Annotated in this window: 52 protein-coding genes, 4 tRNA genes and 1 other annotated feature (2 of these 57 running past the window's edge); of the genes, 37 read left to right on the top strand and 19 right to left on the bottom strand. The window is 42.4% G+C overall.

The window, feature by feature from the left end; genetic code table 11:
* The 4 genes from MKY83_RS19530 to wrbA all read left to right on the top strand — a co-directional run.
* Window positions 1-1110: the 3' portion of an ABC transporter permease/substrate-binding protein gene (locus MKY83_RS19530; protein WP_319610050.1), read on the top strand. The gene continues 408 nt to the left of window position 1, outside the view; the window shows 1110 of its 1518 coding nt (coding positions 409-1518); its start codon lies beyond the left edge, outside the window; the stop codon is at window positions 1108-1110.
* A gap of 191 nt (window positions 1111-1301) precedes the next feature.
* On the top strand, window positions 1302-2273 hold the full coding sequence (locus tag MKY83_RS19525; RefSeq protein ID WP_065097574.1) for a ring-cleaving dioxygenase: 972 nt from the start codon (window positions 1302-1304) through the stop codon (window positions 2271-2273).
* Window positions 2270-2878, top strand: coding sequence for an alpha/beta hydrolase (locus MKY83_RS19520; RefSeq protein WP_044139045.1), 609 nt, complete (start codon window positions 2270-2272; stop codon window positions 2876-2878). The genes MKY83_RS19525 and MKY83_RS19520 overlap by 4 nt, the downstream gene beginning before the upstream one ends.
* An 18-nt stretch (window positions 2879-2896) precedes the next feature.
* On the top strand, window positions 2897-3565 hold the full coding sequence (gene wrbA, locus MKY83_RS19515) for an NAD(P)H:quinone oxidoreductase (RefSeq protein WP_217012624.1): 669 nt from the start codon (window positions 2897-2899) through the stop codon (window positions 3563-3565).
* A 48-nt stretch (window positions 3566-3613) separates the two neighbouring features.
* Here the strand turns inward: wrbA and katX are convergent, their stop codons facing one another.
* Window positions 3614-5203: a catalase KatX gene (katX, locus tag MKY83_RS19510; protein ID WP_113767980.1), complete on the bottom strand. Its 1590-nt coding sequence runs from the start codon at window positions 5201-5203 to the stop codon at window positions 3614-3616.
* A 105-nt stretch (window positions 5204-5308) separates the two neighbouring features.
* Between katX and MKY83_RS19505 the strand changes: the two genes are divergently transcribed.
* The 3 genes from MKY83_RS19505 (at window position 5309) to MKY83_RS19495 (ending at window position 7466) form a co-directional block, all read left to right on the top strand.
* Entirely contained in the window at window positions 5309-5965 is a 657-nt protein-coding gene (locus MKY83_RS19505) for a hypothetical protein (protein ID WP_185108525.1), read from the top strand.
* Between the two features lie 148 nt (window positions 5966-6113).
* Window positions 6114-6608, top strand: coding sequence for an RNA polymerase sigma factor (locus MKY83_RS19500; RefSeq protein ID WP_003215191.1), 495 nt, complete (start codon window positions 6114-6116; stop codon window positions 6606-6608).
* Entirely contained in the window at window positions 6609-7466 is an 858-nt protein-coding gene (locus tag MKY83_RS19495) for a DUF3298 and DUF4163 domain-containing protein (protein WP_185108521.1), read from the top strand.
* Between the two features lie 44 nt (window positions 7467-7510).
* Here MKY83_RS19495 and MKY83_RS19490 read toward each other — a convergent pair whose 3' ends face one another.
* Window positions 7511-8440: a manganese-dependent inorganic pyrophosphatase gene (locus MKY83_RS19490; protein ID WP_003214584.1), complete on the bottom strand. Its 930-nt coding sequence runs from the start codon at window positions 8438-8440 to the stop codon at window positions 7511-7513.
* Window positions 8441-8742: 302 nt separating this feature from the next.
* Here MKY83_RS19490 and MKY83_RS19485 point away from each other — a divergent pair, with 302 nt between their 5' ends.
* Genes MKY83_RS19485 through rplI form a run of 3 tightly spaced genes read left to right on the top strand, consistent with a single transcriptional unit; the run spans window position 8743 to window position 12137 of the window.
* Window positions 8743-9681: a YybS family protein gene (locus MKY83_RS19485; protein ID WP_335351313.1), complete on the top strand. Its 939-nt coding sequence runs from the start codon at window positions 8743-8745 to the stop codon at window positions 9679-9681.
* A gap of 30 nt (window positions 9682-9711) precedes the next feature.
* Entirely contained in the window at window positions 9712-11691 is a 1980-nt protein-coding gene (locus MKY83_RS19480; RefSeq protein WP_044139054.1) for a DHH family phosphoesterase, read from the top strand.
* On the top strand, window positions 11688-12137 hold the full coding sequence (rplI, locus tag MKY83_RS19475; protein ID WP_044139055.1) for a 50S ribosomal protein L9: 450 nt from the start codon (window positions 11688-11690) through the stop codon (window positions 12135-12137). Before MKY83_RS19480 ends, rplI begins: the two co-directional genes overlap by 4 nt.
* Window positions 12138-12178: 41 nt before the next feature.
* On the opposite strand, the gene MKY83_RS19470 is transcribed toward rplI, so the two are convergent.
* The 13 genes from MKY83_RS19470 to MKY83_RS19410 all read right to left on the bottom strand — a co-directional run bounded on the left by MKY83_RS19470 (window position 12179) and on the right by MKY83_RS19410 (window position 31552).
* On the bottom strand, window positions 12179-13393 hold the full coding sequence (locus MKY83_RS19470; protein WP_113767975.1) for an MFS transporter: 1215 nt from the start codon (window positions 13391-13393) through the stop codon (window positions 12179-12181).
* Between the two features lie 22 nt (window positions 13394-13415).
* On the bottom strand, window positions 13416-13562 hold the full coding sequence (locus MKY83_RS19465) for a YycC family protein (protein WP_003214589.1): 147 nt from the start codon (window positions 13560-13562) through the stop codon (window positions 13416-13418).
* 72 nt (window positions 13563-13634) lie between these two features.
* Entirely contained in the window at window positions 13635-14369 is a 735-nt protein-coding gene (locus tag MKY83_RS19460) for an alpha/beta hydrolase-fold protein (RefSeq protein ID WP_113767974.1), read from the bottom strand.
* Window positions 14370-14445: 76 nt separating this feature from the next.
* Window positions 14446-15411, bottom strand: coding sequence for an ABC transporter substrate-binding protein (locus MKY83_RS19455; protein WP_283924080.1), 966 nt, complete (start codon window positions 15409-15411; stop codon window positions 14446-14448).
* Window positions 15412-15509: 98 nt separating this feature from the next.
* Complete coding sequence (locus MKY83_RS19450) at window positions 15510-17135, bottom strand: helix-turn-helix domain-containing protein (RefSeq protein ID WP_342487618.1); 1626 nt, start codon at window positions 17133-17135, stop codon at window positions 15510-15512.
* A 123-nt stretch (window positions 17136-17258) separates the two neighbouring features.
* Window positions 17259-17486: an MbtH family protein gene (locus tag MKY83_RS19445; RefSeq protein ID WP_065097586.1), complete on the bottom strand. Its 228-nt coding sequence runs from the start codon at window positions 17484-17486 to the stop codon at window positions 17259-17261.
* Window positions 17487-17506: 20 nt separating this feature from the next.
* Window positions 17507-24655 carry an amino acid adenylation domain-containing protein gene (locus MKY83_RS19440; protein WP_342487617.1) on the bottom strand — a complete coding sequence of 2383 codons (7149 nt, stop codon included), beginning with the start codon at window positions 24653-24655 and terminating at the stop codon, window positions 17507-17509.
* A 15-nt stretch (window positions 24656-24670) separates the two neighbouring features.
* Window positions 24671-25579, bottom strand: a complete 909-nt coding sequence (locus tag MKY83_RS19435) for an isochorismatase family protein (RefSeq protein ID WP_065097588.1) — start codon at window positions 25577-25579, stop codon at window positions 24671-24673.
* Window positions 25580-25598: 19 nt separating this feature from the next.
* Window positions 25599-27218, bottom strand: coding sequence for a (2,3-dihydroxybenzoyl)adenylate synthase (locus tag MKY83_RS19430; protein ID WP_217012617.1), 1620 nt, complete (start codon window positions 27216-27218; stop codon window positions 25599-25601).
* A gap of 24 nt (window positions 27219-27242) precedes the next feature.
* Window positions 27243-28424, bottom strand: coding sequence for an isochorismate synthase DhbC (gene dhbC, locus MKY83_RS19425; RefSeq protein ID WP_065097590.1), 1182 nt, complete (start codon window positions 28422-28424; stop codon window positions 27243-27245).
* A gap of 26 nt (window positions 28425-28450) precedes the next feature.
* Complete coding sequence (locus MKY83_RS19420) at window positions 28451-29236, bottom strand: 2,3-dihydro-2,3-dihydroxybenzoate dehydrogenase (RefSeq protein WP_003215196.1); 786 nt, start codon at window positions 29234-29236, stop codon at window positions 28451-28453.
* A gap of 7 nt (window positions 29237-29243) precedes the next feature.
* Window positions 29244-30125: an alpha/beta hydrolase-fold protein gene (locus MKY83_RS19415; protein WP_342487615.1), complete on the bottom strand. Its 882-nt coding sequence runs from the start codon at window positions 30123-30125 to the stop codon at window positions 29244-29246.
* A 569-nt stretch (window positions 30126-30694) separates the two neighbouring features.
* Window positions 30695-31552 carry a hypothetical protein gene (locus MKY83_RS19410; protein WP_342490540.1) on the bottom strand — a complete coding sequence of 286 codons (858 nt, stop codon included), beginning with the start codon at window positions 31550-31552 and terminating at the stop codon, window positions 30695-30697.
* Window positions 31553-31661: 109 nt separating this feature from the next.
* On the opposite strand from MKY83_RS19410, the gene MKY83_RS19405 reads away from it, so the two are divergent.
* The 3 genes from MKY83_RS19405 (at window position 31662) to MKY83_RS19395 (ending at window position 34746) form a co-directional block, all read left to right on the top strand.
* Window positions 31662-32618, top strand: a complete 957-nt coding sequence (locus MKY83_RS19405; protein ID WP_265208641.1) for a DUF4885 domain-containing protein — start codon at window positions 31662-31664, stop codon at window positions 32616-32618.
* Between the two features lie 220 nt (window positions 32619-32838).
* Entirely contained in the window at window positions 32839-34203 is a 1365-nt protein-coding gene (dnaB, locus tag MKY83_RS19400) for a replicative DNA helicase (protein WP_003214779.1), read from the top strand.
* 129 nt (window positions 34204-34332) lie between these two features.
* The gene (locus MKY83_RS19395) at window positions 34333-34746 is read left to right on the top strand and encodes a VOC family protein (protein ID WP_044139061.1); all 414 of its coding nucleotides are present in this window, start codon (window positions 34333-34335) and stop codon (window positions 34744-34746) included.
* Between the two features lie 32 nt (window positions 34747-34778).
* Here MKY83_RS19395 and MKY83_RS19390 read toward each other — a convergent pair whose 3' ends face one another.
* Window positions 34779-35984 carry a cytochrome P450 gene (locus tag MKY83_RS19390; RefSeq protein ID WP_319610057.1) on the bottom strand — a complete coding sequence of 402 codons (1206 nt, stop codon included), beginning with the start codon at window positions 35982-35984 and terminating at the stop codon, window positions 34779-34781.
* Between the two features lie 106 nt (window positions 35985-36090).
* On the opposite strand from MKY83_RS19390, the gene MKY83_RS19385 reads away from it, so the two are divergent.
* From MKY83_RS19385 to MKY83_RS19370, 4 genes are all read left to right on the top strand, one after another.
* On the top strand, window positions 36091-36702 hold the full coding sequence (locus MKY83_RS19385) for a TetR/AcrR family transcriptional regulator (protein WP_319610058.1): 612 nt from the start codon (window positions 36091-36093) through the stop codon (window positions 36700-36702).
* A gap of 216 nt (window positions 36703-36918) precedes the next feature.
* Entirely contained in the window at window positions 36919-38208 is a 1290-nt protein-coding gene (locus MKY83_RS19380) for an adenylosuccinate synthase (RefSeq protein WP_113767962.1), read from the top strand.
* 136 nt (window positions 38209-38344) lie between these two features.
* On the top strand, window positions 38345-39478 hold the full coding sequence (locus MKY83_RS19375) for a DUF418 domain-containing protein (protein WP_342490539.1): 1134 nt from the start codon (window positions 38345-38347) through the stop codon (window positions 39476-39478).
* A 15-nt stretch (window positions 39479-39493) separates the two neighbouring features.
* Complete coding sequence (locus MKY83_RS19370) at window positions 39494-39703, top strand: hypothetical protein (RefSeq protein WP_065097597.1); 210 nt, start codon at window positions 39494-39496, stop codon at window positions 39701-39703.
* Between the two features lie 34 nt (window positions 39704-39737).
* Here the strand turns inward: MKY83_RS19370 and MKY83_RS19365 are convergent, their stop codons facing one another.
* Window positions 39738-40256, bottom strand: a complete 519-nt coding sequence (locus tag MKY83_RS19365; RefSeq protein WP_065097598.1) for a peroxiredoxin family protein — start codon at window positions 40254-40256, stop codon at window positions 39738-39740.
* Between the two features lie 342 nt (window positions 40257-40598).
* Here MKY83_RS19365 and MKY83_RS19360 point away from each other — a divergent pair.
* The 11 genes from MKY83_RS19360 to MKY83_RS19310 all read left to right on the top strand — a co-directional run bounded on the left by MKY83_RS19360 (window position 40599) and on the right by MKY83_RS19310 (window position 48737).
* Window positions 40599-40674, top strand: a tRNA-Lys gene (locus tag MKY83_RS19360).
* A 6-nt stretch (window positions 40675-40680) separates the two neighbouring features.
* A tRNA-Glu gene (locus tag MKY83_RS19355) sits at window positions 40681-40752 on the top strand.
* 81 nt (window positions 40753-40833) lie between these two features.
* A tRNA-Asp gene (locus MKY83_RS19350) sits at window positions 40834-40910 on the top strand.
* 27 nt (window positions 40911-40937) lie between these two features.
* Window positions 40938-41010 (top strand) — tRNA-Phe (locus MKY83_RS19345).
* Between the two features lie 351 nt (window positions 41011-41361).
* On the top strand, window positions 41362-42069 hold the full coding sequence (gene yycF / locus MKY83_RS19340) for a response regulator YycF (protein ID WP_003215017.1): 708 nt from the start codon (window positions 41362-41364) through the stop codon (window positions 42067-42069).
* A gap of 7 nt (window positions 42070-42076) precedes the next feature.
* On the top strand, window positions 42077-43915 hold the full coding sequence (gene walK / locus MKY83_RS19335) for a cell wall metabolism sensor histidine kinase WalK (RefSeq protein ID WP_050944648.1): 1839 nt from the start codon (window positions 42077-42079) through the stop codon (window positions 43913-43915).
* On the top strand, window positions 43905-45284 hold the full coding sequence (gene yycH, locus MKY83_RS19330; RefSeq protein ID WP_342487613.1) for a two-component system activity regulator YycH: 1380 nt from the start codon (window positions 43905-43907) through the stop codon (window positions 45282-45284). The genes walK and yycH overlap by 11 nt, the downstream gene beginning before the upstream one ends.
* Window positions 45271-46134, top strand: a complete 864-nt coding sequence (yycI, locus tag MKY83_RS19325) for a two-component system regulatory protein YycI (RefSeq protein ID WP_065097602.1) — start codon at window positions 45271-45273, stop codon at window positions 46132-46134. The genes yycH and yycI overlap by 14 nt, the downstream gene beginning before the upstream one ends.
* Before the next feature lie 6 nt (window positions 46135-46140).
* Window positions 46141-46935 carry an MBL fold metallo-hydrolase gene (locus MKY83_RS19320; RefSeq protein WP_342487612.1) on the top strand — a complete coding sequence of 265 codons (795 nt, stop codon included), beginning with the start codon at window positions 46141-46143 and terminating at the stop codon, window positions 46933-46935.
* A gap of 81 nt (window positions 46936-47016) precedes the next feature.
* Entirely contained in the window at window positions 47017-48204 is a 1188-nt protein-coding gene (locus MKY83_RS19315) for a S1C family serine protease (protein WP_185108209.1), read from the top strand.
* Between the two features lie 68 nt (window positions 48205-48272).
* A complete protein-coding gene (locus MKY83_RS19310; RefSeq protein ID WP_265208653.1) occupies window positions 48273-48737 on the top strand; it encodes a GNAT family N-acetyltransferase in 465 nt (154 codons plus the stop codon).
* A gap of 38 nt (window positions 48738-48775) precedes the next feature.
* Here MKY83_RS19310 and MKY83_RS19305 read toward each other — a convergent pair whose 3' ends face one another.
* Together MKY83_RS19305 and MKY83_RS19300 are read right to left on the bottom strand one after the other, a co-directional pair.
* Window positions 48776-49657 carry an ABC transporter ATP-binding protein gene (locus tag MKY83_RS19305; RefSeq protein ID WP_342487611.1) on the bottom strand — a complete coding sequence of 294 codons (882 nt, stop codon included), beginning with the start codon at window positions 49655-49657 and terminating at the stop codon, window positions 48776-48778.
* Window positions 49658-50344: an ABC transporter permease subunit gene (locus MKY83_RS19300; protein WP_342487610.1), complete on the bottom strand. Its 687-nt coding sequence runs from the start codon at window positions 50342-50344 to the stop codon at window positions 49658-49660.
* Between the two features lie 192 nt (window positions 50345-50536).
* Window positions 50537-50807: a binding site (T-box leader), on the top strand.
* Between the two features lie 110 nt (window positions 50808-50917).
* Between MKY83_RS19300 and MKY83_RS19295 the strand changes: the two genes are divergently transcribed.
* The 9 genes from MKY83_RS19295 to MKY83_RS19255 form a co-directional block, all read left to right on the top strand.
* The gene (locus tag MKY83_RS19295; RefSeq protein ID WP_044139077.1) at window positions 50918-51778 is read left to right on the top strand and encodes an S-adenosyl-l-methionine hydroxide adenosyltransferase family protein; all 861 of its coding nucleotides are present in this window, start codon (window positions 50918-50920) and stop codon (window positions 51776-51778) included.
* Window positions 51779-51792: 14 nt separating this feature from the next.
* Window positions 51793-52350, top strand: a complete 558-nt coding sequence (locus MKY83_RS19290) for an ECF-type riboflavin transporter substrate-binding protein (protein WP_012011871.1) — start codon at window positions 51793-51795, stop codon at window positions 52348-52350.
* 19 nt (window positions 52351-52369) lie between these two features.
* Window positions 52370-54085, top strand: coding sequence for an ABC transporter ATP-binding protein (locus MKY83_RS19285; RefSeq protein ID WP_342487609.1), 1716 nt, complete (start codon window positions 52370-52372; stop codon window positions 54083-54085).
* Entirely contained in the window at window positions 54076-54906 is an 831-nt protein-coding gene (locus tag MKY83_RS19280) for an energy-coupling factor transporter transmembrane component T (RefSeq protein ID WP_342487608.1), read from the top strand. Before MKY83_RS19285 ends, MKY83_RS19280 begins: the two co-directional genes overlap by 10 nt.
* Window positions 54907-55067: 161 nt before the next feature.
* Entirely contained in the window at window positions 55068-55238 is a 171-nt protein-coding gene (locus MKY83_RS19275) for a CxxH/CxxC protein (RefSeq protein WP_008360116.1), read from the top strand.
* 80 nt (window positions 55239-55318) lie between these two features.
* A complete protein-coding gene (rlmH, locus tag MKY83_RS19270; RefSeq protein ID WP_251184472.1) occupies window positions 55319-55798 on the top strand; it encodes a 23S rRNA (pseudouridine(1915)-N(3))-methyltransferase RlmH in 480 nt (159 codons plus the stop codon).
* A gap of 163 nt (window positions 55799-55961) precedes the next feature.
* The gene (locus tag MKY83_RS19265) at window positions 55962-56573 is read left to right on the top strand and encodes a hypothetical protein (RefSeq protein WP_342487607.1); all 612 of its coding nucleotides are present in this window, start codon (window positions 55962-55964) and stop codon (window positions 56571-56573) included.
* Window positions 56574-56587: 14 nt separating this feature from the next.
* A complete protein-coding gene (locus MKY83_RS19260; protein WP_342487606.1) occupies window positions 56588-57319 on the top strand; it encodes a DUF4145 domain-containing protein in 732 nt (243 codons plus the stop codon).
* A 168-nt stretch (window positions 57320-57487) separates the two neighbouring features.
* Window positions 57488-57671, top strand: the 5' portion of a protein-coding gene (locus MKY83_RS19255) for an LURP-one-related family protein (RefSeq protein ID WP_342487605.1). The gene runs 317 nt beyond the window's last position; 184 of the gene's 501 nt are visible here — the first part of the coding sequence; the start codon lies at window positions 57488-57490; the stop codon falls past the right edge of the window.

Below are 57671 nucleotides of genomic sequence, written 5' to 3'. Positions count from 1 at the left end.
GTCATCATGGCAGGTATCCGAACCGGGATGGTTCTCATTGTGGGAACTGCCACTCTTGCCGCACTGATCGGAGCTGGGGGATTAGGAAGTCTAATTTTGCTGGGAATTGACCGAAATGATATGTCACTCATTGTCATTGGCGCTATACCAGCAGCCTTACTCGCACTCTTATTTGATGTGGTGCTGCGCACGTTTGAGAAAATCTCTTTTAAAAAGACTGTGATTTCTGTGACGGTTTTTGCTGTGTTTGCAGGAGCTATTGTCGCGGGCCCATTACTGTTTCAACAAGAAAAGAAGGAAATCACCATCGGTGGAAAGCTAGGATCGGAGCCTGAAGTTCTGATCTCGATGTATAAGCTTTTAATTGAACAGGATACGGATATTCAAGTCAATCTTAAGCCTGGTCTTGGCAAGACGTCTTTTGTTTTTCAAGCTTTACGGTCTGGTGATATTGACATTTATCCTGAGTTTACGGGCACTGCGATTTCTGAGTTCCTCAAACAAACAGCGAAAAGCACAGATAAAGAAAAAGTGTATGAGCAAGCGCGGCGCGGTTTGGAATCATCTTTTAAGCTCCGCCTTCTTGAGCCGATGGCTTACAATAATACGTATGCTTTAGCCGTGCCTCAGTCGCTGGCTGATCAATATGATGTATCCAATATTTCAGATCTAGGCAAGATCAAGAATCGCATAAAAGCCGGATTCACCTTAGAATTTTCTGATCGCCAAGATGGGTATCGAGGTATTCAAAAGACCTATCAACTTGCCTTTGATGATGTGGTGACGATGGAACCGAAGCTTCGGTATCGAGCGATTCAAAAAGGAGATATCAATTTAGTCGATGCGTATTCGACAGACAGTGAATTGAGGCAATACAAATTAAAGGTGCTTGATGATGATCAGCATGTTTTCCCGCCATATCAAGGAGCACCGCTGCTAAGGCAGGAGACATTAACGGAGTACCCTGAGATTGAGACCTCTCTCAATAAGCTCGGTGGTCAAATCACAGACGATGAGATGAGAGAAATGAATTATGAAGTGAATGTAAAAGGTAAGGATGCATTTCAGGTAGCGAAAGCCTATTTAAAAAAGAAAAAATTACTGCAATAATCAAGGAAGAGCAGGTCTGTTATGCAAAAACAGACCTGCTTTTTTCAAAGGAAAAACAAAAATCGTTGACTTTTATTTAAAAACATCATATCCTTAATTCGAGATAAATATATTTTTTTGATTTAATATCTCGAATTCGAGATAATATAAAGACGTCAGTAAAGACATAATGAATAGAGGCTTGTTACTTCATGATTAGGAGGTCATTAGAAGTGAAGAAAACAGAAGGAATTCACCATATCACAGCAATTGTAGGGCATCCTCAGGAGAACGTTGATTTTTATGCAGGTGTTTTAGGACTTCGTCTCGTGAAGAAGACCGTGAATTTTGATGATCCAGGTACTTACCATTTATATTTTGGAAATGAAGGAGGATCTCCGGGAACGATTATCACGTTTTTCCCTTGGCCAGGTGCTCAAAAGGGACAAATTGGCGCAGGTCAAGTGGGCGTGACGACATATGTTGTACCACCAGGCGCTTTCTCTTTCTGGGAGGAACGTCTTGAGCAGTTTGATATTTCTTATGAAATGGTTGAACGCTTTGATGAAGCCTTTCTCTCATTTGAAGATCCACACGGCTTGTTGATTGAGCTTGTAGAGCGTGCGGAAGGGAAACAAAATGAGTGGACATTTAACGGAGTCACACCAGATGTTGCAATCAAAGGATTTGGCGGAGCTGTTTTGTTAACATCACAGCCAGAGCAAACGATGCAGCTGCTCGAACAAACAATGGGTTTTGAACGAGTTGGAGAAGAAGTGGATTATGTGAGATTCCGTTCGTTTGGTGAGATAGGCAATGTCATTGATGTGAACAAGACACCTGTTGCACGCGGACGTATGGGTGTTGGAGTGGTGCATCATATTGCATGGAGAGCGACAGATGATCAGGATCAGTTAGATTGGCAAAGACATATTGCGCAAAGCGGGTATCAAGTGACACCTGTGCAAGATCGAAATTACTTCAATGCCATTTATTTTAGAGAGCTTGGCGGCATATTATTTGAAATTGCGACTGATCCTCCAGGGTTTGCACACGATGAATCAGTGGAAACTATGGGTGAAGCATTGAAACTGCCACCGCAATATGAAGCGCAGCGCAGTCAGATTGAACAAATTGTGCTGCCAATAGAAGTGAGAGAATTGAAAGGGAAAGGAGATGCATGATGAAACATCTTTTTCGAAAAGGAAAGAATGAACAAAGACCTGTTTTGTTATTACTGCATGGTACTGGCGGGACGGAAGAAGATTTATTGCCGCTTGCCGATTTAGTAGATGCTGACGCTTCTGTTCTTAGTGTGAGAGGAAATGTGTTGGAAAACGGTATGCCGCGCTTTTTCAGACGTTTAGCAGAGGGTGTTTTCGATGAGCAGGATTTAATTGAGCGGACAGAGGAACTTTATACATTTATCGGAGAAGCAGCAGATGAATATGGGTTCGATCGTCACAATGTCGTCGCTCTCGGATATTCCAATGGGGCGAACATTGCAGGAAGTCTTTTATTCCATTACGAGGATGCGTTAAAAGGAGCGATCCTGCATCATCCAATGGTTCCAAGACGCGGAGTTTCATTGCCTTCATTGGCGGGGAAACAAGTCTTTATCGCAGCTGGTAAAAATGACCCAATGTGCCGCCCAGAGGAATCACAAGAGCTCGAGCAATTGCTGCAAGGCGCAGGCGCTTCGGTCACACTACATTGGGAAAATCGCGGACATCAGCTAACGAGAGAAGAAGTCGATGCTGCGGCATTATGGTATCGTCGTCAATTTTAATGAAGGTAGGGAATATAGATGGGTTTTTTACAGAAGCTTTTTGGGCAAAACAAACAAAAGGAGATGGAACAAATGGAAAACGTAAAATTAGCAGTTATTTATTATAGTTCAACAGGTACAAACTATCAGATGGCAAAATGGGCAGAGGCTGGAGCGAAAGAAGCTGGAGCCGAAGTGAAAGTATTAAAGGTTGCTGAATTGGCACCAGAAGCAGTTGTGGCATCAAATCCAGCATGGAAAGCACATTTAGACGAAACAAAGGATGTCCCAGAGGTTCAATTAAGTGATTTAGAGTGGGCAGATGCCATCATCTTTAGCATGCCAACACGTTTTGGTAACTTACCGGCTCAAATGAAGCAATTCTTAGACACTACTGGCGGCCTATGGTTCCAAGGGAAATTGGCAAACAAAGCAGTGAGTGCGATGACCTCTGCACAAAACCCAAATGGCGGGCAGGAACAGACCATTCTTAGCCTATACACAACGATGTTCCACTGGGGAGCGATTATTGCCGCTCCTGGATACACAGATGACTCGTTATACGGTGCAGGGGGCAACCCTTACGGCGTGAGTGTCACTGTTGACCAAAACGGAAAGATCCAAGAGGATGCCGAAGCTGCTGCAAAACATCAAGCAAAACGTACAGTCAATGTAGCAGAATGGATTAAAAAGGGTCAAAACGCTTAATCGATGAATACAAAAAGAATGCAGCCTAGGCGCTGCATTCTTTTTTATTTAATAAGGATCTGATGGTGTGCTGTTGTTAATCGCTTCGTCTACAGCTTGTGCGGCGCCTGTAGACCCTATAGGTCCGCTTGGCTGTTCTTGTTTGAAGGCTTTTAAACCGTCAGCAACACGCTTTCCGTAATCAGGGTCAGCCTTTGTAAAGTTTTCGATCATTTGCTCTTGAATGTCTTTTTGACAGGTCGCAAGGGTGTTGACTAAGTTCTTAATCAATTCCTCACGTTCCCAATCATTGAAGCGGCGATATGTTTCTCCAGCTTGTCCGAAGTTGTTCGGGCGGTCAATGGCTTCCCGTTTGACGTCACCCTCTACAAAAGGCGTATGATCCTTTCCATCCTGCTTGGCTTCTTTTAATCCGCCGAGGATCGATGGTTCATAATTCACATGAGGATTTTGCCCTTTGCCTTGATCGACCTGGTATTCCATTTGCCCATCTCTTTGATTCGTGGCGACATGCTTTTTCGGTGCATTGATCGGCAGCTGTAAATAGTTCGGTCCCACACGATATCGCTGCGTATCAGAGTAAGAGAAGGTGCGCCCTTGAAGCAATTTATCATCTGAGAAATCCAAACCGTCTACGAGAACGCCAGTCCCAAAAGCGACCTGCTCAACTTCTGCGAAATAATTTTCTGGATTTTTGTTTAACACCATTCGTCCGATCGGTTTCCATGGATAGTCATCCTTGTACCAAAGCTTTGTTGGATCAAGCGGATCAAAATCGAGGTGAGGGTGGGCATCATCTTCCATGATCTGCGCATAGACCTCCCATTCAGGATGATCTCCTTGCTCAATAGCTTCATATAAATCCTGTGTGGCATGATTAAAGTTTTCACCTTGTATCGCTTGAGCCTGTTCTTGTGTCAGGTTGCGAATGCCTTGCTTCGGTTCAAAGTGATATTTGACCAGCACTGCTTTTCCTTCATGGTTCACCCATTTGTACGCATGGACACCTGAGCCTTGCATGTGGCGATAGGTTGCTGGGATACCCCATGGTGAAAAGAGAAATGTCACCATATGTGTCGCTTCTGGAGATTGCGAGACGAAGTCAAAAATACGCTCGCCGTCCTGTCGATTGGTGACAGGATCAGGCTTAAAGGCATGAACCAAATCTGGAAACTTCAAAGCATCTCGGATAAAGAAAATTTTCAGGTTGTTTCCAACGAGATCCCAGTTGCCTTCTTCTGTATAAAATTTAATCGCAAACCCTCTCGGATCGCGCAATGTTTCTGGCGAATGACCGCCGTGAATGACAGCAGAAAAACGAACGAAAACAGGAGTCTTTTTTCCTTTTTCCTGAAATAACTTCGCCCTTGTATAAGTGGAAATGGGCTCGTCACCGAATGTGCCATAGGCTTCAAAATAACCGTGAGCTCCTGCACCGCGCGCATGGACGACACGTTCAGGAATACGTTCGCGATCAAAATGACTGATTTTTTCTAGGAAATCGTAATTTTCAAGCGTAGTTGGGCCTCTATTTCCAACGGTTCTCATATTTTGATTGTCTGTTACGGGGTGACCTTGCCGATTTGTTAAAGTGTCTTCTGACTCTGAAGATGGCTTAGGGTGTTGATCTTCTTTCAATTCGAATCCCTCCTTCAATATCTCCCTAACAATATGGTCATCTTTCTCCCTATTTCATACAAGGATTGATATAATGATTGAAAACTTTCACGAGGAGCGAACCTGATGATTCGATTACACTGCCTTCATGCCCATCCGTCTAATCAGTCCTATATAGAAGAGGTGTTTGGTGATACAGATATTGAGTTGCATCACATGGTCGATTCATCATTTATAGAACGTGCCACAAAAGATCCCGATTTTAATCCTCACAAGCAGCAAACCTATGCCATCAACAAATTGATGAAAGAAGATGAAGCCGACATCATTCTGCTCACGTGCACACAATATATTGCCGCTTTGGGTGATCAGCAGCATCTCTTTAAGCAACCGATTGTTCCGATTGATGAACCGTTATTTGAACTGATTTGTCAGAAAAAAGGGCCTCTTCAACTTGTGTTTTCAAACCCGAATACAGTGGAAGGGACAATGAAGCGGCTTGAGTCATATGCAAAAGAGTACGGCAAACAGATTGATGCAGAGGTTATGGTGATGGAGGATGTCTTTCACCTTTGCCTAAATGGTGATATGCAGGATTATGAGGAGCTAATCAAAAAGCAGCTCAGAAGATGTATGAAAAAAAGTGGAGACATTTGCGTGATGCAGCTATCAATGGTTCATGCGGCACAGCAGATGAAAGAGGAGACAGGCGTTCCGATCATTCATCCGCTTTCTCCACTTAAACAGTTTGTCCATCAAACAATATCCGCTTTGAAAGAGTGAACCTGTCTGGTTCGCTCTTTTTGTATAGAAACGGAAATGGAATGACATGTTAAAAAATAATCGAGCGCAAACTATTTTCAAAAGGTGCGCGTCTATCCATTGTAAGAAATAACCGATGCGCATTTAAGATAAAGGAGCTCTTTGTAAAATGAAGAAACGAAAAATTGAGGATCAATTTGCTGATTACGTAATGGAGCATAAACACAGTTTTTATCGATTATCCTATAGTTATGTCAAAAACCCAGAAGATGCGATGGATGTCGTTCAAGAGGCGATTCATAAAGCACTCAAATCTGTTCACCGATTAGAGGATGCGACCAAGATGCATAGCTGGTTTTATAAAATCGTGGTGAACGCAGCCCTAGACTTTTTACGAAAGAAGAAGCGGGTGCAAGTGACAGACGATGATACGCTTGAATTCTTATCACAGGGTGAATCAGATGTATATGAGGATCAAGATGTCAGAAGAGCCATAGAGGATTTGCCCGAAATCTACCGGGGCATCATTATCTTGAGATTCTTTGAAGATTTAAAACTAGAGGACATCGCCCACATTCTCGATGAAAATGAAAACACCATTAAAACAAGATTATATAAGGCGTTGCGGCTTTTAAAAGTAGAATTATCGCAGGAGGAAATATAAATGGATAAGTATTTAGAACAGTTAAAAGAGGAATATTTAGAAATCCCCATTCCACCGGAATATGATGCTATGGTTGAACGGACATTAAAACGAAAAAACAAAAAACCTCATTTTCAGCAATGGACGATCGGACTTGTTGCTGCGGCTGCTCTATTTGTCACGACTGTGAATGTCAGTCCACAGGCGGCAAGAGCTATTTCGGAGATACCTGTCATTGGCGAGCTGGTGAAAGTCGTGACATTCACAGAATTTAAAAAGAGCGATCAAGGAACGAATATTGACCTTAAAACACCACACGTTTCAGGGCTTGGGGACGGAAAATTAGAAGACAGCCTGAATCAAAAATATTTAGCTGAAAACAAAAAGCTGTATCAAGATTTTGAAAAGGAAACAAAGGGATATAAAAATGGTCATTTAAGTGTTGAGAGCGGATATGAAGTGAGAACAAACAATGACCAAATTCTCTCACTAGGTCGATACAAGGTGACCACTCAGGCGTCTGCGGCAGAGGAAATGACGTATGATACGGTGGATAAGAAAAATCATGTACTCATTACATTACCAAGCCTGTTTAAAGATGACCGTTATATTGATGTGATTAGTGAAAATATTAAAGTGCAAATGAAGAAACAGATGAAAGAGGATTCAAATAAGATTTACTGGATTACCAAGCAAGATACGGTTGAACCGTTTAAGAAGATTCAGCCAGATCAAAGCTTCTATATCAATTCAAAAGGCAAACTGGTGATTTCCTTTAATGAATATGATGTGGCGCCTGGTTACATGGGTGTAGTTGAATTCACGATTCCAACAAGTGTGTTAAAGGATATTCTTGTCAGCGATATGTACATTCATTAAAAGAAGAAAAAAGACTGCTGAACATGTCAGCAGTCTTGTTGTGTTTATGAAGAAAGTGCGTCTGTCAGTGCAGGTACGACTTGTTTCTTTCTTGATACAACACCTTTTAGTAAAGCGGTGTTGTTTTCAAGTGTGACGTTAAATGCTTTTTCTACTTTTGCAGCTTCGACACCGAGTGCAAGTGCAAGAGAGTCATTTTCTAGGATGTCTGTGATCACTAGAACGAATAGATCAAGACCTTTCGCTGCGATGACTTCATTGATTTTCGCTTCAATATCAGCCTGTCTTGCTGTAACTTCTGCGATATCTACTGTATTGACTTGCGCAATTTCCACTTTGCTATTGCCTAGTGCGAATTCTTTTGCATCAATTGTAATTAGTTCTTGAACCGTTTTTTGGCTTAGGTCAGCGCCAGCTTTTAGCATGTCTAGGCCGTAAACTTCTGGATCTACTCCTGCAATTTCAGCTAGCTCATGCGCAGCATCAATGTCTTGTTGTGTGCATGTTGGTGATTTGAATAGCAAGGAATCAGAAATGATTGCAGATAAAAGCAAACCAGCGATTTCTTTTTCAATCTTCACTTGGTTCTCTTTGTACATTTTGTTTAAGATTGTTGCTGTACAGCCAACAGGCTCAGCGCGATAGTATAGAGGTTCACTTGTTTCAAAGTTGGCAATACGGTGATGGTCAATGACCTCAGTCACTTGTACTTGATCAATATCGCTTACACTTTGTTGGAATTCGTTATGATCGACAAGAATGACTTGCTTTGTTTCGTTTGCAGCCGTTTCAATGAAACGAGGTGCTTCTTGTTTAAAGAAATCTAATGCGAATTGTGTTTCTCCATTGATTTCTCCAAGTCTGACTGCTTCTGCTTCGACGCCGATTTTGTTTTTTAGATCAGCGTAAGCGATAGCAGAGCAAATCGTGTCTGTGTCAGGGTTTTTGTGTCCGAATACGAGTGTTTTTCCCATGTGAATTCTCCTTCTTACATTTATTGATGATGTTTCTATTCTAACAGCTTTTGACCTTGAATTCAGGGTCTATAGCTAAGAATAATCTAAAAAATTGTAACATGCTGTTTGAAAAGTTGCATGTACGAATCGATATCAGTGTTCCACGTGAAACGCTCCTAAGATAGCCTGCATTTTACTTGCGATTTACCGCTATGGTAAAATAAAGGTTGGAGTAAGACATGGTGTAGCTTACATCGTACGTATACATAGAAGGACACATTGAGCAAGATATAGTAAAAGGATTAGATAGAGGTGAAGGTGTGAAACAAACTAAAGCGTTAGTAGAGGGCGCTATCATGATCAGTATTTTTTCTGTCATGACGCTGTTTTATTTGTATGTGCCGCTATTATCCATTATTTTCTTTCTAGCTGCTCCGATTCCGATTATCCTCTATACAATCAGGCACGGCTTGAAAAAAGGAATTGCTGCTGGCGCTATTGGGATAGTGATCAGCTTTTTAATTGGGTCTATTAATGGACTCATGACGGCGCCAATTCTGATTGCTGTGGGATTAGGCATGGGTGTTTTCTACAGCAGAAGACAGCCTGGAAATGCCATCATTGCAGGTGCGCTGATCTATTTATTCAGTTTCCTTATCTCCTTTGTTGTCAGTGTTCAGCTTTTTCAAGTCGATATTATGAGTGTCGCGAAAGAGTCGATTGAGCAAATGATTCCAATGTTAGAGACTGCCTTAAAGCAATCCGGCGCTTCTGAGCAGGACATTGCGAAGCAGCTGAAGCAGTTCAGAGAGATGCAGGATGCCGCATTGAGTGCTTTGCCTGTCGCGCTGTTGATTGGTGTCACACTGCTGGCGTTCGTGAACCACTGGTTTGTGAAGCCTCTGATCAAACGGTTTGTCAAAGACATGCCAGCCTTGAAGAAATTTAAGGATATGCGGCTGCCAAAAAGCATGGTATGGTATTATTTACTCACAATGCTTTTGATGCTGATTCAGACAGAAAAAGGCAGCTTTTTATCGCTCGTTCAAACGAGTGCGTTTCAAATTTTATTTATACTGGTGCTTATTCAGGGATTTTCTTTTATCTTCTATTATTGCCACGAAAAAAGCATCTCAAAAGCGGTGCCCGTTTTCGCTATCGTGTTAGGGGTTCTCTATCCGCCAATCGGTGTGATTGTGCGTATTATAGGGATTGCTGACATAGGCTTTGATTTAAGAGAAAAAGTAAAAAACAAATAATTCACTCTGAATGTTGAGGAGTTGATATCAGTGCCAAGCTTCTATAGAAAACCTGTCATCAAGTATCCGATCATCGCTTTGATTGTCCTTGCGGTGGTCACAGTCCTCCTCAACCTTTATTATAATTGGATCATAGGAGCGGTTGGTCTTTTAGTCCTTGCAGGTGTGCTCTACTTCTTAAAGTGGGCAGATACGCAAGTGCAAAAAGAGATTGATTCATATATTTCAACATTATCCTATCGAGTCAAAAAGGTTGGAGAAGAAGCATTAATGGAAATGCCAATTGGTATTATGCTGTTTAATGACCAGTATTATATCGAATGGACAAATCCATTTCTCGCTTCGTGTTTTCATGAAAGCACGCTTGTCGGCAGATCCTTGTATGATACATTCGAGTCCGTTGTGCCTCTTATTAAACAAGAGGTCGAGACAGAAAATGTGACGCTGAATGACCGGAAATTCAAAGTCATTATTAAACGGTCAGAGCGCCTTTTATATTTCTTTGATGTCACAGAACAGGTACAGATTGAAAGACAGTACGAAAATGAACGAACGGTGTTATCTTATATCTTTTTAGACAATTACGATGATGTCACGCAGGGTCTTGACGATCAGGTGCGCAGCACCATTAATAGTGAAGTGACGTCTCTGTTAAACAATTGGGCACAGGAATATGGCATTTTCCTGAAGCGAATTTCGTCCGAACGATTTATGGCGGTTCTAAATGAAAGCATTTTAGCAGAGCTGGAAGCGTCGAAATTCTCTATTCTAGACGAGGTCCGTGAGAAAACAGGAGCGCATAGTGCGACGCTTACCCTGAGTATCGGGATCGGTGCATCCGTACCTTCTTTAAAAGAGCTTGGGGCACTTGCGCAGTCGAGTCTTGATCTTGCCCTCGGACGAGGCGGGGATCAGGTAGCCATTAAGCAGCCGAATGGAAAAGTGAAATTCTACGGCGGGAAAACGAATCCAATGGAGAAACGGACACGTGTACGCGCACGAGTCATTTCTCATGCTTTAAAAGAAATTGTTTCTGAAAGCGGAAATGTCATGATCATGGGGCATAAGTTCCCAGACATGGACTCAATCGGTGCATCCATTGGGATTTTAAAGGTCGCCCAGGCTAATGGGAAAGAAGGCTATATTGTCATTGATGCCAACCAGATTGGGGACAGTGTTCAACGTTTGATTAGTGAAATTAAGAATTATGAAGATCTTTGGTCACGTTTTATCACGCCAGAGGAAGCCATGGAGCTTGCAAAGGATGACACGCTGCTTGTGGTCGTGGATACACATAAACCGTCTCTCGTCATGGAAGAACGACTACTCAATAAAATTGAAAATGTCGTGGTCATTGACCATCATAGACGCGGCGAGGAGTTTATCCGTGACCCATTACTTGTCTATATGGAGCCGTATGCTTCATCAACAGCAGAGCTTGTGACAGAGCTTTTAGAGTATCAGCCGAAGAAATTGCGCATTAACATGATTGAAGCTACTGCGCTTCTCGCAGGGATCATCGTTGATACGAAGAGTTTCTCGCTGAGAACGGGATCAAGAACGTTTGATGCAGCATCCTATCTTCGTGCAAAGGGGGCAGATCCTGTCCTTGTGCAAAAATTCCTAAAAGAGACCGTCGATCATTACATCAAACGGGCAAAGCTCATTCAGCATACAGATCTGTATCAAAATCAGGTGGCGATTGCTTCATTACCGTCAGACAGCTCGGAGTATTATGATCAAATCACGATTGCCCAGACGGCAGATTCCCTGTTGTCAATGAGTGAGGTAGAAGCGTCATTTGCTGTCGCTAGACGAGATGACAACACGGTGTGCATTAGTGCGAGATCATTAGGAGATATCAACGTCCAAATTATCATGGAAGCGTTAGATGGCGGCGGTCATTTAACTAACGCTGCAACCCAAATGTATGGTATAACCATTGAAGAAGCGGTAGAGCAGTTAAAAGCTGCCATTGATGAATATTTCGAAGGAGGGGTTCAAAGATGAAAGTCATCTTTCTAAAAGACGTAAAAGGCAAAGGGAAAAAAGGCGAAGTCAAGAATGTAGCTGACGGATACGCTCACAACTTTCTCATCAAACAAGGGTTAGCGGTTGAAGCAAACCCAACGAACCTAAGCGCATTGGAAGGGCAGAAGAACAAAGAGAAAAAGAATGCCATCCAAGAGCTTGAACAAGCGAAACAACTAAAAGAAACACTTGAGGCGCTAACAGTAGAACTAACAGCAAAATCAGGTGAAGGCGGCCGTCTGTTTGGATCAATTACAAGCAAACAAATCGCTGATAAATTGCAAAAAGATCATCAAATCAAAGTCGATAAGCGCAAAATCGAGCTGAATGACGCCATCCGTGCATTAGGATACACAAATGTACCGGTGAAGCTTCATCCAGAGGTACAGGCAACGTTAAAGGTTCATGTGACAGAACAAGCATAAACCGAAAAGAACCCGTCTCATGAGGAGGCGGGTTCTTTTTTTTATGATGGATCTGAAATATAGACGCTTCGTCCGGCTCGCATACCGGATATAAACATGAAAAATAGGATGATGATAAAGATGATAATGGATGGCGTCCATGTATGTGTGAGATCAAAAAGGATACCGACCATGAAAGGACCAACGGCGGCTAATAAATAACCGAGAGACTGCGCCATTCCGGAAAGGGCAGCGGCTTGCTCCATATTGGTCGTTCGTAATCCGATAAAAGTGAGCGCCAGACTGATGCTGGCACCTTGTCCAATGCCGATCAATAAAACAGAGATCACAAGAATAGGCGTCGATCCTCCGAGAAGAAGCCCGATCATGCCAAGTAAATACACAAGGACAAGGCTCAAGACAAGTGGTCTTTGTGTTTTTAATTTTTCTGCAAAAACAGGCGTTAAAAAGGTGGATGGCAGCCCAGCAAACTGCATAATGGACAGCATCCAGCCGGCTGTCGACAGGTTCATTCCATGTGATGTTAAAATATCAGGAAACCAGGCGATGCTGCTATAGAAAAGGAATGACTGCAAGCCCATAAAAAAGGTCACCTGCCATGCGACACGTGAACGCCATATCGGCTGCTCTGTGAGCGAAATGCTTTTGACGGACGCTGTGTTCTGATGAAGAAGCTGCGGCGCCCAGACCATCATCGCGAGAAGTGCAAGGCCAGCCCATACGAGGAATGATGTATTCCAGCCGCCAGGCATCGTATGACTGAGCGGAACACTGACACCTGAAGCAAGTGCCGCAAAGACGGACATCGAGGTCGTATATACACTTGTCATCAAACCTGCATGTGCAGGAAATTTATGCTTCACAAGCCCCGGTAAGAGCACATTACATATCGCAATTCCGACACCGACAAGCGCGGTTCCCATCATTAAGAAGGTGATCGTGCCAAACGAACGAATCACAATCCCAAATAGAAGGACAGCAAGCCCAAGCCAAAGGGTTCGTTCATTGCCAAGACGTTTTCCGATTTTAGGTGCAATTGGAGAAAGTAATGCGAATGAGAGCAGTGGTAATGTCGTGAGAAAACCTGCAAGTCCATTTGAAAGCTGTAAATCGGAACGAATGGCGCCGATGAGAGGGCCGACGGACGTAATGGCAGGCCGCAGGTTAAATGCAATAAGTAAAATCCCAGCAATCAGCAGGATGGTTTGTCCTTTACTGCGAGATTGTAATGTTGATTGTTCTAGTTGTTTTTCCATGAATGTAAACTCCTTTATTTCTTTAAGAAGAACGATCTTTCTTCTGTTCAAGCTCTGCTAGTTTAGCGATTAAGATATGCTGCGGCATATGCATGATTTGTTCAATGGGTACATTGAGTGATGCTGCAAGTTTTTGTGCTGTGTCGGCTGAGATTTGTAAAGGTCTCATGTGCAAATCCCTCCTCTTTCAATCTATACGTTCCAATATATCATATCGGCTTTGTGCCATGCTGATAAAAAATTAGAGTTCTCTTTTATAAAACCACTTTAGGGCTGATAAAAAATTTTTTTGAAATTGTTTCAGATGATGGCCCTTCCCTTGTTCGATGTGATAGTGCAGCTGCCATTCCTGCATCCCTTTCTGTAATAAAAGGTCATGTAGTTGTTTATTGAATAAAGGCATGTGCTGTTGAGCAGATGTTTTGCCTTTACCTTCTTCACTGCCCACAGACAAATAAATAAGGTGATCCACATACTGAATGCTTTGTTGTTTAGCAAACGGTAGAAAATCTTGATACCAAAATGACCCGGAGAGAGATGCGATGTTTTTAAAAAGAGCAGGGTGCATCAATAAAGTATAAATTGCAAATAGCCCACCTAATGAAGCACCTACGTGGCTATGTTCATGACAGGTCTCTTGAACTGGATATTCTTTTTTGATATATGGGAGCAAGTCATTCTCTAAAAACGACACATATGTCTGTGCCTCGCCTTTAAAGTCAGGAAACCCAGAGCGCAGTGATGATGCCTTCCATGGTGTATACTCATCAAGTCGATTGAAAGGGTGTATGCCGACAATGATGATTGGCGAGATGGTTTTGGCTTCGATCAGCCTTTCGATCTCTAGCAGGTGTGTTCTAAACAAAGAAGAGCCATCTTGTACAAAGACAGCTGGAACATTAATAGAGGTGTCCTGTGGAACGTAAATATCAAGCTGACGACCGTTAAACTCGTCATATAGAAACGTTCCGTTCATATGTATTCACTCCTCAAAATTCTCAACTACGCTGAAAAGAAGACAAAGGGCTAAACATTAGCCCTTTGTCTTCTTTTTAGTTGTTTTTCTCTAACCATTTGACAGCATTATCAAGGAAGGTTGTTTTGCTTAGTGCAGTTCCTCCTTGAAGCATAGGATCAACGACATTTTCATTGATGTGCCCATTTTTCACAGCTTTTAGGCTTGTCCAAATTTTATTTTCCTCTAAGTCCTTTAATGCGTTAGGATTCGATGAGTTTTCCTCTTTAGAGAACTGAACAAAAATATAGTCAGGATTGAGTTCGCCCAGGCGCTCCAATGAAATCATTGCTTGTGCTTTGGCTTTTTTAATATCACTTGGTGCTGTAAATCCTAAGTCCCCATATAAGGTAGAGTTGAAGTATACGTCTTCAGGATACACGTACAGGTCGCCTTGTCTAATGCGTAAAATGACAGCTGTTTTGTTGTTGCTTTTGTCTTTCAGGGTTTCTTTCGCTTGTTTAAGGTCTTTCTGATAATCAGAAATGATGTTTTTCGCTTCTTCACTTTTGCCAGTAAGTGTACCGAGCAATAAAAGATTGCTTTCCCAGTCAGAAGAGACGTGGGATACTGGGATCGTCGTTTGGACTTTATCCAATTTTTTTATTGTTGCAGGTGGGAATTTTGTTGATCCTAGTATTACATCTGGTTTTAGTTTTAAGATTTTTTCTAGATTCGGTTCTGTTTTTTCACCGATGCCTTCTGTTTTCGCTGTGATGTCTTTAAATAATTCAGGGAATGTGCCGCCTACAGTAGAAGCACCAATAGGTTGAATATCAAGTAATTTTGCATCTTCCATTGATTCTAGGCTTCCAGCAATGACGATTCGTTTCACTGGTGTTTTGAGGTTGTATGATTGATCTAAGTAATTGATGTTTGTTTCTGTTGCTTCAGCTGACTTGCTTTTGGTTGTGTTTGAAGCAGGTTTATTTTCTTCAGCACCACAGGCAGCAGTGGTGATCGTCATGATACAAAGGATAAGCAATGCTAACCATTTTTTCATTTGTTTTCTCCTTTAACTGATAATTGTTCTCAATTAATGATTGTATTAGGCTTTTGTCCTTTTATCCATAGATAATTCTCTGTCGAATGATGGACTTTTTACGGAAAAAAAGATAAAAGGTCCTGAATGACTCGTTGATGACTGGCTGCTGTGTATTCACGCCAAGGGTCAGATGCTAGTGGATAGACTGCTTGTTGAGTCACAGCCTTGAGATTTTGCCAATCTTCCTGTTGCTTTAACTTTTGATAAAAAGCAATGGTTTTTGGCTCCTTATGCAAGAAGAGGAAGATGGCGTCTGGATCTAGCTGTTGTATGGAGCGAATGGTGATTTCTTTTTCTATTAGCTGTCCATCATTCTGAAAAGCTGGCAGAAGACCAATATCATGAAAAATCACTTCTGACATGGTGCGATTGACAGACAAGTAGAGTTGATCTTGAAAGATACGAAGAGGCAGGACGGTTTTTGGTGGATGATCAAAAAGGCACGACTTTTTCGCTTGAATGACGAGTTCCTCATAATGAATCAACCATTCTTCTGCTTCCTTCGCTTCGTTTAAGAACATAGCTGTTTGTCTGAATTGAGTGCGCCAATCCAATTGTTTGAATGGAACAAAGTGAACAGGACAGATGGTTTTCAACACTTGTTTTTCTTCCTCTGTCACATGATCATTGGCAATGATTAGCTCAGGTTTTGTTTCCTTTAATTGCTGTAAATTGGCTTCAGCGTGCTCGTTGATCCGATGTGCACTCAGGTGAATCGGGATTTCTTCTGCATGATACTCAAAATCATGTGCTGTCCATTTAGGGTGAAGAGGGGCAGCATACGGAATGATATGAATGGGTGTGAGCTGACCGAGTATGGAATGGCCATAGGCTGCAATTTTCCGCTGACGGCTTTTCATATAAGTAGAAGGGGTCATGCCCGTTTTTTTCTTAAAGATGCGGCTAAAGTAATAGGGATCTTGATAGCCGATTTCCAGTGCAATGTCTTTGAGCTTTGCGTTGCCTTTTGCCATTAACTGTTTGGCTCTAGCCATCCTTTTCTTGGTGATATAATCAGTGACACTCACATTAAAATGCTTTTTAAATAGCTCACTGTAATGATTGGCGCTGATGCCAGCCATTTGAGATAGACTTGTAAGGCTGAGAGGCTCTTCGGAATGTTGGTCGATATATTGTTTTGTTTTGAAAAGGGCATGTGCTGTGTCACAAATATCTTCTTTATGCAGTGTGAAAAGCTGCATAATAAGCTGTTGAAAAAGAGTTTGGCTTCTAAAAAAGCTAATGGCTTCAGGTCTTTTCCATTCCTCTGTCATTTCTGGAAGTGAAGAATGAATTTGTTCAATCGGGCTAATATCGATAAATTGCCATACATTCAGTAAAGAACGGGCATGTTCAGTTGATACTTCCCGTATGTTTTGATCTTGCAGCATGTAGAGCTGAAAGCGAAACAGATAAAGCTCTTGTTTTTGATAAGGCTCTGTTTTCAACATAAATGTTTCTCCAGGAAGGATCGTATAGAGTGTCAGATGTTTCAACCGCCATTTTTGATCGTTCAATGTGAGTAAACCTCTGCCGCTTATGCTGAAGAGGAAGCAGAATGTATCTGATAGCTGCTGCTCCGTATGCGGAAGCTCTGCATTATTTATTTTTTCAGTATATGTTAATCGATAGATGAATTGTTCTGCATTTGCCATTGTACGTAATTGATTGCTGTTTCCCATAAAACCACCTGATCTCTTATTTGTTGATAAACATTCTCAATTAAATTGTAGCAGAAAGAGCTGGGAGATGGTGATGTTTATTCTGTCAAAAAAGCACCCTGAGTGTGATCAGGGCGCGGTGATTTAGTCCGTTTTTCCATGGGCTAGCGCAGGTTCTTTTGTTAAGCTTAATGGCCGTAAGTCCTGCCAGTGTGTCTGGATATAATCGATGCAGGCATTTCTAGTGTCTTCACCAAAGACCTTTTTCCACCCATCTGGCACTGGTGCAAATGATGGCCAAAGTGAATGCTGTCCTTGTTCATTGACAAGCACAAGAAATACACCGTCTTCACGATCAAAGGGATTTGTCATTTGTCATCTCTCCTTTATTCTTAGTGCTTTTGTTTGACCCGATGCAGTGCGTTGTCTAAGATGACACCAATTTCTGCTAGGGGTTTAGGCTGGCACATGTCTTTGTGCCGGCAATGAATGTCGTGCTGTTCAATTGTTCCGTTGATATAAGGTGCCCATTCTTCGGGATCAATTGGTGTAAACCAATCTGGGATAATAGTAGATCTAAAGAATAATATGTCCCCATGATAAGTTTTTGGCTGATATTCTCCGAGCAATCGAACTGAATTGACATAGGTTTCCTTTAGATTTCTAATAGCATCTTCACTTAAGCTTGCTAGTGCACTGCCATCTTTTTCCAAGATGTCGACGGCACTTTTCATTGTGAGTGGTTCACCTGTTAAGGTATCTGGATCATAACCGCCGAGCGCAAGAAGAGCGATTAATGCTTCTTCTTCATCAGGTGCTTCTTTAATCGGCAAGAAATGGTTCGGATAGGCATCCAGCATCGCAACGAGTGCGATTTCTTCACCTTGCTGCTGGAGCTGTGTAGCCATTGCTTGTACAACGTTTCCGCCTAGTGACCAGCCAAGAAGATGATAAGGGCCTTTTGGCTGAATCGTTTGGATGTGCTTGATATAATCCGCAGCCATATCATCTAGTGTGTGCGGGTAGTCATCTTTTCTTGCGATTCCTCGTGCTTGTAATCCATAAATAGGGATGTCTTTCTCTAATGTATTCAAGAGACCTGCATAGCACCAGCTAAGACCACCTGCTGGGTGAACACAGAAGAGAGGATATCTTTCTCCATTTGTTCGCAGAGGCAGCAAGATTTCTAGTGCGTTTTCATCGCTTCCTGTTTCTAGTTTCTCTGCCAAACTTGCAACATTTGGTGCTTCAAACAATGTTCCGATACTTAGTTTGACACCAAGTGCATCACGAATGCGGCTGATTAAACGAACCGCAAGTAAGGAATGCCCGCCAATGTCAAAAAAGCGATCATCAATGCTGATTTTTGGCAAATCAAGCACCTCTTCAAAGAGATGACATAGGATTTCCTCTTTCGGGTTTCTTGGGCCGCGGCCATCCGCTTGCTGTATATGCAATTGAGGTGCCGGCAGTGATTTTTGATCCAGCTTCCCGTTTGCTGTAAGTGGCATGTTATCAATCTGTACATATGCTGCAGGCACCATGTAATCAGGAAGACTGGCTGCGGCAAAATGACGAAGGGTCTCTGTATGGAAATGCTCTTCTTCAGTTGTGACGATATATGCGACTAAGCGCTTGTCACCAGGCTGATCCTCTCGCATAATCACGGCAACTTGTGCAACTGCATCGTGGCGTGCCAGAATGGCTTCGATTTCTCCGAGTTCAATCCTAAACCCGCGTATTTTAATTTGATGATCAGCTCTGCCAATGTAATCAAGTGCCCCATCTTCTGTCCAGCGTGCGAGGTCGCCAGTTCGATACATCCTTGTGCTAGGTGCTCCATAAGGATCGGCAGGGAATCGATCTGACGTCAGGTCAGGCCTGCCTAGATAACCTCTTGCAAGGCCAGCTCCAGCTACATACATTTCACCTGTTGTTCCAGGGGGAACAGGCTGTAGGTATTCATCTAGTACGTACACGTGTAAATCAGGAATTGGTTCGCCTATTAAGCTGCTTGATTTCTTTGCGATCATGTCTCGATTGAGTACATTGTACGTAACGTGTACGGTGGTTTCTGTAATGCCGTACATGTTAATTAGCTTTGGCTTACAGTCTGAGTGACGGCTGTACCAATCTTCTAATCTGCTAAGCTCTAATGCTTCACCGCCAAAGATGACATAGCGGAGTGATAATGCTTGACCAAGTGTTTGTTGTTCCTTGTCTATCTGCATGAGCTGATAGAAGGCAGAAGGCGTTTGATTAAGCACAGTTACACCCTCCTCGACTAAAAGCTGCAGCATCTCTTCAGGAGAGCGAGAGATGGTATGAGGTACAATGACAAGTCGGCCTCCATATAAAAGGGGTCCCCATATTTCCCATACTGAAAAATCAAAGGCATACGAATGGAACATTGTCCAAACATCTTCTACATCAAAATGGAACCAATGTTCAGTAGATGTCAGAAGACGGATGACATTTTGGTGTGGGATGACCACTCCTTTTGGTTTCCCTGTAGAACCGGATGTATAAATAATATAGGCCGGATGCAGAGAAGATAGCGGCTCAATTCTGTCTATATCAGCCGGATTGTGATTTGGCTTAGTCAGCAATTGACCGCTCGTTTCTTTTTCGTCTAACAAAATCAAATCGCAATCAGCAGGGAGATGCACTGCAGCTGCTTTTGTTGTGATACTGCAAACTGGTTTGGCATCTTGTATCATGTATGCCAGCCTGTCTGCTGGATAGTCAGGATCAAGCGGAACATAGGCTGCGCCTGCTTTATGAACGGCTAATAGGCTTACGAGCATATCGATTGACCTAGGCAGGGCAAGTGCAACGAACTGTTCTGGTTCAACGCCTCTTTCTATTAATAAATGAGCAAGACGATTGGCTTTGTTGTTTAACTCTTCATAGGTAAGCTGCCTCTTGCCATCCGTTACTGCCACTCGATCAGGATATTGCTGCGCCGTTTTTTCAAATAAGGCTGGGAGACTAGGTGCTTGATCTAACTGAGCGAATGCCTTTTTGTCAGGGAGAAATGTTTGCCGTTCTTTATCTGATAAAATGTTCACTTGACCAATCGGCAGATGTGGGCGCTCAGCTACCTCTGTTAAAAAGCGCTTCATTCTGTCAGCGATTGCTCGAATGGTGCTTTGTTTAAATACATCTGTACTGAATTCAAACAAACCTGTTAATCCTGCTGCTGATCCAGTCTCAGTTCTTTGTTCTGTTAATTCGATGGTCAGATCAAATTTAGATGACCCTACTGGTTTCACGTAAAGATCTGAGTCAAGTTGTGTCAGCTTCATTTCCGCCTTCGGTGTATTTTGGAAGGCAAGCATGACTTGGAACAATGGATTGCGTGACCTGGATCGGGTTGGATTTAGGATTTCGACTAGCCGTTCAAATGGCAGATCCTGATGCTCATAGGCTGCTAAGTCAACGTCCCGCACTCGCTTCAATAGCTCACTAAAGGTTGGATTACCAGCTGTATTGGTACGTAATACTAGTGTGTTCACAAACAAGCCAACAATGTCGTCAAGTGCATCGTCATTCCGTCCAGCAATTGGACTGCCGATTGGGATATCTGTCCCCGCCCCAAGGCGTGTCAGTAATGCTGCAAGTGATGCTTGAAGCACCATGAACAAACTCACTTGATGCTGTTTTGCAAGCTCAAGGAGGTTCTGATGTAAAGCGGGTTTAATCGTAAAGTCTATCGTATCACCGTTGAAGCTTCCTTCCTGTGGACGCGGGAAGTCATAGGGAAGTTCCAGTTCTTCTGGAAGGTCATGTAAGGCGCCTTTCCAATAGCTGAGCTGCTTGGCAAATAGACTATCCGCCTCTTCTTCACTGCCCAACAGCTTCTGCTGCCATATAGCATAGTCAGCATATTGAACAGGTTCGGCTGGCAAGGAGATGGATTTTCCTTGTATACGGGCTTCGTAAGCAGCAGCTAAGTCTCGTGTCAATGGTGCAAGTGACCAGCCGTCACCAGCGATGTGATGCAGCAATAGAAGCAGTACGGATCGGTTTGCATCAAGCGTGAATAATTCAGCGCGAAGTGCAGGTTCTTCTTCAATTTTAAAGCTATAGCGAATGGCTTCGTTTAACTGACTCTCAATTTGTTGATCGTTTGAAGCTGTGACATGGAGTTTAGGCTGAACACTTTTCGAATGTAAAATGACCTGTCTTGGCATGCCATTCTTATCCGGAAAAATGGTTCTAAGGGTTTCATGTTTTTCAGTGATATCTGCGAGTGCACCAATTAGAGCTGTTTGATCTAGTGTACCTGTCAGCTGAATGACAAGTGGAATATTGTAAGTTGGACTTGGCCCTTCAAGGCAATGAAGGAACCAGAGCCGTTTTTGGGCAAAGGATAACGGAATCTCTTCTGGCTTGTTTTCTACCTGAAGCGGCGGCCGAATGTCCTTCGCTTTGTCCAAGTGCTGCGCAAGCTCAGCAACCCGAGGTGATGCAAAAATGGTACTCATGCTTATGTCTGCACCGAATGTATCGCGTATACGTCTAAGCAGACGAGCGGCGAGTAAGGAATGTCCGCCTAAGTCAAAGAAACTATCATCTATGCCAATTTGAGATAGGCCAAGGGTTTCTGCAAATAAACTACATAACATGTCTTCTTGTGGTGTTCTAGGTGTACGCTCAGAACTAACTAAAGACATATTTGGTGCTGGTAATGCTTTGCGATCGATTTTGCCATTTGGTGTAAGTGGAAGTTCTGGCAAAACGACAACAGCAGAAGGCACCATGTAATCAGGAAGTAATGCAGCCGCAAACTGCCTGAGCTCTGAAGGGTGCAGAGAAGAGTCGTCTGTCAGCACAACATACGCACAAAGCAGCTGTTGTCCAGGCTGATCCTCACGAACGATAACAGATGTATGCTTTATGGCTTGATGCTGCATTATCACTGTTTCAATTTCACCTAGTTCAATACGGAAGCCGCGGATTTTAATTTGATGATCGGCACGGCTGATATAATCAATTGAACCATCTTCACGCCATCTGGCTAAATCACCAGTACGATACATTCTCGTGCCGCTTGTGCCGAATGGATCAGCGACAAAACGTTCAGCCGTTAAATCATATCGTCCAAGATATCCTCTGGATACTCCTTCACCTGCAATGTAAAGTTCACCGATTGATCCTGCTGGAATTGGGTTTAGTCCTTCATCTAAAATGTAAACGCTCGTATTCCAAATGGGTTTACCAATTGCCGGCCCGCTATTCTCTTGATGTGCTGTGACATTTTCCATCGTAGACCAGATCGTCGTTTCTGTAGGTCCGTACAAATTGGTAATGTCGCATTGAAGAGATTGCAATTTGTGCAAAAGGGAGGCAGGAAGTGCTTCTCCTCCAACAAGAACACGCATACCTGTTATCACGTCAGGGTATTCATCTGCCAACGCATGCCACAACGTTGGTGTTGCCTGCATGATTGTGACAGGATGAGAACGAATCATGTCTGAAAGCTTTGCTGGCTCTTGTATGGTTTCTTTTTTTGCCAATAAAATAGCAGCTCCATGTAAAAGCGGGAGGAACATTTCTAGCCCGGAAATATCAAAGGCAATGGTCGTTACCGCTAAAAGCTGGTCTCCTTGATCTAATAAAAATGAATCTTGCATGGACAATATAAAGTTGATTACATTTCGCTTTGTGACAACAACACCCTTTGGTTTGCCTGTCGATCCTGATGTGTAGAGGATGTAAGCTGGATGATGCAGGGAGCCTTCGTTCCATGTCGGATCGAGATGCGGACTGCCTACTATCTCCTGTTGAACAGTTGAATCATCCAGTTGAACGATGTGCGGATGCTCCAAACCGTCTGCTGTCTCTTTGAATGTGAGCAAGCAAGCTGGTTTGGCATCTTCTAGCATATAGGCGACACGATCGTTAGGGTAATCAGGGTCTAGTGGCAGATAGGCGGCTCCTGTCTTGACAACGGCTAATAGACTTACGACCATATCGATGGACCGAGGCAGAGCTATTGCGACAAATTGTTCTGGTCCAATGTCACGCTTTTTCAAATAATGAGCCAATTGATTTGCCCGCTGATTCAACTCTTCGTAGGTTAAAGTGATTCCTTCAAACTGTAATGCTTTTGCTTGTGGCGTTTTGCTCACTTGTTTTTCAAATAGTTCCCGTAAAGATTCCTTTGGTAATTCTCGTTTTGTATCATTCCAGTGCTTGAGAATGTTCTCTTTTTCTTCAGACAAAAGAAGGTTGAATTGACTGATCATCTGATCTTGCTCTAGTCCGGTTATTTCCTCCAGCAGTTGAAGAAAACGATGCTGATGAGCGTCAACTGCTTGCTCTTTGTAAACGGCAGGGTTTGCATCAAAGTCGATTTGAAATCCGTTCCCATCCGCGCGGTCGTATATGTTGATCGATATATCATCCACGGGTCCTGCTGAAAGGTTATGTGCTTGACCAATGCTCTCATCGAATATGAGATCATAATCAAATGGCATGATATTGATTTGCGGGCCGAATAATCGCTGATTTCTTCCGATGAGTTTAAAGTCTCTCCGCATGTCCTCGTGACGATATCTTTGATGAGGGCGAATGGCTTTCAGTTCATCAGATACTTGGCGAACAAGTGCTGAGAGCGTCATTTCTGGTTTGCATGTTAAACGAAGCGGTACTAGGTTCATGACCATTCCGGGTGTTTGCAAGGCGCACGATCCAAGGCGCATCATAACAGGTAATCCTAAAACAATATCATGTGCACCAGTCATACGATGCATATAGAGAGCGGATGCCGCAAGAATCATTTCATGCCACGTACCACCGAAGGCAGGAGCATTTTTTTTCATTTTGCTTACCTTTTCGGCATCGTAGTTAGCCGTTTTTCGGATAAAATGATCCGACGTTCTTGGGGCAAGCTCAGCAAGGCTGACAATTTCAGGCTGATCAGCAAAGCGATTTTTCCAAAACGCTCGATCATCTTCATATCGGTTGGACTGTTGATAAGTGATCTCCTCTTGGACTACGTCATGTAAGGCTCCAAATGTTTGAGGAGGCACAGGTGCCCCTTTCGATAGGGCTGAATAGACCTCAGCAACACGACGTGCAATGAGCGAAAAGGCGAATCCATCAATGGCAATGTGATGAATGCGCTGATACCAGATAAAACGGTCGTCAGCAAGTTGAAAAAGTACTTCACGGAATAATACATCTTTCTCTAAAGAGACTGGCGTTGAAAGATCTGCCTTCATCCATGCTTTAGCCGCATCAAGCGGCTGTTTTTCATTTTGTAAATTGATAGATTGAAATGGAATCTCTTTCTTAGATATCAACCATTGCTTTGGACCGTCAGTATCCTCAACGAAGCGCATATACAAGGAATCTGCTTCTAAGACAGTCTTTCTAATGGCTGCTTCAAAGTGTACGGGATCAATTGGACCTTTAATATCTATATACTCAGCTGTATTGAAAATAGGATTAGATGGATCAAGCTGCTGCGCATACCAAATGCCTGATTGGGCACCGGTTAGTGGGAATGAATCGACTGACTGGATCGACAAGGGTCTATACCTCCTTTACAAGTAATCGATATTTGGGATAGATGGCTGTTTTTCTGGGAAAAGAAGAGCTCGCCAATGAGTGAGCGTTGGATTAGCTGCAAGCTCAACGAAATTGACTGTCGCTCCTTGCTGTCTCCATTTTTCCGCTAGACTCATCATTCGAATAGAATCAAGTCCAAGATAGACGAGATTCTCGTCAAACGGTATTTCATTCGGCTCGATTTGGATATACTCAGCTACTTGGTGAACGATAGCATCAAAGGATAGATCATCACCGTCTGCTTCCTGTCCTGTTAAACGACTAATGATTTGGCTTGTCGTTGTGGTCACCGCACAGCGTTCAGCTGCATAGGTCATTGCCATTTTGTGATGCTTAAGTGAAAAGTCAGCGACGGCATCGGCGACAAAAAAGGTTTCAATATCGAGCATGAATGCTTCTGCGGCTGTCAACATACAGCCAATATGTGCATATACGCCAGTAATGATCAGTTGATCACGCCCGCCTTCGTGAAGAATATCTAAAAAATTGGATTTTTTGAATGCGCTATAACGCCATTTTGTCAGCATTGTATCTGCTTCAGATGGAGCAAGCTGATCAATGATTTTTGTCAATGCTTCATCATCACCAAGTCCAGGCCCCCAAAAATCTGTTAATAAGGCACGATCTTTCGGGTCTTGGTCACCAGGTTGAGCTGTATAGACGACAGGAATGCCAAGTTCTTTGCATGTATCACGTAATTGTTCAATATGCTGCACTAACTCTGTGATCGGTGATGTATCTTGTTGAAATGCATTTAAAAAATATTGCTGCATGTCATGTATTAGCAGGACAGCACGTTTCGGATCAGGGATCCAGTTCACTTTATTTTCGGGTAAATCTTGTATGCTTGGCATTGGATACGCAGGAATAGTAGGGATTGCCATGGTTTTCACTCCTCTTTTTTTATACGTTGGCAGTATGGATTGAAGCTAATTCTCTTAATGCTTTTTTACTGACTTTGCCTACACCTGTTTGTGGGAACGCATCGATCCATTCAATGCGGTCGGGAATTTTATAGGCAGCGAGCCCGCGTTCTCTTAGAAATGACTTTAAGGCGTGTGGTGCTGGCTTGTTGTTTCCTTTCGCAATAACAAAGGCACATGAGCGTTCGCCAAGAAATGGATCTGGCATGGACACCATGGCGGCATCATGAATGTCAGGATGCGCAAGTAAATGATTTTCAACTTCTTCAGCGGCAACCTTTTCGCCGCCACGATTGATTTGATCCTTGTCTCTGCCTTCTACTACCACATTTCCTTCTTTTGTTAATCGCACGATGTCACCTGTTCTGTAAAAACCATCGGCTGTAAATGCTTTCTTGTTTTGTTCATCGGCTTTATAGTAGCCGCGAATCGTATAAGGTCCTCTTGTTAAAAGGTGTCCAGCCACTTCATTCGGGACGGGCTTGTCCTCATCATCTACCACTAGTACCTCATCATATTCAGACATCGGGCGCCCTTGTGTGTGAATAATGACATGTTCAGGATCATCCAATCTGGTATAGTTGACCAGACCTTCGGCCATGCCAAAAACTTGCTGTAACTTACACCCAAGGGCAGGCATCACTCGTTTTGCTGCCTCGGCGCTTAATTTAGCACCACCGACTTGTAAGACCTCAAGGCTCGATAAGTTATCTGATCGATGAGGAGCAGCCTCTAGCCAAATCAATGCGATAGGTGGAACGACAGCGGTAATGGTCACCCGTTCTTTTTCAATGAGTGGAAAGACGACATCAGGGCTTGATCCAGTTGCAAGAACGACTCTTCCACCAGCGTATAACGTCCCAAGGACTCCAGGTGAGCTTAATGGATAATTGTGTGCTACTGGAAGTGTAGCTAGATACACACTATCTTTTGTAAGCTCGCACACCTCATTGCTTTTCCAAAGACTATACATATAGTCATCATGTGTACGAGGTATGAGCTTAGAAAGGCCTGTGCTGCCTCCTGATAACTGAAGAAATGCAATATCGCTTGCCTCTACATGAATTTGAGGATCAAGTACTGGGTCCTTGCGCAGATCATCCAAGTCAAGGAATTCCTCAGCCTTCCCTGCAACAATGACATGAGGTAATGAGGGAAGCTTTTCTTTCACTTGACGTGCGAGTGATCGATAATCAAAGCCATCATGGATATCTGGTATGACATATGCGTCTGCTTCGGCAAACTCAATAAAATAAGTGATTTCGCTGCTTCTATGAGATGGCAGTGAGAAGACGGGTAAAGCACCGATTCGAAATAAAGCGAAAATGACTTCAAAAAAAGCAGGAATGTTAGGAAGCTGCACGACAACTCGACTGCCCTTTTGAATTCCAAGCTGATGGAAACCGGCGGCAAGACTGCTGACGCGCTCATCAAGTTCTTGGTAGCTCATGTGCGTATCAGCGTATGTAATCGCAGTTTTATTCCTTAACGATACGGCGCGTTCACGAAGCATACCGCCAAAGGTTTCTCCACGCCAACAGCCGTTTTCACGGTAGCGTTTTGCAAATTCTTCTGGCCATGTAGGTGGTTGAACAAACATGTTTTTGTCATCTCCTATGTATTTTTATAGCTGATGGATGCCCATCGCACGAAGCATCGTGTTAAATTTTGCAGATGTTTCGGCTAGCTCTTCTTCTGCCTTAGATCCTTTGACCACTCCTGCACCAGCAAAGAGGCGAAGGGATTGACCCTCAGCTTCTGCACAACGAATGGTGACAATCCAATCACCATCACCATTTGCATCTGCCCAGCCGATCATTCCTGTGAAAAATCCTCGATCGAAGGGTTCAATTGCTTGGATTGCTTCACGTGCATCTGCTGTAGGTGTTCCGCATACTGCGGGTGTTGGATGAAGGCTCAGCGCTAAATCAATTGAGGATACACTGGAATCTGCTAATTCACCTTTTACGACAGTAGATAAATGCCACATCGTTTCTGTTTGTATGACGGATGGTGATGCGGGCACATCTAACTTACGACAGTAAGGAGCAAGCGCTTTAGTGACAGCGTCGACAACCACTGCATGCTCGTGTAAATCCTTCGCTGAAGTAAGGAGTTCATCGTGACGGCGCTGGTCTTCTACTGGATCTGAACTACGCGGCCGAGAACCAGCGAGTGGATTGGAAATCACAGATGAACCCGTTTTTGAAAGAAGCAGCTCAGGACTTGCCCCAAGAAGTGTGCGCTTTTGGGGAGATTTCGGATCAGCTACATTTGCAGCAAACGTATAGCCAGTCGTATTGTGACGAGCCAGCCGTTCGAGTATTGCTTTCGTATGAATGTCTTGATTTGATTTGAGATGGAGAGATCGAGAAATGACGATTTTGCTAAGCTCTCCTTTTTCAATTTTAGCTAACCCTTCGTTCACACCATTCATGTAGACTTCAGGAGAGGGGACAGGTGTCACCTCATATGATGGCGATGTCACTTCCGATTCCTCATCACCTTGATGAAATTCGAGTGGATCACTAAACTGTACATGGATTGGCACATTTAAACGAACGGGTTGCGCCGGATCAAACGGAACAGCACCAGCAATAATCGGTGCTTGAATACCAGCTTGTTTGGCAGTGTCAAATACGTGCGCTACCCTTGTGGATAGTTCATTGAGCTGATTGGTTTCAATATGCTGGAAAATCCCTTCGGCAAGTATCGTGCGTTTAGGGGAAGCAAGGAAAAAAGCGCCTGGCTGATAGTCTTGAATCAACTGTTCTTTTTCTTCTGACGACAATAATGAATGTTTCATGAAAAGGCCTCCTTTTTGATAAAATGCTAGATTCCGAGTGTTGCGCCACCATCAATCGTGAGATTCTGCATCGTAATATGACTGGATTGTTCAGATGCAAAGAAGATGACTGCATCAGCGATGTTTTGAGGATCAGCGATTTTTTGTAAAGGAATACCGGTTTTATACGTCTCTAATGACCCTTTGATCACATGGTCTGCGCCTTGTTCATCAGACCATAAAGCCCATTGCATAGGTGTTGCGGTAGAGCCAGGAGAGACAACATTGCATCTGATTCCATAGTCTGCCAGCTCTAATCCAAGCGTTTTTGTAAAGGAAGTAGCTGCTGCCTTTGAAGCGGCATAGGCAGCCATATTCATTCTAGGAATGGCACCTGCGTTAGAGCTGACGGTCACAATGACCCCTGCTGATCTTTTCATCATGTATTTGGAGACAGCTTGTGATACATAAAAGACACCATGTGTGTTGACTGCGAAGGTTTGTTGCCAGTCATCTGCACTAAGCTGGTCAATAGAACTAATTCGAAGAATGCCTGCTACATTGACTAGTAAATAAATGGGTCCAAGCTGTTTTTCAATTTGATTGATAATGTGCTGAACAGATGCTTGATCGGTAATGTCACCTGGATAGGCAAAGGCACGTAAGCCTTCATCATTCATTTGATGGACGGTGCTTTGAAGCTGATCCTCATTTGCGTCAACTGCTGCAATGATCGCACCTTCGTCGGCTAGTCTTTTTGCGACTGCTTGTCCGATACCTTGCCCTGCTCCTGTGACAAGGGCAATCTTTTGAGATAGACCACTATGTTTCATACGTTCACTACCTTTCTTTCATGTCTGTGGTTGTTAAAAGATCATCATGATAGAGCGCAAAACGAAAAGCGTAATTCATCAGCACCGGTAAAACGGACGTATGTCCTTCTTCAGGGAACTCGTGATAGGCCGTATGTAAGCCATATGAGGATAAAGGCAGCATACGATTTGCTAGTGACTTTGCATGAGCATTCATTTGACATGGATGATGTTTTTCTAACTCACCTACACCTACAAGCAGCCTGACATTCATAGGCACCTGACGTATGCGGTTGGTGAATTGGTATTCTTTTTCTAGAAATAATTTTTTGTTCCAGTGGATAGAAGGACTGCCTGCAATATATGTCTGATAAGCATCAGGGTGCTCAAATAGTGTGTGTAATACAAAAAGACCGCCAAGAGAATGCCCAAACAGTGTTTGACGACTTAGGTTGATCGGAAAGCGTTGCTCGATATAAGGCTTCACAGTCTTTTCTAAAAAAGAAAAGAAAGCAGAGGCCCCGCCATATGTATGGATGGAGAAGTCTTTTCTTTTGCCCCCGATGGAAGCGTCAGGGCTGGTAAGAGTGAGATCATAATGCCTGAGCGGATGATAGGGCGCTTCTGCCTGATAGCCAATTCCAACAATGATGGCAGGTACAACACCTGTTTTTTCAGGTCTTCTTGACTGTAAACGAATGGCTTCGACCATTGTGCCAAAAAGTGAATTCCCATCAAGCACGTACATGACTGGAAAACCAGCCGCTGGAGGAGTAGTATTCGGTTTAAATATAAAAAGTCTGTATGGGTGTGCTGTGATATCCAGTTGCTCCGTCCCATGTATAAAAAAAGGACGGCTTTCTCCGAAAAGTGAATCCTCAGTACCCATTCCTTCAGGGCGTTTGGACATATGTAGAAAATCCCCTTCCTCAAATTGACCCTCATACGATGATAAAAGCAGGCTTGCGGATATAGGATGAGTGTAGAGATTGAAGAAAATGGTTCCTTCAAATGAAAATGATTCTCAATTATCGCGCAAGCAAATCAAATGATAATGGTTATCAATTATGAAGTCAAATGTTCATTAAGTTGTGTAATTGATTTTTTTATTCTAATATTCAGAAAATAAAGGACTAACTCACTAACAAATGATTTGAAATAGGGAATATCGGACCTTGTCATTTAAAAATAGGAGAAATGTCAAAAGACCTTGACTGCCTCGGAATTTTTACCATTTTCTTCTGTTTGATACAGGAATAAATATGGGCTTTTCTTCTTGAAATGATTTTGAGGAAAAATAAGTCTATAGACTCATTTGTATTTTTAGGGACATTGAGGAGGATTTTGCGAAAAGTAGGTGATCTCATATCTCAAAACTGATTCAATAGTATGCACAGCTTTTTTAAGAGTGGCGAATGATAACAATTAAAAAAAGTAAGGGATGTACCCTTACTTTTTAATTCTGTAAACACCATTCAATTAGAATCCATCTGTGACATCATATTCGTAACGAATATCGGCTTTGACATTGCTCATAGTAGATCTCGCTGTAGCTTTTGCGTTGTACTTAAAGCTCCATTTTTGAGCGACTTTTAATTGATCTTCAAGAGAAATACGGTAAGAACCGCTTGTTGCAGATGAAAAAACAGATTCGTTCCAAATCTTGTTTTCATCAGCCATCAGCTTGTGTGTGACATTTCCTTGGTTAGGCGATTGGGTACTAGTTGTTGAAATGGATTTAACGATTGCATTTATAGGGATAGAAGAATTGCTCGTTAAATCCATTGTAATGACAGAAGAATCAACACCTGAAAAATTCAAAGAAGTATTCCCCAAGTTGGTAGCGGCCCCCGTAAAGTTGAATTTCCCATTTCCAGATTTAATTCGATCTTGAATAGAGACAGTAAAATACATACTCCCTGTATATGTACCACGGGTCACTTTTACAAAATAAGTTTCTGAAGTAGAAGTAACGTCACCAGTATTAGCAAAAATAAATGGTGTAATTGAATCAGGATTTATAACCTCGGACCCTGTCATAGATTGTTTTGAATTATACACTTCTATTTTCATACCTGTATAATTCTTATCATATGAACTTCGCACATAAATCCTTTCACCCTTATTGATCGTGAACTGATAATAAGCTTCATTTTCACCTTCAGGTAAGATTGTCGTATCTGGACGACTATATTTCCAATATCCCATTGAGCTTGCTGTATTAGGGCTGTTATTCCCTGTAATCGCTGCTTCCGCTGAATTAGGTGCAAAAAAACTAGTAACAAGCACTAATAATAATGCAGGTAATAAAAAACGTTTGAAGATAGTATTTTTCATATTTTAACCCTACTTGTAATAATTACTATATCAGATCAAAACTAACAAATTTTAACTTAATTGCCGATATATTTAATAATCACTAATTTTTCAAAAAAGGAGAATCAAAATGAATATTAATACGTCATACACGGTAGGTGCTTCAAACAATCAGAACCGAATAGACTATAAGGGTCAATCAGCTATTAAAAGTACAAATGAGGTGATGACCGAATCTGATAGACGAATGAAGATATTAGATGAAAAATATCAAAAAATAAATGAACAAAATAAACGTTTCGAAAATCCTCATGGTCATATACACGATAAGTATCGAAACCCACGCTCTCCTTATTTCAGGAGTGATCTAACTAAAGTAGAGAGAGAAGCTGCATATACGATGGAGATTGGCTGGGCTAATTCTGGAAAAGGAGGTCAATATGACTTTAATGACGCCATCTTCCGTAACGAAAAACGGTACGATCCCACCCAAGAAAGCGTAGAAAAGAAAATATTCAATCGACAAAAGGTCAACGAACAATTGCAAGATTTATTCTCTAAAAACGGTATAACCATTCCTAAAAACACAAATTTAACTTTTACCATTGACCCAAATCATTTCAAATTAGTGGTGAGTGGATCAACAGATGAATCGCTGGTCAAACAAATAGAAGACTTATTGAATACAACCAATAATACAAGAGAACTATTTTTCCATATTATGAAAAGTAGAAATGACGATTCTACTCAATTCACGCCGGATTCTCTTGCCAAGTTCCATCTTGTCAATCAAATCAAAACGGTGACAGGCTACAATTTAAAAGATTTAAGCATTGTAAACGGTCAATTTGTCACGGATAAGGGAACAAACATTTTTGATATATACAAAGAAGAACTCCTGAAAAATCCATACACAGTAGAAAATGCACGCATTGCTGCTTCACATTACGGAGCACAGCTATTTAATCTAGCCAAAAACGGGTTTGATTCTATTCCCGATTTGGTGTTATCTATTGGTTATCAAAATGGGTCTTTACATGACATTGGACAAAAAGAAAATTATGGAGTGAAGAAAACGATAGATTAACAAAAGGTGAACGGCAACAGATACAAATCCCATTAGCGACAATGAAGGACTCTATAACAATTGATGTTACAGAGTCTTTTCTATTGAGATGCGTTGGTTGGCTGTTCAACGAATCATCCTCATGGTAATTTTGACTATAGTCGATGTTTTTCACTTTTTTATTGATGAAAATGTTAAAATGATGAGTAGCGTATTTTTTTATGAAAGGACGGTGCTTGGCATGACGGAACTTCTCGATGACCGGCTGCCGCCGCAAAATATAGAAGCCGAGCAGGCCGTATTAGGTGCTGTTTTTTTAGAACCATCTGCGCTCACGCTCGCTTCTGAAGTATTAATTCCAGAGGATTTCTATAGAATGTCGCATCAAAAGATTTACAATGCGATGCTTGTACTTGGTGATAGAGGGGAACCGGTCGATCTTGTTACGGTGACTTCTGAACTGGCCAATACAGATTTACTAGAAGAGGTAGGCGGGATTTCGTATTTAACCGATATTGCGAACTCCGTCCCAACTGCCGCAAACATTGAATACTATGCAAAAATTGTAGAAGAGAAATCAATTTTAAGACGTCTGATCCGCACGGCGACAACCATTGCACAGGATGGGTACACGCGTGAGGATGAAGTAGAGGATCTGTTGAGTGATGCTGAAAAGACCATTATGGAAGTGGCGCAGCGTAAAAACTCAGGAGCCTTCCAAAACATTAAGGACGTTCTTGTTCAAACATATGATAATATTGAACAGCTTCATAACCGGAAAGGCGATATCACAGGGATTCCAACAGGTTTCTCCGAGCTTGACCGAATGACAGCTGGATTTCAGCGAAATGACTTAATCATTGTCGCGGCTCGTCCATCAGTAGGGAAAACGGCTTTCGCATTGAACATCGCACAAAATGTTGCGACCAAAACGGACGAAAGTGTCGCCATCTTTAGTTTAGAGATGGGGGCTGAGCAGCTCGTCATGCGTATGCTTTGTGCAGAGGGGAATATCAATGCACAGAACCTAAGAACCGGTAACCTGACAGAAGAGGACTGGGGCAAGCTGACAATGGCGATGGGCTCGCTATCAAATAGTGGGATTTTCATTGACGATACACCTGGAATCAGAGTAAGTGAAATTCGCTCGAAATGCCGCCGTTTGAAGCAAGAAAACGGTCTTGGCATGATCCTGATTGACTATTTACAGCTCATTCAAGGGAGCGGACGATCAAGCGATAACCGTCAGCAAGAGGTTTCTGAAATCTCTAGGGCATTAAAATCACTGGCAAGGGAGCTTGAAGTTCCAGTTATTGCTTTGTCTCAGCTTTCACGTGGAGTAGAGCAGCGTCAGGACAAACGTCCGATGATGTCTGATATCCGTGAATCAGGAAGTATCGAGCAGGATGCCGATATCGTGGCATTCCTTTATCGTGATGATTACTACGACAAAGAATCAGAGAATAAGAACATTATTGAAATCATCATTGCCAAACAGCGTAACGGCCCAGTTGGTACAGTATCACTGGCGTTCGTCAAAGAATATAACAAATTCGTCAACCTGGAAAGAAGATTTGACGATGCGGGTGTTCCGCCCGGTGCTTAAAGCCCAGCTCAAGAAGCTGGGCTTTTTTTCATGGATCTACATCGAAAGAATGATTGAAAAACGATCGAAATGAGGAGGAGAGAAAGACAGAGAAATCGTATACTAAAAGGAGAAAAGGAGTGATGACTGATGAAATTCCAACAGTTCGAAGCCGCTCAATTACGCATCGCACGCCCAACCGTCAACATGGAAGAGGTTGTGTCCTTTTATGAAGAAGGCTTAGGGCTCAAACGAATAGGTTCTTTTGATCAGCATGAAGGATATGATGGTGTCATGCTAGGACTTCCTCATCAGCATGTTCATTTAGAAATCACGAAGCATGAAGAAGAAGAAAGCCTGCCCGCTCCGCATCCAGAACAACTTCTTGTGTTCTATATTCCAGATGCTGAGGAATTTCAGCAAATGAAAGAGAGGTTGATCTCATTTGGCGGACGGCAAGTCACCTCTACAAATCCATATTGGGAACGGGGAGGAGCAACCATTGAAGATCCAGATGGGTATCGCATTGTGCTCATGAACACAGATGGAATCACCCCCGTTTAAAAAAAGACTCCCTTGCCCGGGAGTCTTTTCTGTTATGAACGAGGCGTGACACGCAGTTTCAGCTCTTTCAGTCCATACATGCTGCTGCTTGTCATCGGAACGTAAGAAAGGAGCTCTAACGCCTCATATCGTTCGATTAAAATCTTTATAGCTGTACATGCTTCAAGACGTGCCAGTGGTGCGCCAAGACAGAAATGGATGCCGTGCCCGAAACCAATATGAGGGTTAGGGTGGCGGTGTATATCGAATTCATGTGCGCTTGAAAATTGACGCTCATCTCGGTTGGCAGAAGCAAGAAACACAATCACATTGTCCCCCTTTTTCAACACTTCCCCTCCAAGCTCTGTATCTTTTGTGACATAACGGACGATCGTAGGAGCTGGTGCACGAAAACGGACGGCCTCTTCCACTGCACGTGGGATGAGTTCAGGTGATTGGGAGAGCGCTTCATACGCACCCGGCTGTTCTAACAAGCTGAAGATCATATTGGAGATCAAGTTGGTAGTTGTTTCGTTGCCGGCTAAAAGAAGAAGATTACAAAATGGAATTAGTTCATCCGCTGACAGTTTGTCTCCATTCTCCTCCGCTTGAATAATGAGGGAAATCAAATCATCACCGAGGTTGTGACGTTTCTTTTCAATGGTGTCTGCAAAAAACGCCATCATGTCAGCTTCTCCTTTGTCACGTGTTTTCTGCCATTCAGCTACATCCTCCTCATTTTCACTTTTAGGCATGCTGACGAGAATATCTGACCATTCTTTAAAGGATTGTTTATGCTCTGACGGCACACCTAAAAGCTCTGCAATGACAATGACAGGAAGCGGATAAGAGATGTCTTGCACTAGGTCAATCTCTTTTTTTCCTTCAAGTTGTGCCATGAGTTCATCCATCAATTCTTGAATACGAGGCTCCCACAATTTCATGACTCGAGGAGTAAAGGCTTTGCTGACAATGGAGCGGATACGAGTGTGATTGGGAGGATCCATCATCACCATTGTTTTCATCAGTGAATGCTTCCGCTGGTTTTTAGGAGGCTGACTCGAAAAGGTATCTTTATCGATTGTCACACGTTTTGCTTCCTCGTAGGTGAATACACTCCACGTTCGGCTGGCTTCGTCAAAATGAACAGGTGATGTCTGGCGCATGTTGGCATACCAATCAAATGGGTGATACGGGTCCTGCTTGTTTTTTCCTCTTAATAACGTTTTTTGCACGGCACTTGGGGTCGTTGTTTCCATGATCATCACTCCTTATAGGTTGTCAGATGCTTCCTTTTTTTCATTGTGTTAGATTAAAGTTAATTCATCAGCCTGGAGGATTCAACCAACAGAAAAGCGAAATCTGTTGAAGAAAATAGGAAGGGGAGAGCGGCTTGTGGCGGACTGCTACAGAGGGGATAAGCGCGCAACGGAATCAAAGCAGCAATTAAGAAAAGCATTATTTCAGTTATTAAGCGAGAAAGAATGGGGGAAGATTTCTGTACAGGATTTGACGAAAGTGGCGGGCATTCACCGCACGACCTTTTATCAGCATTATGAGGATAAATTTGATCTTGCCCAGCAGCTGATGGATGAGATGTTTGATGTGATGAAATGTGCCATTTTTGCGCCTGTACAAGAAGGTGATTTGGAAAAAAAACATGCAGCATATGTATATATTTTTCGATTTTATCAGCATTTGCAAGAACACGAAGAGGAGTATCAAATTCTCTTGAAACGAGGACGAGAGCTCAATATTCATGAAACGGTTCGTGCTTTTTTTGAAGAAAGCTTTTCTTTGGGGGTAAAGGGGGTTGCAGGCTCAAAACCTGATCCGCATCTCGTTCCTATCGACATGCAGAAGCAATTCGTCATTTCGGCTTACGTTGGAACAGCTGAATGGTGGCTGAGGACAGGGAGACCGTACTCACCTGATTTTATGGCAAGCTCGATGATTCATTTAATTGAAAATCAATAGAAAGTAAGAATAATCAAAATCGTTGTTTTTACTCAAAATCTCCCTTTTTAAGCGCAGAAGAAGTGATTAAAGCGCTTTTTCTCATATTTAAAACGAACAAAATTTGATTTCGAGATATTAATGTTCGGATTTAGCGTTGACTTTTTCGTTTTGCATTGATAAAATAAATGTGTTTGAAAGAGATAACGTTTTGAAAGGTTAACGGAGGTGCACGATATGTCTTCAGTAGTCGTAGTAGGTACGCAGTGGGGTGACGAAGGGAAAGGGAAAATTACCGATTTCCTTTCAGAAAATGCAGAGGTGATTGCCCGTTATCAAGGGGGAAACAATGCAGGTCACACGATCAAATTTGATGGAGTGACTTACAAGCTACACCTCATTCCGTCCGGTATTTTTTATAAAGAAAAAACTTGTGTCATCGGTAATGGAATGGTGGTTGATCCTAAAGCGTTGGTCACTGAGCTTGCGTATCTTCACGAACGGAATGTGAGTACAGATAACCTCAGAATCAGCAATAGAGCCCATGTGATTTTGCCTTACCATTTAAAATTGGATGAGGTAGAAGAAGAGCGGAAAGGGGCTAACAAGATCGGTACGACGAAAAAAGGAATCGGACCAGCTTATATGGACAAAGCAGCTCGTATCGGTATCCGTGTCGCAGATCTATTAGATCGTGAAGTATTTGAAGAGAAGCTTGCACGTAATCTAGAAGAGAAAAATCGTCTTTTAGAGAAAATGTACGACGCAGAAGGCTTCAAGATTGAAGATATTTTAGACGAGTATTATGAATATGGCCAGCAAGTGAAAAAATATGTCGTGGACACATCTGTTGTCTTGAATGACGCACTAGATGAAGGCCGCCGCGTGCTATTTGAAGGAGCACAAGGTGTGATGCTTGATATCGATCAAGGGACATATCCATTTGTTACGTCATCTAACCCAGTGGCTGGAGGAGTGACGATTGGTTCTGGTGTAGGACCGACGAAAATTCAACATGTGGTCGGCGTGTCAAAAGCGTACACAACACGTGTTGGAGATGGCCCATTCCCGACAGAACTCCATGATGAAATTGGTGATCAAATCCGTGAGGTTGGCCGTGAATACGGTACAACAACTGGACGCCCGCGCCGTGTTGGCTGGTTTGACAGTGTTGTTGTCCGTCATGCGCGCCGTGTGAGCGGTATTACAGATTTATCTCTGAACTCAATCGATGTATTGACAGGGATTGAGAAATTGAAAATCTGTGTCGCTTATAAATTGAACGGAGAAATCACAGAAGAATTCCCAGCAAGTCTAAAGGAACTAGCGAAATGTGAACCTGTCTACGAAGAAATGCCAGGATGGACAGAGGATATTACGGGCGTGAAGAATTTAAGCGAACTGCCTGAAAATGCCCGTCATTATTTAGAGCGCATTTCACAATTAACAGGTATTCCACTTTCCATTTTCTCAGTCGGTCCAGATCGTTCACAAACGAACGTTGTCCGCAGCGTATACCGTCCATAATCATAGACTGATCAGACACCAGTAAAATTGCACATTTTACTGGTGTCTTTTTGTTTAAATATTTCTTAATTTCAGTAGAACAGGCTTCCGACCATTACCAAAATATGATAACTGTATAGGGGGAAGGAGCGTTCTAGTGAAAGAAAGAATAAGATTATTAGATATTTTAAGAGGTTTTGCCATATTAGGTACATTGGGAACGAACGTCTGGTTTTTTGCGTATGCAGGGGATACCTTTGCGACAGATCAGATTGCAGATGAATATGAACATGGCAGTTTTCTAGAAAGCCTTGTTTCCATGTTCGTCTATGGGAAAATGCTCTCACTGCTTTCCATCATGTTCGGTGTAGGGCTAGAGCTGAAATACCAGCAGGCCAAAAGAAAAAACACGCCTTGGCCGGGTACATATTTATGGATTCTTTTATTTTTATTTATCGAAGGCTTTGTCCATTTTGCACTTGTGATGGAATATGATGTGCTCATGAGTTACGCTGTCACCGGTTTGCTTGTGGCATTTATTGTACGAGGAGGGAGCAAGCGTATCAAAAGAGGCATGATCTTCTCTGGAGTCATTCATCTGCTTGTTCTGTCCTGTCTGATGGTGTTTGCCCTCTCTGAAATGGACACCGCATCGTATGATCAAAGTAGTGAACCGGCGCTGGAAGAGCAGCTGCCAGAGACATGGATCTCGCAGGTTCAAGAACGATTACAACACTTTTTCATGTACCGTGAGGAAGCGATCTTTATCGTTCCAATGAACACATTTTTGTTTTTATTAGGGGTGCGGATGATGAGAGCCGGTGTATTTTATGCAAATGAACGCGGGCAATCTCTGCGGAAAAGATTATTCCGAATCGGTCTGTGGGTGGGTTTGCCGCTGAATGCACTTGTCTTCGTTCCGAACGAACTAGTGGAATTCGTTGTGCGCTATGCGTTTTCGCCATTCCTCTCTCTTTTCTATATCGCTGTCATTGCGAAGCTCTTGGCGCATACGGAGTCATGGTTCATGTGGAATTGGTTTGAATATGTAGGGAAAATGGCGCTCAGCTGTTACATCCTGCAAAATGTCATCTGCTCGGTTCTTTTTTATAGCTGGGGATTGGGTCTTGGCGGGCAAATCAACGCCCCTCTTATCATATTGGCATGGCTGCTCATTTCACTTCTGCAAATCGCCATATCAGCATGTTGTCTAAAGGTTTGGGGAATTGGTCCAATGGAATATATTCGTTCGCAGGCACTTCGCCGGGTGACGATGAAGAAAGCAGCATAAAGGGGAATCGTTACAATGTTTTTCAAAAAAAGTACGAAAAAAGAACAAGCGAATGCACATAAAGCAGCAGGACCGGCATTTATCTTTTATCTTCTCGCATTAGGAGGACATTCGCTGTACTCTTATTTCCAGGATGATAAACCACCCGTCACTTTTGTGATTCTCATGTCGGGTCTCCTTGTATTTTTCGCCGCAGACTGGATATATAATAAAAGGAATTCATAAAAGAAGCCCTCGTCATGAGGGCTTCTTTCTTATTTCAGCTTTTATATTGGCCTTTTAAATTTTTACGAATGTACTGAATGATTTTGCGCAGTTCGTTGGCATGCGGTCTGCCAAACGGACTTGTTTGTCTTTGCTGATAGAGGACTTGGCCCTTTTCGTTTAGTAAGAAATAGGCAGGTTCCCCGTGCACTCCGTGATCTTCATAAGGAGCATCTTCTCCGTGATAGTGGACTTCATATGCTTTTAATGAAGTGAGGTCCTTGTCAGACATGATTGGGAAGGACAGTCCTTCTTTATCGGCAAATTCCTTCAAGTCATCAGAATGATCCGTTGAAATCGCCATTAAGTGGATATCCTTGTCTTGAAAGTATGATTGCTGCTGTTCAAGCTCTTTCAATTCTTCTACACATACTGGGCACCATGAGCCTCTAAAGAAGACGATGAGGTGCCAGCTTTGATGCTCCTCTAAATGTTTGTGAAAATCAATATGTTCGCCCTGAATGGTTGGAAGTGAAAAATTGGGCATTTTATCTCCTAATTTAAATGAACTCATACTGCTTCCTCCTTTTTCAATCACAATGTCACTTGTATCATGTATAACCAATTTCGGGCGGTCTAAAACGTTTCTATGTGCTTGAATAGGCAGAGGTCATGAAAAGAGGCAGTAAAAATGAAGGCGGTTGCAAATAGAAGGGCTTTGGCGGGAGATTTCAAATCCGACACTTTTTTTAAAAAAATGTCGAAAAACGTATTGCCATATGTAATTACTCTATGATATTATAAATCTCGTTGTTGCAAAGGTCTCTGAAACTTGTTAGGATGCGATGTTCCAGCTTTTTTAAAGCGATTGGTTTGACGCAATACAACTTCTTCAGAATTACTTTTCACAAACCGAGAGCCATTAGCTCAGTTGGTAGAGCATCTGACTTTTAATCAGAGGGTCGAAGGTTCGAGTCCTTCATGGCTCACCATGTATTGGCCCGTTGGTCAAGCGGTTAAGACACCGCCCTTTCACGGCGGTAACACGGGTTCGAATCCCGTACGGGTCATTGATTTACTTTAGCGTTAAGCTAATTTTTCCTCACTTGCTTGAAGGAGCACCACGATTGCTTTTTCGGGCAAGTTACTGAGGTCCGGTAGTTCAGTTGGTTAGAATGCCTGCCTGTCACGCAGGAGGTCGCGGGTTCGAGTCCCGTCCGGACCGCCATTTATACTTATTCATCTTTTTGATGATGGCTCGGTAGCTCAGTTGGTAGAGCAACGGACTGAAAATCCGTGTGTCGGCGGTTCGATTCCGTCCCGAGCCACTTCCAAACGCATCTGCAATCGCAGGTGCGTTTTTATTATATGAAAAAAAGGCATAAAAAGGGAGAAGCCGGACCTAGGTAGGGCCCGGCTCCATAAGAAGAAGACGTTACATCTATATAGACGATTGGTGACTGGAAAAGTTTCGATAAAAAAGGAAAAAAGCCATCAATTTTTTTGAGAGGTGACTTCCTATCCAACGTTTACTAGAAAAGAAAGCCGTTATTATTTTTATCTTTGCCACGTAAAGCGTTATAATAGACAGTGAGCCTTTTTTGCTCAAATGAAAAAGGTCTGATGAGACATGCAAAAATGGAATGACATAGATGCTAAAAATGCAGGAGGAAATCACAATGGAAAAAAAGATTCTTGTCGTAGATGATGAAAAACCGATTGCTGATATATTGGAATTTAACTTAAGAAAAGAGGGCTATGAGGTTCATTGTGCATATGACGGCAATGAAGCCCTTGAAATGGTAGAAGAAATCAAACCGGACATTATTCTGCTCGACATTATGCTACCGAACAAAGATGGCGTTGAGGTATGCCGTGAAGTGAGAAAGAAATATGACATGCCGATTATCATGCTGACAGCAAAAGACTCTGAAATTGATAAAGTCATCGGTCTTGAGCTTGGCGCAGATGATTATGTGACGAAGCCATTTAGCACGCGCGAGCTGCTTGCCCGTGTGAAAGCGAATTTGAGAAGACAAATTGCTACGCCGCAGACAGAGGAAGAATCTGAATCAAATGATATTGAAATTGGATCACTTGTCATTTATCCAGATGCGTATGTAGTGTCTAAGCGCGAGGAAACGATTGAATTGACGCACCGTGAGTTCGAATTGCTTCATTACTTAGCGAAACATATCGGACAGGTCATGACACGTGAGCACTTGCTGCAAACCGTTTGGGGCTACGATTACTTTGGGGATGTCCGTACAGTAGACGTCACCGTCCGCCGTCTTCGTGAGAAAATTGAAGACAACCCTAGCCACCCTAGCTGGATCGTGACAAGACGAGGCGTCGGCTACTATTTAAGAAACCCAGAGCAGGACTAAGATTCTTATGAATAAAGTAGGTTTTTTTCGCTCGATTCACTTTAAATTGACCTTAATTTACGTGCTGCTGATCATCGTCGCCATGCAGATCATTGGCGTGTACTTTGTGAAGCAGCTAGAGCAGTCCTTAATTAATTCATATGATAATTCCTTGAATCAGCGAATCTACTCGTTATCGTATTACCTAGAACAAGATTCATCGAAAAGTAAGGCAGAATTAAAAGAGGATGCTCAAAAGATATTAAACGACTTTAACAACAAAGATGAGTCTAATGAAATATCTGAAGTCAGCTATATTGATGAAAGCAGAGAGGTGATTGCCTCTGTGAATAACGGCAGTCAGGAGATTGCCGGCAAGAAAATCACAGATCAAATCATTAGCCGTATTTTCGCAGTAGGCAAAGACTATGAAAAGAAATTCTATGACCCAGAATCCAATAAACGGGTGCGTATCTCTGCGACAGCCGTGAAAAATGAAAACCAAGAAACTGTCGGTGTGATTTATGTTGTGTCTTCGATGGAGAGCGTGTTTAACCAAATGCGAACCATTAACACCATTTTGGCAACTGGCACACTGATCGCACTTGGGACGACCGCACTACTTGGAATTTTCATCTTTAGAACAATCACTCATCCTATCTCGGATATGAGAAAGCAAGCGATCGAGCTCGCCAAAGGGAACTTTTCCAGAAAGGTTCGAAAGTATGGACATGACGAGATTGGCCAGCTTGCGACAACCTTTAACCATCTGACGAGAGAGCTGGAGGAAGCGCAGCTGATGACGGAGGGTGAGCGGAAAAAGCTTTCTTCGGTCATTGCCTATATGACGGATGGCGTCATCGCAACGAATCAAAACGGTGCGATTATTCTATTAAACAGCCCAGCATTAGAGCTGTTAAATGTTTCACGTGAAACAGCACTAGAGATGCCGATTACGTCCTTACTGGGCCTCGAGGACACGCATACCTTTGAAGATTTAGTCGAAAATCAAGATTCCATGCTGATAGAAATCGAACGCGAAGATCAGCTGTCTGTTTTGCGTGTCAATTTCTCTGTGATTCAGAAAGAGCACGGGAAGATTGATGGTTTAATTGCGGTCATTTATGACGTCACAGAGCAGGAGAAAATTGATGCAGAACGCCGTGAATTCGTCGCAAACGTATCACATGAGCTGCGCACACCGCTGACGACGATGCGAAGCTATCTTGAGGCACTGGCTGAAGGCGCAATTGGTGATAAAGAGCTTGCGCCAAGGTTCCTCAGTGTTACGCAAAATGAAACAGAGCGCATGATTCGGCTTGTCAATGACCTGCTGCAGCTGTCTAAGTTCGATAGCAAGGATTATCAATTCAACCGTGAGTGGACGAATTTTATCAGATTTATCTCATTGGTCATTGATCGTTTTGAAATGACAAAGGAGCAGCATGTCGAGTTTATTCGCAATCTTCCGCAACGTGAAATATATGTGGAAATTGATCAAGATAAAATCACACAAGTGCTCGATAATATCATTTCCAATGCTATGAAATACTCGCCAGAGGGTGGACATATCACGTTTACCGTTGATCTGGATGAGGAGAATGGCCTTGTATTATTCAGCGTCAAAGATGAAGGGATCGGTATTCCGAAGAAGGATATGGATAAAATCTTTGAACGTTTTTATCGAGTGGATAAGGCGAGAACAAGAAAACTTGGCGGAACCGGCCTAGGCCTTGCGATTGCAAAAGAAATGGTTCAGGCTCATGGCGGAGATATTTGGGCTGACAGCATTGAAGGAAAAGGAACAACAGTGACCTTTACCCTTCCGTACAATGAAGAACAAGAGGATGATTGGGATGAAGCGTGAGACCTTTAAAACCATAATATTGACAATCCTAATTGCGATCAGTCTTGTGTTTACGTGGAATATTTGGATGTTCCAGCCCGTCATGCAGGACCAGGCAGATGCCGGCACTAAGGTCGTGGAAACGAAGAAGATATCAAGCGATGAGCCTAGAAGCCTCATTGATGTCGTGAAGCCGCGGGAGATGTTCATCCATTCAAATGGGGAGCATTTTAAAGTGGATCAAAAGGAACTCTTTCAAAACTTCTGGAATGATGTGAGCCTTTGGGATGTGAAAGAGATTTCGGATGTGTCAGATCAATATTCGGAGCAGAAATTTAAGAATTTCTTCTATGGAAGCGGAGGACAGGGGAAGACATTGGATCTTGTGTTCAATGACCCGATTCCGATTGATATTTTCCAAGCGTTGTTTAAATGGCCGAATAAGTCCATTGAATACAATTCGTTTGACCGGATGATTGTGCCGTTCTCCCAGCAGGACAAGGCCAATAAGAAAGTTTATTTGGTTTCATACAGCAAGGAAACGGTGCTTGAGCTGACAATAGAGTCTGCTAACTATCGGAATCTCATGGACAGTATCGCAGCCGCTCAAAACGAGATGCCGCACTATGATCTCTATACATTCTCAGCGAATTCGAAACGAGATTTCCTCCTTCCGAGAAAGCAAAAGCAGCTTGAAGCGAAAATGTTCTTTATCGAAACGATTAAGACAAGCAAATTCAAGGACGCTTTGTTTACGGATCCGAGTCTAGTCGGCGAGGAGTCTAATTTAAACCGAACGGTGTACACAGATGGCACAAGCCGCCTTGAAGCCAATCAAAAAGACCACCGCATCCAATATCAACATCGCAATATCAACAGCAGCACCGTTTTCCAAACGGGCGATTTGATCAAGCGAAGTGTGAAGTATTTCAATGATACGGGGAGCTTTACCGATGACTATCAATACTTTGGCATCAATAGCAACCAGCAGCTTTCCTTTAATATGTTTATGGATGGCCTACCGATCGTCAACAGTACAAAGCACCCATTTGGGATGACCTCTCTTGAAGTACAGTGGGCGAATGACGACATCTTGAATTACAAGCGTCCAAACTATATTCTAGGCAACAAAGCGAGTCAGAGCGAACAGGTCAAGCTGATGAATGGGACAGAGCTGAAAGACTTAATCGTCAAGCAGACGAAATATGATGACCTTGAGAAAATTGAACAAATTTTCCCGGCCTATCAAGCTGCTTCCACCGCATCAGATCAAGATCAAGCGATGTTTGTCTGGCTGGACCCAGTATGGTGCATGAAATACAATGGCAAAACCGTGATTCTATCGCATGATTTGTTGACAGAGGGGGGCGAGAATCATGGAGTGGAATAAGACCAAAACGATCTTTATCCTAGCCTTTCTCGTTCTCGATATCTTTCTAGGTTTTCAATACTTTGAAAAACGATCAACCGATCATTTTGCGATTATCGAAAAAACGGATACGCTGGAAGAAATGAAGGCAGACGGGATCAAATATGGCAATCTATCAGATGAAGCGAAGATTGGCTACCGCATTACAGCTGAAAAGAAGCAATATACGAAAAAGGATGTCGACCAATTAGCTGATCAAAAGGCGAAAAGCACATTCCCGAAAACAGACAAAGATGATCCTGTCACGCTGCTTGAAGTGACTTTCAATAAACCAGTGGCCTTGCCGAAAAAAGATATGAAAACAGCGGCGGCAAATCTGGTGAACCAGCGTTTGCTGGATGGGAAGAATTATAAGCTGTGGAGTATTGATGAAGAGACAGGGAAAATCGTCTTTTTCCAAACGTATAAAGGGAAATACATTTTCCAAGAGGGGCTTGATGACTCCGAAACCATCGGAAAAATCACCCTAGATCTAAATGATAAAAACGAGGTCGTATCGTATCAGCAGTCGATGGTGACATCGATTAATGAAGTGAGGAAAGAAACCCTAGTGCCAGCGCTTGAAACTGTGAAGGATTTATATACGCAAAACATGCTGAGCCAAAACACGACCGTGAAAAAGGTAGAGCTGGGCTACTATACGCAATACCCAGGTGCAAGCACGCAGGTCATGGTGCCTGTATGGCGAGTCGAGCTTGAAGGCGTATCAGCTAGTTCAAAGAAAAAGACAGAAGAAGAATATTTGATCAATGCCATTGATGGCTCAACACTTGATCATATAGAGAAAGATGACAAATCCTCAATGGAGTGAGAGAACATGAGCTTGCAGTTCAGTGTACTAGCGAGCGGAAGTACGGGGAACGCTTTTTATTTAGAAACAGACGAGCATGCCTTTTTAGTGGATGCTGGGTTAAGCGGCAAACAGATGGTCGAGCTGCTTGGTCAAATCGACCGCAAGCCTGAGGACTTGGACGGCATTTTTGTGACACACGAGCACTCAGATCATATTAAAGGGCTCGGTGTCATGGCAAGAAAGTACAAGCTCCCTGTCTATGCAAATGCGAAAACATGGAAGGCGATGGAGACTCATATCGGGAAGATTGACACAGAGCAAAAATTCCATTTTGATATGGAAACCGTCCAATCCTTTGGCGGTCTCGATGTTGAGTCCTTTGGCGTCTCACATGATGCGGCTGAGCCCATGTTTTACGTGTTCCATTATGGCGGGCGCAAACTTGCCCTAATGACGGATACAGGCTATGTGAGTGATCGTATGAAAGGGATCATTCAGTCAGCCAATACATTTGTATTTGAGAGCAATCATGATGTCGGTATGCTGCAAATGGGCCGATACCCGTGGAGCATTAAGCGCAGAATTCTGAGCGATGTCGGACATGTATCAAATGAAGATGCGGCTCTTGCGATGACAGATGTCATTGGAGATGCCACCTCACGCATTTACTTGGCTCATTTGAGTCAAGACAACAACATGAAGGATTTAGCCCGTATGGCCGTCCAGCAGACGCTTGAGATGAAAGGCTTTGTTGTCGGGGATGGCTTTGATTTATATGATACGGACCCGAAAAAAGCAACCCCGCTTTGCTCCGTATGATTTTTACAATCGTATGATTAAGATAAGAGCTTCTTACCAACACTATATACATCATCTATTCACTGAAAGGAAGGAAACATAGTGGATTATCGCGATGTAGAGTGGAAGCCGAGACGAAGCAGAAAAGGATATTTCCTATCTGGTCTGATCGGTGTATTGGTAGGAGCTTTTTTAATGGGATTCTTTTTCCCCTATGTATCAGGACAGAGCGGCAGTCCCTTTGGGTGGCAGCAGAACGGAGATGGGCAAGCAGCACAGGGCCCTTTAAAGACCGTCAATGTGAACGTCAATGATGCGGTCACAAAAGTCGTATCTCATATGTCGGATACGGTTGTCGGCGTCATTAATATCCAAAAGTCGAGCTTTTGGGAAGAAGGCGGAGAGGCAGGCAGCGGGTCAGGTGTGATTTATAAGAAAAAGGGTGACACCTTTTATATCGTGACCAACCACCACGTCATCAAAGGTGCCAATCAGCTTGAAGTGAGTCTTCAGGATGGAACAAGAATTGGCGCCAATCTTGTCGGAAGCGATCAGCTTATGGATTTAGCGGTTCTCACCGTCAAAAGTGATAAGATCAAGCAAACCGCCGCCTTTGGCAATTCAGATCATGTGAAGCCCGGTGAGCCAGTTATCGCCATTGGAAATCCATTAGGGCTTGAATTTGCGGGTTCTGTCACACAAGGTGTCATTTCTGGAACGGAACGTGCGATTCCTGTGGACTCGAATGGAGACGGACAGGCGGATTGGAATGCGGAGGTACTGCAAACAGATGCCGCCATCAATCCAGGCAACAGCGGCGGTGCCTTGATCAATATGGACGGAAAAGTGATCGGCATCAACTCAATGAAAATTGCTGAATCAGAGGTAGAAGGCATCGGGCTGTCTATCCCGGCAAACCTTGTCATCCCTGTCATAGAAGACTTAGAGCGCTACGGAGAGGTAAAGCGTCCGTATCTAGGCGTTGGCATGAAATCATTAGCTGATATTGCGAGCTATCACTGGCAGGAAACGCTGAAGCTGCCGTCTAACGTCACATCAGGGGTTGTCGTGATGAGTGTCGAGCCTTTGTCTCCGGCAGGAAAAGCGGGACTAAAAGAGCTGGATGTCGTCACTTTCTTTGATGGCAAGAGTGTACAGAATATCGTAGACCTTCGTAAGTATTTATATCAAAAGAAAGTTGGCGACAAGGTAAAGGTGCAGTTTTACCGAAGTGGAAAGAAAAAATCAGTAGAGATCAAACTTTCTCAAACCGACCGATTCGGCGGCTAACCAGTTCCTTGATGGGACTGGTTTTTTTTGCATGCTCATCATATGATGGAGGAAAGGGGGCGGTACGATTGGTTACACTACAACCAATGTCACAAACAGATTACGATGTATTGATGGAGAAGGCCATTCAGCGGTACGCAGAAGAAAAGGTACTCGCAGGGACTTGGGAGAAGGAAGAATCACTTGCAAACGCCGAAGAACAATTTGATCGGCTCCTTCCAGAAGGTCTGCAGACAGAGCATCATGAGCTATGGAATTTCTTAAATGGGGAAGAAGCGATTGGCTGGGTTTGGCTTTGTTATGACCCCAATCATCCGCAGAAGGAAGGATTCATTTATAACTTTTTCTTATTCGAAGCCTATCGAGGCAAAGGCTTTGCAAAGCAGGCCATTGCTGCATTAGAGGAGCAAGCAAAGTCATTAGGAGTGCAGAAACTCTCGTTGCATGTCTTTGCTCACAATCAAATTGCCCGTTCACTGTACGAGAAGACCGGATTTACAGAAACTGGAATCTATATGAGTAAACCTTTATAAAAAAGAAGAAGTACCGTGCGGATCGCTACGGTACTTTTTTATGAGGTGCTCATGGCATCCTGAGCCGTGACTCTGTATAAATCAACTTTGCATTTCACGAAAGCGCGGATGATCGATGGGACTTGGGCTTCTGAACGAATCAACAATGAGGTCTCGTCATCACTGATCACAAGATCTGTTCCAACAGTTTGTAAGTACTGCGTGAGAACAGGCTTCACCTCATCATCAATCCACGCATGCTTGAAGGTTGCACGTATGTTTGAGGATGTGATGGTTTTCTCTTGAGGATGTGTATGGGGGGACACTAATTTTCCTTCAGAAATAAAAGCAGTTTTTGTACAGATACTATTTGTGAACCTTGGGCGGTCAGCCGTTAAAAAGACGGTTTTCCCTTCATGTTTTAACGTGTCAATGACCTGCTGGATGTGCAAGATCGAATCTGCGTCAATATCAGCAAAAGGCTCGTCTAGTAAAATAAATTCGGGTCGATGGGCGATAGCCTGCGCCATGCCGAGCCGTTTCTTCATACCAGGTGTGAAGGAACCGACCTTTTCCTGATGATAGCGATCTAAGCCGACAAATTCGAGCAGTTCTTCATAATCACTCGTTTTCTGGCGCGTCCCGGTGATTTTTGATAAGTAGGCAATATGTTCAAGTGCCGTAAGCCCTTCATATAAATCCGTATATTCAGGCAGAACACCGATATGCTGCCTCACCTTTTTTAATGAAGGCATATCCATCATCGTAAACGTCCCAGAGGTTGGCCGGGAAATTCCCGTAATGATATTGAAAAACGTCGTCTTACCAGAATCCTTCGGTCCAATGAGCCCGAAAATATCACCTTGATTGACATCAAGGGTAATGTGATCTATCGCGACTTTTGTCCGATATTTTTTTGTGAGTTCTTTTGTATGTAGCATTTAGACATCCCTCCTTTGAAATAGGAGTGCTGTTCCAATGAGTAAGATAACGGTCAATGCTGTATTCATGAGTACATAGGTCAGCGGCTCACTCAAGCGCACATAATAATAAGGCGTCATATATTGGAACCAATGAATTAATCGTTCTGAAGAAAGAACAGATATCATACTGACGATTGGGAAAAGAAAGGAAAACAACATCCCAACAAACATTGATTTCTGCGGGGTTGGAAAGAGCATGGACAAAAATAAAGCACATGAGATACCGACACTGATAAAGGTTAAGATTTTTAACGCATCAGAGAACAGAAAACGATGTGAAATCGCCATATTCAGTACGTATGTCGTCATAATACAGCTAAGCCAAAACAGCATCAGTCCAAGATATTTCCCGATAATAATGTTCAAACGAGTAGTTTTACTGACGAGAAAACGAATGGTTTTCAAATGAATTTCTCGGCTTAAAATATCGTGAGACAATAAGAAAATAAGGAAGAAACCAAATAACGATATCACCAGTTCATTCCCAATGGAATAAGGATCCTTTGCCTCCCATTTGTCCTGATGAGCAGCAATAAACGGTAGAGTTGAAACAAAAGTAGATAGAATGAAAATAATAACAATTGTTAAAATAGATTTTGTGCTTTTGAAGAGCTGCTTAAACTCATTCATACAGATGGTCCACACACGCTGTACCTCCCTTCATCTTTATTATACCGCTAGAAAGGAAAGACACCATATCTCGCTCTTTAACATTTGTTTAAATTTTATAAAAAGAAGACTCTTCCAGCACCTGTTGACTCACTTTTGAAAATGTTCAGAAAAATATCTTGATTTATCAAAAAACATCATGTATGATAGCTTTAATTCAAGATAGTTAAACAGGCAATGACGAGAGAAAGTACAATCATCAATTTTTCCACAGAGAGCTTCGGCAGCTGAAAAGAAGCAAAAATAATGATTCGAAAAATGGTCTCTGAGCCTCGTGCTGAACATATCTATGATATTAGTAGGACACGACGAGAGTTGGTACTCGTTATCAAAACCACAGTATATGAGCCAGATTGGAGCTTTGTACTTGTAGAGGCTGTTTAGCGCGAGCAAACAGTAAATAAAGGTGGTACCACGAGACAAATACCTCGTCCTTATGATTCAAAGATAAGGATGGGGTATTTTTTATTGTCCACTTTTTTCATACAAATGTTCAAATGTTCCACGTGAAACACCACATCCATTTTTTCAAATGAAAGGGAGATTGACATGAGTGAACATGCATTGGTTTTACAATCAGATTTCGGTATTGATGATGGAGCAGTCAGCGCCATGTACGGAGTGGCAAATACGGTCAGCAGCAGCATCCGCCTTTTTGATCTAACACATAATATACCGCAGTATGACATTTGGGAGGCATCTTACCGCCTGCTCCAAACCGTCACGTACTGGCCGGAAGAGACGGTATTCGTATCCGTCGTTGACCCAGGCGTTGGGTCAGAAAGAAAGAGTCTTGTCGTCAAAACCACAAGCTCGCACTACATCATTACCCCAGATAACGGGACACTTACGCACGTCGCACAGGATATTGGCATAGTGGAAGCCCGTTATTTAGATGAAACCATTAACCGGCTGCCAAAGTCGGGAAAATCACATACTTTCCATGGGAGAGATATTTACGCGTATACAGGGGCGAGAATTGCTTCAGGTGTGATTTCTTTTGAAGAGGTTGGGCCAAAGGCGGATATTGATGATATTATTCACCTTCCAGTCGTACAGGCTTATGCGAAAGAAGAAGTCATCACAGGGACGATTGATATTTTAGACGTGAGATTCGGAAACCTCTGGACAAACATTCATCACACGCTATTTGAACAACTTTCAATTAATTACGGTGATGCAATAGAAGTTACCATTGCCAACGGGCCAAAAAATGTGTATAAAAATATCATGACCTATGGACGATCTTTTGCCGATTTAAAGGTAGGCGAACCACTCGTATATGTCAATTCACTCGATCATTTAGGCGTGGCGATCAATCAAGGGTCATTTGCAAAGGCTTATAACATCGGTACAGGCACAGGCTGGCGCCTTTCGATTCGCAAAGCTCCGCGCATTATATACGAATAAGAGGAGGATACGTCATGGCAGGTAAACAACTTTCAACGAAAACTGTCGTTGCCATCGGAATTGGCGCAGCCGTCTTTGTCATTTTAGGACGCTTCGTCTCCATTCCAACTGGGATTCCGAATACACAAATTGAAACATCGTATGCATTCCTTGCATTAATGGCCGTGCTATTTGGTCCGGTTGCAGGCGCACTGATTGGGTTTATTGGTCATCTTATTAAAGATGCCACCACATTCGGCCCTTGGTGGAGCTGGATTATCGTTTCAGGTGTTGTTGGGTTATTGATCGGCTTCATTTCGAACCGTTTAAAAGTAGAAGAGGGCGACTTTGGCTGGAAAAAAATCACGCTCTTCAACGCCGTACAAGCAGGCGCACAGGCATTGGGCTGGTTTGTCATTGCTCCGGTACTCGACATTGTGATCTATGCAGAACCTGCGAACAAAGTATTTGTTCAAGGCATCGTAGCAGGAATCTCAAACATCATCACAGTTGGTGTACTAGGAACCATCATCATTGCGGCTTATGCGAAAACGAGAAGCAAAAGCGGCAGTCTATCGAAAGAAACATCATGAAGCAAGGTGGAACACATAAATGAAGAAACCGATGATTCAATTCGAACATTTCGGATTCCAATATCGCAGTCAGGCAGAACCGACATTGAAAGCTATCAACCTGACCATCTATGAAGGCGAAAAAGTCCTCATCGCAGGCCCGTCTGGATCGGGAAAAAGCACACTAGCCCATTGTATCAATGGGCTAGTTCCTGCGTCTTATAAAGGTTCTATGGAAGGAAGTCTTCACATCGGAGGGAAGAATGCAGAGAAAGAGAACATTTTCTCTCTCTCACAGCTCGTCGGAACGGTGCTGCAGGACCCTGACGGACAATTTATCGGGCTGACCGTTGGAGAAGACATCGCGTTTACACTTGAAAATGACCAAGTCACACGCGAAGAAATGAAAACACGTGTCGAAGAAGCGGCAAAATTAACAGAGGTAGATGGCAAGCTGGCATCGTCCGTACATGAGCTGTCAGGCGGTCAAAAACAACGTGTCGCCATCGCAGGCGTACTTGTCAACGAAGTCGACATTTTGCTGTTTGACGAACCACTTGCAAGCCTTGATCCCGCAACAGGCAAAGAAGTGATCGATCTCATTGATCGACTGCAAAAACAAACGAAAAAAACCGTCGTGATGGTTGAGCACCGGTTAGAGGACGTCCTCTTCCGCCAGGTGGACCGCATCATCGTCGTCAATGACGGCACGATAGCAGCGGACATGACACCAGATGAATTGCTCGCCTCAAATGTATTAGAAGCGGCGTATTTACGTGAGCCTTTATATGTAAAAGCCATGAAATATGCAGGTATTCCGGTTGAAGCAGGAGATCAGATCGCGAATTTACAGCATCTTACCTTAAATGATGAGGAAAAAATGAAAATCGAGCAGTGGATGGAAGCGTCTGAGCCATCAGTCGAGCAAAATGCAGCGCAGGATTTACTAGAAGTACGTGAACTGAGCTTTGACTATCCGACAAGACCCAACACGCTGAGCAACATCTCTTTTACCGTCAAAAAAGGAGAAATGATCAGCATCGCAGGAGCCAATGGCGCAGGCAAGACAACACTATCCAAGGTGCTCTGCGCGTTTGAAAAGCCAACAAAAGGGACCATTCATCTAAATGGCGTTGACATCACAGGAGACACCATCAAACAGCGCTCCGAACGAATCGGCGTCGTCATGCAAAACCCAAATCAAATGATTTCTAAACAAATGATTTTTGATGAAGTCGCATTTGGTCTCGTTTTAAGAGGCGTAAAGGAAGACGACATCAAGGAACGGGTGGAGCGGGTCTTAAAAGTATGCGGCTTATACCCATTTCGGAACTGGCCGATTTCTGCTCTCAGCTTTGGACAAAAAAAGCGCGTCACGATCGCATCAATTCTTGTATTAGAGCCAGAAATCATTATTTTAGATGAGCCAACCGCCGGACAGGATTTTAGACATTACACAGAGATGATGACGTTTTTAGAGCAATTAAATCAGCAGGGTGTCACGATTTTGATGATCACACATGATATGCATTTGATGCTCGAATATACGACAAGAACCATTGTCATTTCTGATGGAGAAAAAATCGCAGATGATACACCAGCCAAAGTGCTGACAGATCAGCTGCTTGTTCAAAAGGCGAGCTTAAAGGAAACATCGCTGTATGAACTGGCGCTGAAAGCAGACTGGCCAAATCCAAATGAACTCGTGGATCGCTTCATTGAGGTTGACAGAAAGGAACGAATGACATGGCTGTAGACATGCTGTCTTATATCGATCGCCCGTCGCCGATTAATCGGCTGACAGGGGCCACCAAACTCATTTGCTTTATCCTCTGGTCATCCGCAGCGATGCTCACGTATGATACAGGCGTGTTAGTCTTTATGTTAGCCGCTAGTGTCGTATTCTTTCAGATGTCGAATGTGCGATTTCGTGATATCTCCTTCGTGGTGATTGTCCTGGCGATTTTCCTAGTGATTAACAACATCGCCATTTACATCTTTGCACCGCAGCAAGGTGTTGCAATTTACGGAGCAAAACATGAACTATTTCATATTGCCGGCTGGTACAACGTCACACTTGAACAGCTTTTCTATCAGTTAAACATTACACTGAAATACGTGACCGTCATGCCAGCAGCGCTTTTATTTATTGTGACAACAAATCCAAGTGAATTTGCCTCATCGCTTAGCCGAATCGGGGTCAGCTACCGGATTTCGTATGCGGTTGCGATTGCTCTACGCTACATTCCAGATATTCAGCGTGATTTTCGAACGATCGCAATTTCTCAACAAGCAAGAGGCATTGATTTATCGAAGAATGAAAAACTGGGGAAACGGATCAAAAATGCGCTGTCGATTGTGATGCCGCTGATTTTTTCTAGCCTAGAGCGGATAGAGACGATCAGCAATGCGATGGAGCTGCGCGGATTTGGAAAGCATAAAAAACGCACATGGTTTACGGCGAAAGACTTTCAAAAAGCAGATTATGTGGCGCTAATATTTGTTGGTGTGGTACTGATCGTGTCACTAGTGATTACATTTGTTAGAGGAACGAGATTTTATAATCCGTTTCTATAGAAGGAAGCCTTCACAGGAGTGGAGGCTTTTTTATTTGGTTTGTGGATAAAAGGTGTGGAAAATGGTAAAAGACTATTAACATGTGAATAAATCGGTTATATTGAACAATGAGCGAAACACTTGTGAATAACGAGACAATATATTGGAGGAATTAGAAACTTATGAACAAATCACTTTATGCTTGCGCAGAACATATAGAAACCGTGCTAGACATGTACATAGATGATCACGAAACGCCACCAGAATTCAGAAAAATCGAACATACACACAGTTTATCCACAACCTGTGAATTGTGCGATGAACCTGCAATATATATAGTGGGGAACGAATGATCGGACACAAAATACACAAATTTTATCCACAATTGTTGATAACTTATATGAATAACTTGTTCTTAAGGTGGGGATGACCTGTGAATATATCAATTATCACAGTAGGAAAATTAAAAGAGAAATATTTAAAGCAAGGCATAGCCGAATACACAAAACGATTACAGGCCTATGCGAAAATCGACATCATTGAGCTCGCAGACGAAAAAGCACCTGAACATCTCAGCGAGCAAGACATGAAAATCATCAAAGACAAAGAAGGCGAACGTATCCTAAGCAAAATCAACCCAGACGCCCACGTCATCGCCCTCGCCATCGAAGGAAAAATGAAAAGTTCCGAAGAATTAGCCGATACAATAGATAAGCTGGCAACATACGGAAAAAGTAAGGTGTGTTTTGTTATAGGCGGGTCGCTAGGATTAAGCGATGCTGTCATGCAGCGTGCGAATGAGAAACTTTCGTTTTCAAAAATGACGTTTCCGCATCAGTTGATGAGGCTGGTGTTGGTGGAGCAGGTTTATCGGGCGTTTCGGATTGTTCGGGGGGAGCCTTATCATAAGTGATGAATAATAAATATTAACAAAGAATTTTACAAATAAGATTATTACTAAGTCTATTGGCTTAATAATATTTATAAGTAATAATTCACCAATAAAGGAAAAGCTGTTATAATAAGATTAATATAATTCCGTTTTTTATTTTGTTAATCTCATAGGGGGAGTTTTAATGGGTTTTAATGAAATTAAAGAAAAAATGATAGAGATTGCTGAAGTTTTAAAATTATTCCCAGATTCATTACAAGAAAATGTTTTTAATGTTTTTGTGAATAGTTTAGAAATTGATATGGGTGAAAAAGAAAGTAACGAATTAGAAGAGTTAATAAATTATGAAACAGATGAAGAATTTAAAAAGGTACAACAAAATAACGATACTAGCGATACTGGAACGAAACAGCTTAAGAGCACAGTTAAAAGTAAGCGGAAAACTAATAATAAAAGTGAATCATATCAACAAAATAAAAATTTAAATCTAATACCTAAAGGAAACCAATCTTTTAAAGAATTCTATGATTTAAAGAAACCTATATCGAGTAAAGACTTTAATATAGTTGCAGTATACTACTTAGAAAAAATATTAGGAAGAAATGAGATAACAATTGAAGATATATATACTTGTTATAAACAATCTCTTCATAAAATGCCTAAGAGGTTAAAACAAAGTTTAGCAGATACCTCATCAAAATCTGGTCTAATTAATATTCAAAATAATTTATACTCAATTCCTTTATTAGGAGAAAATTATATTGAACATAATTTACCTAAACTAAAGAATAAATAAAGGGACATGATTAAATGAATCTTTCTAAATTTATTGATTATAGTGATTTTTTATCTCATTCAGAAATAGATAAAACTAAGTTATTATGTTACTTTTTTATGAAAAATGAAGAAGCATTAGAATTTAATATGAATGATGTGAAAAAGTGGTTTTTAAATACAGGTCTATCTTCACCCAACACATCGCGTCTGAGAAGGAATATAATAAAAAGCAAAGATTTTATTCGTGGCAGTACTAATGATATTTACAAGTTGAGTTTAGTTTGTATAAAAAATTTGGAAGAAAAATTCCCAGAATTGAACATAAAGACTGAAGATATAGCAAATAATAATAGTATTTTGCCGGAAGGATTATATTTAAATACTAGAGGATATATAGAGAATTTAGCAAAGCAAATAAACGCTTCCTATGAATTTAATATTTTTGATGGATGTGCAGTTTTAATGAGAAGATTACTTGAAGTTCTATTAATACATACATATGAAAAATACAGTATTCAACAACAAATACAGGATGAAAAAAATAACTATTTTATGCTTGAAAAAATAGTGAGTGATGCAAAAGTTAATAAAAGTATAGGTCTATCAAGAAACACCAAAAATAGCCTAGATGATTATAGGACATTAGGTAATTTTTCTGCACATAAAATACATTTTAATTGTAGGCGTTCCGATATAGACAAAGTATTATTTGAATATAGAGCTACCATTGAGGAGCTGTTATATAAATCGGGTATAAAAAAATAATAGAGATAGATAACTTGTATCAAAAATATAGTATGTAGGAAGAGATTGGAGACACTATTTCTGAACTGGAAACCATCTATATGTAGGTGGTTTTTTTGTATACTATTTTTGTATATTCAGATGTATAAAATAAATAATGATAACTTTTCGCCCCATTTGGAGTACTGTATGAAACTATTTTATCTGAAGCAAAAGGTATTTAGCCTCAGTGGCAGGTTTACCGTAAAGGATCAGCAGGAGAACGATGTGTATGTGGTAGAAGGCAGCTTTATGAAGACGTTTACCATTTTGAATACAGAACGAGATGAAATCGCTGTGATTACAAAGGAAATGTTTACCTTTTCACCGAAAT

This window comes from Bacillus sp. FSL M8-0266, assembly GCF_038613425.1.
In the GTDB taxonomy this organism is placed as follows: domain Bacteria; phylum Bacillota; class Bacilli; order Bacillales; family Bacillaceae; genus Bacillus; species Bacillus pumilus.
This window is presented reverse-complemented; position numbering and strand designations above follow the sequence as displayed.

Bases quoted from the DNA above. Each gene is read 5' to 3' on its own strand.
- MKY83_RS19410 (WP_342490540.1), bottom strand. From the start codon at position 31,552: ATGAAAAATACTATCTTCAAACGTTTTTTATTACCTGCATTATTATTA.
- MKY83_RS19275 (WP_008360116.1), top strand. From the start codon at position 55,068: ATGAACAAATCACTTTATGCTTGCGCAGAACATATAGAAACCGTGCTA.
- MKY83_RS19430 (WP_217012617.1), bottom strand. From the start codon at position 27,218: ATGTTTGTTCAACCACCTACATGGCCAGAAGAATTTGCAAAACGCTAC.
- MKY83_RS19420 (WP_003215196.1), bottom strand. From the start codon at position 29,236: ATGAAACATAGTGGTCTATCTCAAAAGATTGCCCTTGTCACAGGAGCA.
- dhbC (WP_065097590.1), bottom strand. From the start codon at position 28,424: ATGAAACATTCATTATTGTCGTCAGAAGAAAAAGAACAGTTGATTCAA.
- rplI (WP_044139055.1), top strand. From the start codon at position 11,688: ATGAAAGTCATCTTTCTAAAAGACGTAAAAGGCAAAGGGAAAAAAGGC.
- MKY83_RS19445 (WP_065097586.1), bottom strand. From the start codon at position 17,486: ATGACAAATCCCTTTGATCGTGAAGACGGTGTATTTCTTGTGCTTGTC.
- dnaB (WP_003214779.1), top strand. From the start codon at position 32,839: ATGACGGAACTTCTCGATGACCGGCTGCCGCCGCAAAATATAGAAGCC.
- wrbA (WP_217012624.1), top strand. From the start codon at position 2,897: ATGGGTTTTTTACAGAAGCTTTTTGGGCAAAACAAACAAAAGGAGATG.
- MKY83_RS19470 (WP_113767975.1), bottom strand. From the start codon at position 13,393: ATGGAAAAACAACTAGAACAATCAACATTACAATCTCGCAGTAAAGGA.
- MKY83_RS19490 (WP_003214584.1), bottom strand. From the start codon at position 8,440: ATGGGAAAAACACTCGTATTCGGACACAAAAACCCTGACACAGACACG.
- yycI (WP_065097602.1), top strand. From the start codon at position 45,271: ATGGAGTGGAATAAGACCAAAACGATCTTTATCCTAGCCTTTCTCGTT.
- MKY83_RS19460 (WP_113767974.1), bottom strand. From the start codon at position 14,369: ATGAACGGAACGTTTCTATATGACGAGTTTAACGGTCGTCAGCTTGAT.
- MKY83_RS19260 (WP_342487606.1), top strand. From the start codon at position 56,588: ATGAATCTTTCTAAATTTATTGATTATAGTGATTTTTTATCTCATTCA.
- MKY83_RS19465 (WP_003214589.1), bottom strand. From the start codon at position 13,562: ATGAGACCTTTACAAATCTCAGCCGACACAGCACAAAAACTTGCAGCA.
- MKY83_RS19395 (WP_044139061.1), top strand. From the start codon at position 34,333: ATGAAATTCCAACAGTTCGAAGCCGCTCAATTACGCATCGCACGCCCA.
- MKY83_RS19435 (WP_065097588.1), bottom strand. From the start codon at position 25,579: ATGGCAATCCCTACTATTCCTGCGTATCCAATGCCAAGCATACAAGAT.
- yycF (WP_003215017.1), top strand. From the start codon at position 41,362: ATGGAAAAAAAGATTCTTGTCGTAGATGATGAAAAACCGATTGCTGAT.
- MKY83_RS19455 (WP_283924080.1), bottom strand. From the start codon at position 15,411: ATGAAAAAATGGTTAGCATTGCTTATCCTTTGTATCATGACGATCACC.
- MKY83_RS19415 (WP_342487615.1), bottom strand. From the start codon at position 30,125: ATGTCCAAACGCCCTGAAGGAATGGGTACTGAGGATTCACTTTTCGGA.
- yycH (WP_342487613.1), top strand. From the start codon at position 43,905: ATGAAGCGTGAGACCTTTAAAACCATAATATTGACAATCCTAATTGCG.
- MKY83_RS19285 (WP_342487609.1), top strand. From the start codon at position 52,370: ATGAAGAAACCGATGATTCAATTCGAACATTTCGGATTCCAATATCGC.
- MKY83_RS19305 (WP_342487611.1), bottom strand. From the start codon at position 49,657: ATGCTACATACAAAAGAACTCACAAAAAAATATCGGACAAAAGTCGCG.
- MKY83_RS19295 (WP_044139077.1), top strand. From the start codon at position 50,918: ATGAGTGAACATGCATTGGTTTTACAATCAGATTTCGGTATTGATGAT.
- MKY83_RS19520 (WP_044139045.1), top strand. From the start codon at position 2,270: ATGATGAAACATCTTTTTCGAAAAGGAAAGAATGAACAAAGACCTGTT.
- MKY83_RS19450 (WP_342487618.1), bottom strand. From the start codon at position 17,135: ATGGGAAACAGCAATCAATTACGTACAATGGCAAATGCAGAACAATTC.
- MKY83_RS19405 (WP_265208641.1), top strand. From the start codon at position 31,662: ATGAATATTAATACGTCATACACGGTAGGTGCTTCAAACAATCAGAAC.
- MKY83_RS19500 (WP_003215191.1), top strand. From the start codon at position 6,114: ATGAAGAAACGAAAAATTGAGGATCAATTTGCTGATTACGTAATGGAG.
- MKY83_RS19370 (WP_065097597.1), top strand. From the start codon at position 39,494: ATGTTTTTCAAAAAAAGTACGAAAAAAGAACAAGCGAATGCACATAAA.
- MKY83_RS19365 (WP_065097598.1), bottom strand. From the start codon at position 40,256: ATGAGTTCATTTAAATTAGGAGATAAAATGCCCAATTTTTCACTTCCA.
- MKY83_RS19505 (WP_185108525.1), top strand. From the start codon at position 5,309: ATGATTCGATTACACTGCCTTCATGCCCATCCGTCTAATCAGTCCTAT.
- MKY83_RS19495 (WP_185108521.1), top strand. From the start codon at position 6,609: ATGGATAAGTATTTAGAACAGTTAAAAGAGGAATATTTAGAAATCCCC.
- walK (WP_050944648.1), top strand. From the start codon at position 42,077: ATGAATAAAGTAGGTTTTTTTCGCTCGATTCACTTTAAATTGACCTTA.
- MKY83_RS19390 (WP_319610057.1), bottom strand. From the start codon at position 35,984: ATGGAAACAACGACCCCAAGTGCCGTGCAAAAAACGTTATTAAGAGGA.
- MKY83_RS19380 (WP_113767962.1), top strand. From the start codon at position 36,919: ATGTCTTCAGTAGTCGTAGTAGGTACGCAGTGGGGTGACGAAGGGAAA.
- MKY83_RS19290 (WP_012011871.1), top strand. From the start codon at position 51,793: ATGGCAGGTAAACAACTTTCAACGAAAACTGTCGTTGCCATCGGAATT.
- MKY83_RS19320 (WP_342487612.1), top strand. From the start codon at position 46,141: ATGAGCTTGCAGTTCAGTGTACTAGCGAGCGGAAGTACGGGGAACGCT.
- MKY83_RS19265 (WP_342487607.1), top strand. From the start codon at position 55,962: ATGGGTTTTAATGAAATTAAAGAAAAAATGATAGAGATTGCTGAAGTT.
- MKY83_RS19525 (WP_065097574.1), top strand. From the start codon at position 1,302: ATGATTAGGAGGTCATTAGAAGTGAAGAAAACAGAAGGAATTCACCAT.
- MKY83_RS19280 (WP_342487608.1), top strand. From the start codon at position 54,076: ATGGCTGTAGACATGCTGTCTTATATCGATCGCCCGTCGCCGATTAAT.